The sequence below is a fragment of the Bradyrhizobium sp. 44 genome (assembly GCF_023073095.1).
GTDB lineage: Bacteria > Pseudomonadota > Alphaproteobacteria > Rhizobiales > Xanthobacteraceae > Bradyrhizobium.
Map to the genome: position 1 here is coordinate 113,229 of NZ_JADPIY010000016.1, position 57,671 is coordinate 170,899.

Consider the following 57,671-nt stretch of genomic DNA (forward strand, 5'->3'; position numbering starts at 1 on the left):
ATCGTCGCGACCGGCATGACCTTCGTCATCATTTCCGGCGGCATCGATCTCTCGGTCGGCTCGGTGATCGGCTTCACCACGGTGTTCGTCGCGCTGGCGATCGAGCGCTGGGGAATGCCGCCCTTGGTCGCCTTCGTCGCCATTCTCGCGCTCTCGGCCGCCTTCGGCGCGGCAATGGGCGCGGTGATCCATGTCTTCGATCTGCCGCCTTTCATCGTGACGCTCGCCGGCATGTTTTTGGCCCGGGGTGCCAGCTTCCTACTCTCGACGGAATCGGTGCCGATCACGGCACCGGTCTATTCGACCGTGTCGGACTTCGCTCTGCGACTACCCGGCGGTGGACGGCTGACGGCGGTCGCGATCATCATGCTTGCGATCGTGATCGGCGGCGCATTGCTGCTGCAGCTCACCCGGTTCGGCGCCAATGTCTATGCGCTGGGCGGCAGCCGGGCGACCGCGAGCCTGATGGGCGTTGCAGTTGGCAAGATGACGGTAAAGATCTACATGCTGTCGAGCTTGCTCGCTGGCATCGCCGGCATCGTCTTCTCCTTCTACACCAGCGCCGGCTACTCGCTGTCCGCCGTCGGCGTCGAGCTTGACAGCATCGCGGCCGTCGTGATCGGCGGCACGCTGCTCACGGGCGGGCAGGGCTCGGTGATCGGTACCTTCCTCGGCGTGTTGATCCAGGGCATGATTCAGACCTACATCAATTTCGACGGGACGCTGTCGAGCTGGTGGACAAAGATCGCGACCGGTGTGCTGCTGTTCGCCTTCATCGCCTTGCAACAGGGATTGGTTGCGCTCGCGCGCCGGCCCGTGGCAAAGCGCGCGGGAGCAGTCTGATGACCACCTCGCGTATCCTCGTCATTCCGACGCGCCGGGCGCACTCAAATCACGCGGAAGTGGCCCGCTCGATCGGCGTTGACATCATCGCCGGCCGATATGCAGAAGGGACGCGGCTGCCGGGCGATGCCGAGATGATCGCGATGTTCGGCGTGTCGCGACCGGTGCTGCGCGAGAGCGTAAAGACGCTGGTGGCCAAGGGCCTGCTTACTACCAAGGCGCGCGTCGGCACCGTCGTGCGCGAGCGCGTCGCCTGGAACATGTTCGACGCCGACGTGCTGGCCTGGCACCTGGATGCCGGGATCGACAAGCGCTTCCTCAACGACCTCGCCGAGATCCGCCTCGCGGTCGAGCCGCGCGCGGCCGCGCTGGCGGCGGCGCAGCGGTCGGAGCAGGATCTCTCCGAGCTCCGTCGCTGCATGGAACGGATGCGGCTTGAGGCCTCCGACTCCGTTGGCTTCGCCGATGCCGACCTTGCGCTCCATGTCGGTGTGGCGCGCGCCTCCGGAAATCTGTTCATGCGCTCGATCGGGCACGTCATCGAGGCTGCGTTGCGCGCCTCATTCCTGCTCAGCGCACCGGTCGAACCGGAGGACCGCGACACCGTTCTGCTCTGGCATCAGAAGATCGTCGATGCCATCGCCGCCGGCGAAGCCGCGACTGCGTCGGAAGCGATGGTCTACGTCATTCACAACGGCATGCGCCGCCACGAGGGTACAGTGATCGAGACTGTACCAACCGAAGCGCTGCCGTCCGCGGAAGCTGGAGAAAAATCGTGACTGAACTTCGCATCGCCATCGTCGGCTTCGGCAAGATCGCGCGGGACCAGCATGTCGGCGCCATCGCAGCGGTTCCCGGCGCGACGCTGGCAGCCGTCGCGAGCCGCAACGCCTCGCTGCCGGATCTGCCGCATTTCGCGACCATCGAAGAGCTGCTGGAAAAAGGTCCGCCGATCGACGCGGTCTCGCTCTGCACGCCGCCTCAAGTGCGCCGCGCCCAGGCCGTCGCAGCGCTCAGGGCCGGCAAGCATGTCATGCTGGAGAAGCCGCCGGGCGTCGGCGTTGCCGAGCTCGATCCGCTGATCGCGATGGCGAGAGAGGCCAAGCGGACGTTGTTCGCGACCTGGCATTCGCGCCATGCGCCGGCGGTCGAGCCGGCGCGCGAGTGGCTCGCCGCCCGCCGCGTCCGTTCCGTGCACATCAACTGGAAAGAGGACGTCCGCGTCTGGCATCCCGGGCAGGCCTGGATCTGGGAGCCGGGCGGGCTCGGGGTGTTCGATCCCGGCATCAATGCGCTGTCGATCCTGACCCGGATCCTGCCGAAGCCCGTGTTCGTCACCGCGGCCGAGCTCGCCTTCCCCGCCAATTGCCAGGCGCCGATCGCCGCGAACCTGACGCTGACCGACATCGACGGCCTGCCTGTGACCGCCGAGTTCGATTTCCGCCAGACCGGACCGCAGAGCTGGGATATCCTGGTCGAAACCGACCAGGGCCGGATGACGCTATCCCGCGGCGGCCGGATCATGGCGATCGATGGCAAGACCGTTGCCGAGGCGCCCGATGAGGAATATCGGGAGCTTTACCGGCGCTTCGTCACGCTCGCCGCGACAGGGGCGAGCGACGTCGATCTGGCGCCGCTTCGTCTCGTTGCGGACGCCTTCCTGCTCGGCAGGCGCACGATCGTCGAACCGTTTGTGGATTGATCATGGCTGGATCGAAAACAGAGAGAGACGTCTTCGGAACGCTGCCTGACGGCCGCAAGGTCGAGCGCATCGTGCTGCGCGGCGAGGGTGGGTTCGAGGCGCGGATCATCACCCATGGCGCGGTGATCCAGGCGCTGATCGCGCCGGACGCCAAAGGCGGCTACAACGACGTCGTGCTCGGCCATGATGGGTTCGCCGGCTATCTCGCTGAACGAAAGTTCTTCGGCGCCACCGTCGGCCGCTACGCCAATCGCATCGCCAACGGACAATTCTCGCTGGACGGCGAGACGGTGCAGCTTCCCGTCAACAACGGTCCGAATGCGCTGCATGGCGGCCTCGACGGCTTCGACCGCAAGCTCTGGGACATTGCGGAGATCGACGATGGCGCCGAGCCCGCGGTCACGCTGACCTACACGAGCCCGCATGGCGAGGAGAACTATCCCGGTCGGCTCGATGTGCGCCTGACTTATCGCGTCACCGGCCCGGCCGAGCTATCCCTGACCATGGAGGCGCGGACCGACCGTCCGACCATCGTCAACCTGACCAACCACAGCTTCTTCAATCTCGAAGGCGCGACATCAGGCACGGCCATTCTCGATCACAAGCTGACGGTCGCCGCCGGGCATTTCCTCGCGATCGCTCCCACCGCCATTCCGTTGCCCGAGCCGCCGCGCAGCGTTGCCGGCACGCCGTTCGACTTCCGCGAGCCGCGGCCGGTCGGCGAGCGCATCCGCGAGAGCGACCAGCAATTGCGCAACGGCAAGGGCTACGATCACACCTACTGTCTCGCGCGTGACGGCAAGCTTGCGCTCGCGGCGCGGCTCGAGGCGCCGCGCTCGGGCCGCATCATGGAGCTGTTCACCGATCAGCCCGGCCTCCAGGTCTATTCGGGTAATTATCTCGACGGCACGATCTCGGGCAAGGGCGGCAAGCTGTACCGGCAGTCGGACGCCATGTGCCTGGAGCCGCATATCTGGCCGGACGCACCGAACCGGCCGGATTTCCCGAGCCCGCGTCTTGCGCCCGGCGAGGTCTATCGCCACCACACGGTCTATCGCTTTGCGGTGAGGAGGCCATGATGGAACAGGTGCCGACCTCGGTTCTTTCGACCGATCCTTGCCATCTCGGCGAGGGACCGACCTATGACGTGACCACCGACACCGCCTGGTGGTTCGATATCCGCGAGGGACGACTGTTCGAGGCGCAACTCGGCAGCGGCAGCATTCGCGTTCATGCGCTGGGCCGGATGGCGAGCGCACTTGGGCGGATCGATGCCGAACGGCAGTTGATCGTCGCGGAAGACGGCCTCTATATCCGCAAAATTGCCGACGGTGCGATGGCGCTGCTCTGTCCGCTCGAAGCCGACAATCCCGCGACCCGCTCCAACGATGCCCGCGTGCATCCCTCCGGCACGTTCTGGATCGGCACCATGGGCCGCAAGGCGGAAGCAGAGGCAGGCGCGATCTACGCGTTCCATCACGGCGAGATATCGATGCTGTTTCCGCGCATCAGCATTCCCAACTCGATCTGCTTCTCGCCCGATGGCGCCACCGGCTACTTCGCCGACACTGCGCGCGCGGTGCTCTACGCGGTGCCGCTCAATCCCACGACCGGCCTGCCCCGCGGCGAGCCGCAAGTGCTGCTGCGCCAGACCGGCGTCGGCGGCCTCGACGGATCGGTGTGCGACGCGGACGGAAACATCTGGAACGCCTGCTGGGGCGCGAGCCGCGTCGACCTTTACTCTCCGCAAGGCGAGCGGCTGCGCTCGCTCAGCGTGCCGGCAAAGCAGGCGAGCTGCCCCGCTTTTGTCGGCCCTGATCTGTCGCGTCTCCTCGTCACCTCGGCCTGGCAGGACATGGATGCGGCGGCGCGTGCCGCCGATCCGCAAGCCGGCTACACCTTCCTGTTGGAGGCCTCCGCGCGCGGTCGCGCGGAGCCTGACGTCAAGCTCGCATAGGAGGCTCGAAGCCGCACACGACCAACGTTCTCGACGACACGAAAAAACAGTCTGACATCCAAGGGAGTGAAACATGTTGAAACTGAAGACGACCTTCCTCGCGCTCGCGGTGGCCGGCGCTGCGACGATCGCCGCGGGCGTCACCGCCTCGGCCCAGGACAAAGCAACAGTCGGCATCGCCATGCCGACCAAATCGTCGGCGCGCTGGATCGACGATGGCAACAACATGGTCAAGGTGCTGAAGGAGCGCGGCTACAACACCGACCTGCAATATGCCGAGGACGACATTCCGAACCAGCTCTCGCAGGTCGAGAACATGGTGACCAAGGGCGCGAAAGCGCTGGTGATCGCCGCGATCGACGGCACCACGCTGTCCGACGTGCTCAAGCAGGCGAAAGCAAAAGGCATCACCGTGATCGCCTATGACCGCCTGATCCGCGGCACGCCGAACGTCGACTATTACGCGACGTTCGACAATTTCCAGGTGGGCGTGCTCCAGGCCGAGTCGATCGTGCAGGGCCTCGGCCTCAAGGATGGCAAGGGTCCGTTCAACATCGAGCTGTTCGGCGGCTCGCCCGACGACAACAACGCCTACTTCTTCTACAACGGCGCGATGAGCGTTCTGAAGCCGTACATCGACAGCGGCAAGCTCGTTGTCGTCTCCGGTCAGATGGGCATGGACAAGGTCGCGACCTTGCGCTGGGACGGCGCCACCGCGCAGGCCCGCATGGACAATCTGCTCAGCGCCTACTACGGCAACAAGAAGGTCAACGCGGTGTTGTCGCCGTATGACGGCCTGTCGATCGGCATCATCTCCTCGCTGAAGGGCGTCGGTTATGGCAGCGCCGGCCAGCCGATGCCTGTCATCTCGGGCCAGGATGCCGAGGTGCCATCGATCAAGGCGATGCTGCGCGGCGATCAGTATTCGACCATCTTCAAGGACACCCGCGATCTCGCCAAGGTGACCGCCGACATGGTCGACGCTGCGCTTGCCGGCAAGCAGGTCACCGTCAACGACACCAAGACCTACGAGAACGGCGCCAAGACCGTGCCGTCCTATCTGCTCAAGCCGGTCGTGGTCTACAAGGACAATTGGGAGAAGGTCCTGGTCGACAGCGGCTACTACAAGAAGTCGCAGTTCCAGTAAGAGGTCTACTCCCTCTCCCGACCTGCGGAGAGGGAGTTCTTTAGGGTTAGGGCGAAGCGCATGTTTATCAACTCGTCATGCCCGGGTTTGTCCCGGGCATCCACGTCCCTCTTCGCAAGCGGCTGCACGTGGATGGCCGGGACAAGCCCGGCCATGACGATTGTGGTAGCCCCCGGGAGAATGAACCGATGACCGCAATGCTGGAGATGCGTAACGTCAGCAAGAGCTTTTCCGGCGTCCAGGCGCTGCGCGATGTCAACTTCTCGGTTGAAGCCGGGCAGATCCACGCCCTCGTCGGCGAGAACGGTGCCGGCAAGTCCACGCTGATGAAGGTGCTCAGCGGCGTCTACCCGGCCGGCAGCTACGAGGGCACCATCATCTTCGATGGCGAGGAGCGCCGCTTCCGCGACATCAACGATTCCGAGGCGCTCGGTATCATCATCATCCATCAGGAGCTGGCGCTGATCCCGCTGATGTCGATTGCCGAAAACATCTTCCTGTCGCATCCGCCGTCCAAGCTCGGCGTGATCGATCGCGACGAGGTCTATCGGCGTACCCGGGAACTCCTGGCTCAGGTCGGCCTCAAGGAATCGCCGGACACGCTGATCACCGATCTCGGCGTCGGCAAGCAGCAGCTTGTCGAGATCGCCAAGGCGCTGTCCAAGCGGGTGCGGATGCTGATCCTGGACGAGCCGACCGCCAGCCTCAACGAGGCCGACAGTGCCGCGCTGCTCGAACGTCTCATGGCCTTCCGCGAGCAGGGCATCGGCGCGATCCTGATCTCGCACAAGCTGAACGAGGTCGCCCGCGTTGCCGATCACATCACCGTCCTGCGCGACGGCCGCACCGTCGACGGCATCGACTGCCGCGCCGAGCCGATCCAGGAGGACCGCATCATCCGCAGCATGGTCAACCGCGATCTCGCCCATCGCTTTCCGGAGCGCAGCGCAAAGATCGGCGAGCCCGTCCTCACCGTCGAGAACTGGTCGGTCTACCATCCCATCCATCCCGAGCGGCAGGTGATCAAGAACGTTGATTTCAGCGTGAAACGCGGCGAGGTCGTCGGCATTGCCGGATTGATGGGCGCTGGCCGCACCGAATTCGCCATGAGCCTGTTCGGCCGTTCCTGGGGCACCACGATCAGCGGTCGCATCCGGCTCGAGGGCCATGAGATCGTGCTGCCGAATGTCGCGGCCGCGATTGACGCCGGCCTTGCCTATGTCACGGAGGACCGCAAGCAGCTCGGGCTGATCCTCGCCGACGACGTCCGCAAGAACATCACGCTCGCAAGCCTCGACCAGGTCGCTCCTCGCCGCGTGATCGACGACATCGCCGAGCTGAAGGTCGCCAGCGACTACCGCAACCGGATGCGCATCCGCTGCTCCGACGTCTATCAGGAGACCAGCCAGCTCTCCGGCGGCAACCAGCAAAAGGTCGTGCTGTCGAAATGGCTGATGACGGATCCCAAGGTCTTGATCCTGGACGAGCCGACCCGGGGCATCGACGTCGGTGCCAAGTACGAGATCTACTGTATCATCAACGAGCTTGCAGAGGCCGGCCGCGGTGTGGTGGTGATCTCCTCGGAGATGCCCGAGTTGCTCGGCGTCTGCGACCGCATCTGCGTCATGAACGACGGTGCCTTCGTCGGCGAGTTCCCCGGCACCGAAGCAACACAGGAAAAGATCATGCGCGCCATCATGCGCAACGACAGAAATTATGGAAGCCGCGCCCTGGCGGGTGCCGAGATGGGAGGATCGCAGCCATGACCGACAAGACGGTTTCGCTGCCCGAGGAGCGCCGGAACGGCAGCTTCATCAAGAACAATCTGCGCAACTACGGCATGCTGATGTCGCTGATCGCGATCATGCTGTTCTTCCAGGTCATGACCGGCGGCACGCTGCTGCAGCCGCTCAACCTGACCAATCTGGTGCTCCAGAACAGCTACATCGTCATCATGGCGCTGGGCATGCTGCTCGTCATCGTCACCGGCCATATCGACCTCTCGGTCGGCTCGGTCGCGGGTTTCGTCGGCGCGGTGGCCGCCGTGCTGATGGTGACATACAAGGTCGACTACACGCTCGCCTTCATCGCCTGCCTGCTGCTGGGCGCGGCAATCGGCGCCGCGCAGGGCTATTGGGTGGCCTATTTCAAGATCCCGTCCTTCATCGTGACGCTAGCGGGCATGTTGGTGTTCAAGGGGCTTGCGCTCGCGGTGTTGCAGGGCCAGTCGCTCGGACCGTTCCCGGCGACCTTCCAGAAACTGTCCTCCGGCTTCATTCCGGAGCTCTTGCCGGAGGCCGGCACCCTGCATCCGACATCCATGCTGATCGGTGCGGTGCTCGCGCTCGGCCTCATCTACGCCAGCGCCAGGGGAAGGTCGCGCGAGCAGTTGCACGGCATCGAAGTCGAGCCCTACGCGTTCTTCCTCGGCAAGAGCATTCTTCTGGCCTGCGCCGTGCTCTATTTCACCTATCTGATTGCCTCGCATCGCGGCCTGCCCAACGTGCTGGTGATCATGGGTGCGTTGATCGCGCTCTACGGCTTCGTCACCCGCCGCACCGTGATCGGCCGGCAAATCTATGCGGTCGGCGGCAACGCCAAGGCCGCAAGCCTGTCGGGCATCAAGACGGAACGGTTGACCTTCCTCACCTTCGTCAACATGGGCGTGCTCGCCGCGCTCGCCGGCCTCGTCTTCGCCGCGCGCCTCAACACCGCAACGCCGAAGGCGGGTCTCGGCTTCGAGCTCGACGTCATCGCCGCCTGCTTCATCGGCGGCGCCTCAGCCTATGGCGGGGTCGGCCGCGTCGGCGGTGCCGTGGTCGGCGCCATGATCATGGGTGTGATGAACAACGGCATGTCCATCCTCGGCATCGGCATCGACTATCAGCAGGTCATCAAGGGCCTGGTCCTGCTCGGGGCAGTGTGCATCGACGTTTATAATCAGCGGAGATGAGGCTGCGTAGCCGGATGGAGCGAATCGCAATACGGGACCCTGACCCGCATTCCGCTCTGCTCCATGCAGGCTGGGGCAGCCGTTACTGCGTCGTGAACAGCACCGCCGCGATCGCGACGGAGATGCTCACCGCCGACACGGTGGCCACGGTCGATAGCACGCCGATTCGCCGGAGCGCGAAGGCGAAGACGATGATGATGGGCGTCGCGGTCATCAGCCCGATTTGTGCATCGCTCATGTCATCGCTCGCAGCTCCATGGAACCTTCGGCGTTTCGTACCGCGACCCGGCAGGCTGGACGTTGTGACGGCGCAAACAAATTGATCGGCATTCCCCAAGTTTGTCCGGCAACAAACTCGGATCGGTACGGCTGAGCTAGGTCTGGCCGGTGTCCTGATCCGGAAGAGCAGATGTCGTCAGCCGATTGCGAACCACAGGGAACGGGTTGGGGAATTCTGGACGATCTTCCCGGCGATCCCATGATCTGGGTGCTGATCTTCAGCGAACTCGCCGCCTTCGGTCTGTTTCTCGGTACCTTCACGGTCGCCCGCGCGATCCATCCCGCCGTGTTCGCGGCGGGGCAGGCGGCGCTTGATCCGGGTCTCGCCGGATTGAACACTATCGTGCTGGTGACGAGCGGTTGGGCCGCGGCCCGGGCTACGAAGGCCGCGCGGGCCAGCGAGAGGCGGGCGACACGATACTGGCTGTTCACAGCCATGGGGCTTGGTGGCCTGTTCGTGGCGGTCAAGCTCGCCGAATATGCCGAAGAGATCGGACGCGGCATCGGAATTGAAACCAGCCCCTTCTTCACACTCTACTTCCTCCTGACCGGCTTCCATCTCCTGCACGTCTGCCTCGGCATCATCATCCTCGCATTGGTCTGCCGCCGCGCTGAAGCGTTCGGCGTCGAGACGGGAACGGCCTTCTGGCACATGGTCGATCTGGTCTGGATCGTGATGTTCCCGATTCTTTATCTGGTGCGGTGACGATGCCGGATCGCCTGGACATCACCTGGATCGCGCTGATCGGCCTCGCGCTCGCGACCATCCTGGTGCCGCCGCTGGTGCCGCGGCCACTGCTCGGCAACGCCCTGCTGCTGGCCTTGGCCGCCGTCAAGGGCCGCCGGATAGTACTCGACTTCCTCGATCTTCGCGCGGCGCCCGCGCTCTGGCGCGGCCTCGTCAGCGCTTGGATCCTCATCGTGGTGCTGTTTGCCTGGCTCACATCCGCCGTCGTCGCCCTGATCTGACTCACTCCTTGCGCCTTGACAAAGAACGGGCTGGGCCAATCGGCAATAAATCGCATCACCGATTTACGCGACAGGACTCAATTGAAAGGATTGGCAATGGCTGAACGCCTGACCAAGTCGGCCGCTCGAAACGTCTTCTACGGCGGCTCGGCTTTTTTCTTCGCCATCTTCATCGGGCTGACGGCGCACAGCCACTATTATATGGCCACGACCTCGACGGACGCGACGACGCTGACGTCGTCGGTCGCCCGCGGCAAGCATGTCTGGGAGAAGAACTCCTGCATCAACTGCCACACCTTGCTCGGCGAAGGCGCCTATTTCGCGCCCGAAGTCGGCAACGTCTGGGATCGATGGGGCGGCAAGGAAGACCCGGCCGGCGCGCGAGAGACGCTGAAGGCCTGGATGCAGTCGCAGCCCTCGGGCGCGGAGGGCCGGCGGCAGATGCCGCAGTTCAACCTCACCGACCAGGAGCTCAACGATCTCGCAGATTTCCTGCAATGGGTGAGCACGATCAAGCGCCAGGATTGGCCGCCGAACAAGGCCGGCTGAGCCCGCCGCTTTCCTCTTTCAAGACAGAGAGAATCCGAGATGAAATACCAAACCCAGAAAGTCGCGATGCTGTATTTCTACGGCGCGCTGACCCTGTTCCTGGCCCAGGTCCTGTTCGGCCTCCTCGCCGGGACGATCTACGTCCTGCCCAACACGCTATCGGTGCTGCTGCCGTTCAACATCGTCAGGATGATCCACACCAACGCGCTGATCGTGTGGTCGTTGATCGGCTTTATGGGCGCGACCTATTTCCTGCTGCCTGAGGAAACTGAGACCGAGCTGTACAGCCCGCTGCTCGCAAAGATCCAGTTCTGGATGTTTTTTGGCGCGGCGGGCGTCGCGGTGGTGGGCTATCTCTTCCACTACCACGAGGGCCGCGAGTTCCTTGAGCAGCCCTTCATCATCAAGGTCGGCATCGTCGTCGTCTGCCTGATGTTCCTGTTCAACGTGACCATGACTGCGCTCAAGGGGCGCAAGACCACGGTCACCAACATCCTGCTGTTCGGCCTGTGGGGCGTTGCGATCTTCTTCCTGTTCGCCTTCTACAATCCGGCGAACCTCGCCGTCGACAAGATGTACTGGTGGTACGTCGTCCATCTCTGGGTCGAGGGTGTCTGGGAGCTGATCATGGCCTCCGTGCTCGCCTATCTCATGATCAAGCTCAATGGCATCGATCGCGAGGTGGTCGAGAAGTGGCTCTACGTCATCATCGGCCTCGCGCTGTTCTCGGGGATTCTCGGCACCGGCCACCATTTCTACTGGATCGGCGCGCCCGGCTACTGGCAGTGGATTGGCTCGCTGTTCTCGACGCTCGAGGTCGCGCCGTTCTTCACGATGGTGATCTTCACGGTGCAGATGACCTGGAAGGCCGGCCGCAAGCACCCGAACCGCGCCGCGCTGCTGTGGTCGGTCGGCTGTTCGGTGATGGCGTTCCTGGGGGCCGGCGTCTGGGGTTTCCTGCACACGCTGTCCTCGGTGAACTACTACACCCACGGCACCCAGGTCACCGCCGCGCACGGCCATCTCGCCTTCTTCGGCGCTTATGTGATGCTCAATCTTGCCGTGATGGCTTACGCCATCCCGCAGATCAAGGGACGCGCGCCCTATAACCAGTGGCTCAGCATGACGAGCTTCTGGATCATGTGCACGGCCATGATGACCATGACATTCGCGCTGACCTTTGCCGGCGTGGTCCAGGTCCATCTCCAGCGCGTGCTCGGTCAGGGCTACATGGACGTGCAGGACCAGCTCGCCTTCTTCTACTGGGTGCGGCTCGGCTCCGGTGTGTTCGTCGCGATCTCCGCGCTGATGTTCGTCTGGGCCGTGCTGGTGCCCGGCCGCGAAAGGCAGGCGACCATTCCCGCCGCGCTGCAGCCGGCCGAGTAAGCGTGAAGGCGGCCGCGTTTCATCGCGGCCGCCGCTTCAGAAATTTTCGGAGAGAGATCATGAAAGCAGCTCTTCACGCCTTGGCCGCGCCGGCACCCGCGCTACCAGCCTATGTCGCAAGCGGCAACGAATGCGTGCTGTTCGAGCATGCCTGGCGGCACCGGCTTCCGGTCCTGCTGAAAGGGCCGACCGGTTGCGGCAAGACACGTTTCGTCGCGCATATGGCGGCACGGCTGGGCTTGCCGCTGCACACCGTCGCCTGCCACGACGATCTCACCGCCGCCGATCTCACCGGCCGCTATCTGCTGAGGGGCGGCGACACCGTGTGGACCGACGGTCCGTTGACGCGCGCGGTCCGCGAGGGCGGCATCTGCTATCTCGACGAGGTGGTGGAAGCCCGCAAGGACGTCACCGTCGTGCTGCATCCGCTCACCGACGACCGCCGTATTCTGCCGCTGGAGCGAACCGGCGAGGAGCTTGTTGCTCCCGCGAGCTTCATGCTCGTCGTCTCCTACAATCCCGGTTACCAGACCCTGCTCAAGGCGTTGAAGCCCTCGACGCGGCAGCGCTTCGTCGCCATCGAGTTCGCCTTCCTGCCGGCCGAGCAGGAGATTGCGGTGGTGTCGGCCGAGAGCGGGCTGCCACCGGATCGCGTACGGCCGCTGGTCGCGCTCGCCGGACGTCTGCGGGCGCTGAAGGCGCATGATCTGGAGGAGGGCGTCTCGACCCGGCTCGTGGTGTATTGCGCGACCTTGATTGCGGCGGGAGTCTCGATCGCCGATGCCGTGCTCGCCGGCATGATCGAGCCGCTGACCGACGATTCCGATGTCAAGGCGGCGCTGCTGGATGTCACGCGCGCCGTGGTTGGGTGAGGCCGATTCCATGCTCGACTTCCTCGAATTGGAGGAGACGGTCGGCCGTGCCTGGCACCGGATGGTCGGCGGCACCGCGAGCTATCCGGTTCACGATGATCACGCGGTCGCGCTCGCAGAGGTGAGAGGCCGGCTCGCGGTGATGTTCCGTGCGCTTGGGGGCGAGACGGGTGTTCAGATCGCAAGCGCAGGCGCACGCAGAGCGGGCCATCGGCTCGGCTGGCGGCAGCGCATCGGCCTTGGAGACGAACGTCTCGAACAGCCGGGCCGCGACGCCGCGACCGTCTTCCTCCCCGATCGCATCGCGATATTCGCCGACCGCGGCCTCAACGCATGCCTCTATCGCTGGCTTGGGGCGTGGTTCGCGGTCGCTCCGATCGAGACGATCACGGAGCATGATCCGCTGCGGCGGGACCTTCTCGTCCTGCGCCGGGCGAGCGAGACGGCGGTCTTTGTGCTCACGCAGTTTCCCGGGCTCGCCGCCGATTACGCGCAGTTCGCTGCAGCAATGGCCGAGGCCCGGCCGCGACGTCCGTTGCCGCGTCTCGAGCAGGAGATCGAGCAGATCGCTCTCGCCTTGCTCGGGGCCGGAAAGGCGCCCGCGGGCCGGCTGTGGCCGGCGATGATGGGAACAGGTCCGCTGCCGGACAAAGCGCCGCCGGGCTATCGCTCGGTCCTGCCGTGTCCGCTCTGGGGCGATTGCTGGACGCGCGAGCTTTCGCCCGCGCATGCGGGCGACGACGCGTGCGCGCCTGGCGCGGGGGCCGCGACCCAGGACAATCGCAAGCGCTTTGCCGTACGCGAGCGCGAAAACAACGCCAATCGCCGCGATCCCTTCGTGCTCAACCGCTTCGAAAAGATCCTCGCGATGGCCGAGATGGTCAATGTCGACCGTCCGGCCGACGACAACGAGGACGAGGACGCGCAGAAGGCCGCGGACGATCTCGAGGAGATCACGCTCAGTCGTCGCAGCGGCAAGCCGGCGAGCCGGCTCAAATTCGATCTCGACCTGCCGCCGGAAGCCCTTGATGCCTCGCCGCTGAACGCAGATCTCACCTATCCCGAATGGGACTACCGCAGCAGCTCCTACCTGCCCGATCACTGCCACGTGCTCGCGGGCGCCGCGTCCGAGACCGGCGAGACCTGGTCGCCCGACGAGTCCATGCGCCGGCATATCCGTCAGGTGCGGCGGCGCTTCGAGATCTTGCGGCCGCGCCGCGAATTGATGCGCGCCCAGGCCGATGGACACGACCTCGACCTCGACGCGCTCGTGCGCGCGCGGTGCGATCTTCGCGCCGGCAGCGGCGGCGGTCTCGATCGTATCCATGTCGCGATGCGCCCGCAGGGGCACGATCTCGCCGTCACGCTGCTTGTCGATGTCTCGCTCTCGACGGACGCCTGGGTCGAGGGCCATCGCGTGCTCGACGTCGAGAAGGAGGCACTGCTCGTGCTCGCGCACGGCCTGTCGGCCTGCGGCGACCACCACAGCATCCTGACCTTTACGTCCCGCCGACGGTCCTGGGTGCGGCTCGAAACGGTCAAAGCCTTCGGCGAGCCGATGGGCGGGGCAGTGGAGCGTCGTATCGGTGCGCTGAAGCCCGGCTACTACACGCGGATCGGCGCGGCGGTACGCCACGCCTCGGCCGAGCTCGCCCGTCAGCCGCAGCGCAAGAAGCTGCTGCTCGTCCTCACCGACGGGAAGCCGAACGATGTCGATCACTACGAAGGCCGCTTCGCGGTCGAGGACACCCGCAAATCGGTGCAGGAGGCGCGCCGGCTCGGCATCGCCGCCTTCGGCGTCACGGTGGACGCAACCGCGCAATCCTATTTCCCGACGCTGTTCGGGCGTGGCGGCTACGCCATCGTCGGTAATATCCGCCGACTGCCCGCGGCGCTGCCGGCGATCTACCGGCAGGTGGCGCACTGATCCGGGAAAGGGTGCGGCCTTCCGTCTCTGGTGAGCTATTGCCCATGCTATGGGTATATGATCGAATGGCGGGATGGACCAGGGCCGGCCGAAACCCGATCTGATCATCTTCGACTGCGACGGCGTGCTGGTCGATAGTGAGCTGTTGAGCTGTCGGTGTCTGTCCGACGTGCTGGCCGAATGCGGCCTCGCGCTGAGCCCGGAGCAGGCGCTCGAACTCTTTCTCGGACGCAGCACCAAAGCGGTCGAGCAGCATTATCGGGATCTCGGGCAGGTCGTGCCGGACGGCTTTCTGCCGCGCTTGAAGTCGCATGTGTTGAGCACGTTCGCCGGATCACTCCAGCCGATCGCGGGTGTTGCCGCCGTGGTATCGGAATTGCGGACACCATTCTGCGTGGCCTCGTCCAGCGACATCGACCGTATCGCGCTCTCCCTTGACGTCACCGGCCTGCGGGCGCATTTCGGCGACCAGATTTACACCGCGCAGATGGTCAGGCACGGCAAGCCGGCGCCCGATCTCTTTCTCCACGCGGCCGAGCAGATGGGCGCGCAACCTGCGCGCACGCTAGTGATCGAGGACAGTGCGAGCGGCGTGCTGGCGGGTAAGGCGGCCGGCATGATGGTCTGGGGATTTGCCGGCGGCAGCCATTATCGCGGACGCGACGGGCACGCTATACTGTCGGGTGCGGGGGCCGACCGGGTCTTCGCGCGCATGATCGATTTCTGGAAGGACGCCTGACGCCCGCCATGGCCGCCGAGAACGAAAAGACCAGGCTCGATGACGCCGCGCGTGCCGGCTGGCTGTATTTCATTGCCGGTCACACCCAGGACGAGATCGCGAAGATGCTCCAGGTGTCGCGCGCGTCGGCGCAGCGGCTGGTGTCGCTGTGTCTCGCCGAACGGCTCATCACCTTCCGGCTGGAACATCCTATCGCCGCGTGCATGGAATTGGCGGCGCGTCTGAAGGAGCGTTTCGAGCTTACCCATTGCGAGGTGGTGCCGGCAGATTCCGCCGCACCGCAGGCCACAGCGGGCATTGCCGAACGCTGCGCCAATCTGCTCGATTCCACCCTGCGTTCGGAGACCCCCGTCATCGTCGCGCTCGGCACGGGACGCGCCGTGCGCGCCGCAGTCGAGCGCGTCACGCCGATCGACCGGCCCAATCACCAGATCGTCTCGCTGGTCGGCAACATCTCCGCCGACGGTTCTGCGAGCTTCTACGACACCGTCGGCCGGCTCGCCGATCGCACCGGCGCACGGCACTATCCGATGCCGCTGCCGTTCCTGATGTCGTCCGAGGACGAGCGCAACAAGATGGTCCGGATCGAGCCGATCGCGAAGGTGAAGGCGGTCGCAGCCAAGGCGGATTTGCGCCTCGTCGGCATCGGCCAGATGGACCAGAAGGCGCAGGTCCATGTCGACGGCTTCGTCACCCGCGACGAATTGTTCGAGATGATGCGGCAAGGGGCAATCGGCGAGATCACCGGCTGGGCTTATGATTCCAAGGGCCGCCTGCTGAAGGCCGGCACCAACAGGCGCCTGACAAGCATCCCGCCGGAAGTACCCGCGAAGACCACGACGATCGGCGCCGCGGTCGGTGCGGCCAAGGTGCCGGCGATCGCGGCGGCGTTGAATGGACAGTTGATCAACGGGCTGATCACGGACGAGGCGACCGCAAGGGCGATTCTGGAGCGCTGAGGCAGGCTCGCTCTTCGCGTTGGCGAGGCAGGCGGTCTTTCCCCACACCACACTGTCATCGTCCGCGCAGGCGGACGATCCAGTACGCCGCGGCTCCTCTTAGGGCAAACCAATAGACGACACGGCGTACTGGATGCCCCGCTTTCGCGGGGCAAGACACTGAGTGTGAGACGAGAGCTCAGCCCATCTCCCGCACCGCAGCACTCATAAGTTGCGCGAACAGCTTTGCGCCTGCTTGACAACGGCCCGCCCTCGGTCGAACATACGCCCAAAGCGTGGGCATATGCTCAAGAGCGCGATCCTAGGGAGGTCACCGTGAAACACGTCCTCGGCGCCGTCTGCGGCGCGTCTTGCCTGTTGCTGGCCGTCCCTGCGATGGCCGAAACCACCCTGACGATCGCCACCGTGAACAACGGCGACATGATCCGCATGCAGGGGCTGACGGCTGAATTCACCAAGAAGAACCCCGATATATCGGTCAAATGGGTGACGCTTGAGGAGAACGTGCTGCGCCAGCGCGTCACCACCGACATCGCCACCAAGGGCGGCCAGTTCGACGTCCTCACCATCGGCACCTACGAGGTGCCGATCTGGGCCAAGAAGGGCTGGCTGGTGCCGCTCGCGAATCTCGGCGCCGACTACGACGTCGCCGACCTCCTGCCCAAGATCAAGGATGCGGTCTCCGTCGACGGCAAGCTCTACGCCGCGCCGTTCTACGGCGAGAGTTCGATGGTGATGTACCGCACCGACCTGTTCGACAAGGCCGGCCTCAAGATGCCGGAAAAGCCGACCTGGGATTTCGTCGTGGACGCCGCCAAGAAGCTCACCGACAAGAGCACCGGCGTCTACGGCATCTGCCTCCGCGGCAAGGCCGGCTGGGGCGAGAACATGGCGTTCCTCTCCGCCATGGCCAATTCCTATGGCGCACGCTGGTTCGACGAGAAGTGGCAGCCGCAATTCAACACCCCGGAATGGAAGGCGACACTCACGACCTATGTCGACCTGATGAAGCAGGCCGGCCCTCCTGGTGCGAGCTCGAACGGCTTCAACGAGAACCTGGCGCTGTTCAATGCCGGCAAGTGCGCCATGTGGATCGACGCCACCGTCGCGGCGTCCTTCGTCACCAACCCGAAGGACTCCAAGGTCGCCGACAAGGTCGGCTTTGCGATGGCGCCCAACACCGGGCTCGGCAAGAACGCCAACTGGCTGTGGGCCTGGAATCTCGCAATCCCCGCCGGTTCGAAGAAGGCGGAAGCCGCCGAGAAGTTCATCGCCTGGGCGACGAGCAAGGATTACACCAGGACCGTCGCCGCGAAAGAGGGCTGGGCCAACGTGCCGCCGGGCACCCGAACCTCGCTCTACCAAAATCCTGATTATCTGAAGGTCGCCCCGTTTGCGAAGCTGACGCTGGCCTCGATCGATGCCGCCGATCCGAACAAGCCTACGGTGAAGCCGGTGCCCTACGTCGGCGTGCAATATGCGGCGATCCCCGAATTCCAGGGCATCGGAACGCAGGTCGGGCAGCAGTTCTCGGCCGCGCTTGCGGGATCGATGACGGTTGATGCCGCGCTCACCGCGGCGCAATCCTCAACCGAGCGCGAGATGAAGCGCGCGGGTTACATCAAGTGAGCTCGAGCTCTCCCTCCTGAGCTCAGACTTGCGGCCATCCACCGCTAAGGATGGATGGCCGCCTTCTTCCCGCAAGCGGAGAGAAGCCAAGAATGGCAACCCGGCAGACGCAGCTTCTCGCACGGACGCTCCTGACGCCGGCCGTCGGGCTGCTGTTCATCTGGATGATTGTCCCGCTCGCGTTGACGATCTATTTCTCGACGCTGCATTACAGCCTGCTCGATCCCGGCTCGGAATCGTTCGTCGGGCTGGAAAATTTCCGCTACTTCCTCACCGATCCCGCGTTCCTCGCCTCGCTCCAGAATACGCTGGTGCTGGTCGGCTCGGTGCTGGCGCTGACTGTCCTGCTCGGAATTCCGCTGGCGCTGCTGCTCGATCAGCCCGTGATCGGCCTCAACATCGTGCGGCTGATGGTCATCGCGCCGTTCTTCGTCATGCCGACGGTGAGCGCCTTGGTCTGGAAGAACCTGTTGATGCATCCGGTGTCCGGGCTGTTTGCCTGGATCGCGTCGCTGTTCGGGTTGACGCCGATCGACTGGTTCACCGACGCGCCGCTGCTCGCGGTGATTCTGATCGTGTCTTGGCAATGGCTGCCGTTCGCGACGCTGATTTTGCTCACTGCGATGCAGTCGCTCGACGAGGAGCAGAAGGAGGCCGCCGAAATGGACGGCGCCAGCGCGGTCTCGACCTTCATCTACATTACGCTCCCGCACCTCGCGCGTCCCATCACGGTGGTGATCCTGATCGAGACGATCTTCCTGCTCACCGTCTTTGCCGAAATTTACGTCACCACGGGCGGCGGCCCGGGACTGTCGACCACCAACATCGCTTTCCTGATCTATTCGCAGGCACTGATCCAGTACGATGTCGGCACCGCCTCGGCGGGCGGCCTCGTCGCCGTCGTGATCGCCAACGTCGTAGCTTTCTTCCTGGTCCGCATCGTCGGCCGCAATCTGGAGGCTTGAGACATGGCGCGGATAGCGACGAGGCAGCGGGTGGTGGTCTCGACCATCGGGGCGTGGTTCTTCGGCTTCCTGATCTTCTTCCCAATCCTCTGGATGGTATTGGCGAGCTTCAAGACCGAACTTGAGGCCTTCGCGATTCCGCCGTCCTTCCTGTTCTTCCACTGGACCACCGAGAACTACGCAACGGTTCAGGAGCGCAGCGACTATTTCCTCCACGCAATGAACTCGATCATCATCGCCGGCGGCTCGACCTTGATCGCGCTGCTGATCGCGATCCCCGCCGCCTGGTCGATGGCGTTCTCGCCGACCAAACGCACCAAGGACATCCTGCTCTGGATGCTCTCGACCAAGATGATGCCGCCGGTCGGCGTGCTGGTGCCGATCTACCTGATCTACAAGTCCTTCGGCTTGCTCGATTCCCGCATCGGGCTCGTCTTCATCCTGTGCCTGGGAAACTTGCCGATCGTGATCTGGATGCTCTTCACCTATTTCAAGGAGATCCCGCGCGACATCCTGGAAGCCGCGCGCATGGACGGCGCCACCATCGGCCGTGAGCTGGTCTATGTCCTGACGCCGATGGCGATCCCGGGACTCGCATCGACCATGCTGCTGAACCTGATCCTGGCCTGGAACGAGGCGTTCTGGACGCTCAATCTGTCGACCTCGAACGCTGCGCCGCTCACCACGTTCATCGCGTCCTATTCGAGCCCGGAAGGGCTGTTCTGGGCAAAGCTGTCGGCGGCGTCGACGCTGGCGATCGCGCCCATTCTCGTCCTCGGTTGGTTCAGCCAGAAGCAGCTCGTGCGCGGGCTCACCTTTGGCGCGGTAAAGTAGGAAGGGCTGCCGGATCATGGGTCAGATCACACTTCAGGACGTGCAGAAATCCTTCGGCCCCGTGCACATCATCAAGGGCGCAGACCTCGAGATTGCCGACGGCTCCTTCGTGGTGTTCGTAGGTCCCTCAGGCTGCGGCAAGACCACGCTCTTGCGGCTGATCGCGGGGCTCGAGGACGTCTCGGGCGGAAAGATCCTGATCGACGGCAAGAACGTGGTCGACACGCCGCCCGCCAAGCGCGGGCTGTCAATGGTGTTCCAGTCCTATGCGCTCTATCCGCATATGAGCGTGCGCGGCAACATCGGCTTCGGCCTGAAGATGGCGGGTCTTTCCAAGGACGAGACCAACCGCAAGGTCGAGGCCGCCGCCGCGACGCTGAACCTCACGCCCTATCTCGACCGTAAGCCGCGCGAGCTCTCCGGCGGCCAGCGCCAGCGCGTCGCGATCGGGCGTGCCATCGTCCGCGAGCCCAAGGCGTTTTTATTCGACGAGCCGCTCTCCAACCTCGACGCGGCGCTGCGCGTCCAGATGCGCATCGAGGTGACGCGGCTCCAGAAGCAGCTCGGCACTACCGCGATCTATGTCACCCACGACCAGGTTGAGGCCATGACCATGGCCGACAAGATCGTGGTGCTCAACGGCGGTAAGATCGAGCAATACGGCTCGCCGCTGGAGCTCTACGAGAGGCCGGCTAATCTCTTCGTCGCCGGCTTCATCGGTTCGCCGAAGATGAACTTCGTCACCGGCGAGCACGCCCTGCAGAAGGGCGCGGCGACGATCGGGGTGCGGCCGGAGCATCTCAAGATCGAACGCGACGGTGCCGGCGGCTGGCAGGGAACGATCGCGGTGGCCGAGCACCTCGGCAGCGACACCTTCCTTTATGTCGATGCCGGACAGCTCGGCATGCTGACGGCGCGCTACATCGGTGAATTGAGCCTGCATGCCGGCGATCATGTGTCGCTGGTGCCGGAGCCCGCGCGCATCCATCGCTTCGACGCGAGCGGCAACGCCATTCGGAACTGACAAGAAACGGCAAGAAGCGGAAGAGCAACATGTACCTGGAAAAGTTCAAGCTGAACGGCAAGACCGCGTTCATCACCGGCGGCGGGCAGGGGATCGGGCTCGCCTGCGCCGAAGCGCTGGCTGAAGCCGGCGCCAGGGTCGTCATCGGCGATCGTGACAGCAAGGTCGCGGACAGCGCGAAAGCCAGCCTGAGGGCGAAGGGCTTCGACGCCGAGACGGCGATCATGGATGTCACCGACACCAAGCGCGTGGCGGAGGTGGCGAGCGACCTCGTCGCGCGCCACGGCAAGGTGGACATCCTCGTCAACAACGCCGGCATCGCCCGCAGCGAGACGCCCGCGGAGACCGTGACCGACGAGCACTGGCTCAACGTCATTGACGTCAATCTCAACGGCACCTTCTGGTGCTGCCGCGAGTTCGGCAAGCACATGCTCAATGCCAGGAGCGGCGCCATCGTTAATGTCGGATCGATGTCCGGCTTCATCGTCAACAAGCCGCAGGAGCAGTGCTTCTACAATGCGTCCAAGGCCGGCGTGCATCATCTGACGAAATCGCTCGCCGCCGAATGGGGCACGCGTGGCATCCGCGTCAACGCGGTGGCGCCGACTTATATCGAGACGCCGCTCAACGCCTTCGTGAAAAGCAATCCGAGAATGTACGACGCCTGGATCGGTGGAACCCCGATGGCACGGATGGGGCAGGTCGATGAGATCGCTTCCGTCGTGCTGTTCCTGGCCTCCGAAGCCGCGAGCCTGATGACCGGCAGCATCGTGCTGGTGGATGGCGGCTACACTTGCTGGTAGGCTTGCGTCAAAACTGACGAGAGCTTCCGGGGGCGACAATGCCGCGAGCGTATATCGGCATCGATGTAGGGACCACGAGCACGCGGGCAGGGGTGTTCGACGAGGCGGGCACCTTGCTGGCGATGGCACGGCATCCGATCAGGATATGGCACGAGGCCGGCGACATCGTCGAACAATCGTCCCAGGATATCTGGGACGCTTGCACTGCGTCGGTGCGGGCCGCGATGGCGGAAGCTGCGATCGCGCCCGACAGCGTCGGCGGTATCGGTTTCGACGCCACCTGTTCCCTCGTGGTGCTCGACCGGCAAGGCGAACCGCTCACCGTCAGCGCCTCCGGCGACAGGCAGCGCAACGTCATCGTCTGGATGGATCACCGCGCCACGGCCGAGGCGCGGCTGATCAACGAAACCGGTGATGCCGTGCTGCGCTATGTCGGCGGTTCGATCTCGCCCGAGATGGAGATGCCGAAACTGCTGTGGCTGAAGCGGCACATGCGCGCGAGCTTCGATGCTGCAGGGCACTTCTTCGATCTGGCGGATTACCTGACCTGGCGCGCAACCGGCTCGCTTCAGCGCTCGACCTGCACGGTCACCTGCAAATGGAACTATCTCGCCCACGACGGCGGCGGCTGGAGCGCGCCATTCTTCAAGCGCATCGGCCTGTCGGATTTCGTCAACGAGAAATACGCCCGGATCGGCACCGAGATCGTCGCCCCCGGTACGCGCCTGGGCGCAGGTCTCTCCCGCACTGCCGCGGCCGATCTCGGCCTGTCAGCGGGCACACCGGTCGGAGCGTCCCTGATCGACGCGCATGCAGGCGGCATCGGGGCGATCGGCGGGCGCGATGAATCGGACGGCGCGACAGATGTCTCCGACCGTCTCGCCTACATCATGGGAACGTCGGCCTGCATCATGGCGACGACGAAAGAACCGTGCTTCGTGCCGGGCGTGTGGGGTCCTTACTATTCCGGCATGGTGCCGAATTTCTGGCTCAACGAGGGCGGGCAGTCGGCTGCGGGCGCTGCGATCGACCATCTTCTCAAGTCGCATCCTGGCCACGCCGAGGCGAGCGCGGCGGCGCGCAGCGAGGGCCTCGACCTCATCGAGTTCCTCGAGCGCCGCATCATCGCGCGCGCAGGCGGCGCCAGCCGTGCCGCGCTGCTGGCCAGCGACGTCCATGTACTTCCTGAATTCATCGGCAACCGCTCGCCCTACGCCGACCCTGACACGCGCGCGGTGATCGCCGGCCTCGATCTCGACACCGGCATCGCCTCGATGGAACGGCTGTTCGTCGCCGGTCTGTGCGGGCTCGCCTATGGGCTTGCCGAGGTGATCGAGGCCTTTGCCGCGCATGGCGTCCATTCCGGCATCATGATCATGGGCGGCGGCGCCAGCCGCAGTCCGCTGGTGCGGCAGGTCATGGCGGACACCACCGGCCTCACGGTCGCGCTGCCGCAGACCAAAGAACCCGTGCTGCTCGGCGCTGCCATGCTCGGCGCAGTCGCCGGCGGCGCCTATGCCTCGATCGGCGAGACCATGGCAAAGATGTCGGCGCTGGGACGCAAGAGCGAGCCGACCACGCCCGACATCGCCGCCTTTCACGCCCGCAAGCGCGAGGTCTACAAGCTGCTGCGCGAGGTCGATCGCGGCAGCCGCGTCGCGATGCGCGACATCGCGGGAGGTTGAGACGGATGCTGATTTCCTGCGGCGATGCGCTGATCGATTTCGTTCCGACGCGAAACACCGACGGGCGCGAAGCGGTGATGCCGGCGGTCGGAGGCTCCTGCCTCAACGTCGCAATCGGCATGGCGCGGCTTGGCGCGTCGACCGGCTTTGTCGGCGGGATCTCGACGGACATGTTCGGGCGCATGATCGCCGAGCACGCCGCTGCATCCAATGTCGAGCTCGCGCTCGCCACAAGCAGCGAACACCAGACCACGCTCGCTTTCGTTCGTATCGTCGCGGGCGAGTCGCATTACGCGTTCTACGATGCCGAGACGGCGGCGCGGAACTGGGTCTACCAGCGCGGCTCCATTCCCTTCGACGCGGTCGAAGTTCTCCACGTCGGCTCGACCACACTTGTTAACGACCAGGGCGCGACCGAGACCAAGGCCCTGATCGCGGACGCGCGGTCGTCCTCGACAATCTCCTTTGATCCGAACTGCCGACCCAACCTCGTGAAGGGCAAACCGGCTTATCTCGCGCGCATGACCGCGTTTGCGGCCAGCGCCGATCTCATCAAGATGTCGGACGTCGATTTTGCCTATTTGTTCGGCGACGAGCCATATCACCAGCGTGCGAGCACGCTGCTCGCGGGGGGCGCGAGCCTGGTCGTCATCACCCGTGGCGACAGCGGCGCGATCGCGTGGCATGCGGGGGCAGGGCAGATCGAGGTCGCCGCGCCCAAAGTCGTGGTCGCCGACACCATCGGCGCGGGCGACAGTTTTCAGGCGGCGTTGTTGTTCGCCCTGCACAAGCAGGGACGTCTCCCTCGACAGCAATTGAAGGATATCGGCGCAGACGAGCTTCGCCGTGCACTGTTCTTTGCCGCCAATTGCGCCGGTCTCACCTGCACCCGTCGCGGTGCCGATCCGCCCTGGAGCCATGAGGTCACCTGGAGCTGGTAGCTAGGGCAGACCTCGCCGCACTTCCGAGTTGTTTCGGTGGCCAGCGGCCATGCGCAAGCCGAAATGGACAGGATCGGTGCACGCTGGCAAGGTCCGCGCATCCTGAAGCGAGCCGGTCCTTCCATGAACGATGATCTCTGTTTCTTGTCCGCCACCGAATTGCGCGCGAGCATCGACCGCAAGGAGGTCTCCCCCGTCGAACTCGTCAGCGCGGTGCTCGCCCGTGCCGAGGCGCTCCAGCCTGAGCTGAACTGCTTCATCACGATCTGCGGCGATGAGGCGCTTGCCGCCGCGCGCAAAGCCGAGCGCAAGGTGATGGCCGGCGAGCCGCTCGGCCAGCTGCACGGCATCCCCGTCACCGTCAAGGACATCGTCAACACCAGGGGCGTCAAGACCACTTTCGGCGCCATTCCCTACAAGGACAATGTTCCGAACGAGGATGCCGTCGCGGTTGCAAGGCTGCGCGCGCAAGGCGCGATCCTGATCGGCAAGACCACGACGCCCGAATTCGGCAGCAAGTGCCTGACCGACTCGCCGCTGTTCGGCCGCACCCGCAATGCGTGGAGCGCCGAGCGCTCGCCGGGCGGCTCCAGCGGCGGCGCGGCGGTGGCGGTGGCGAGCGGCATCGCGCCGCTTGCGATCGCGACCGATGGCGGCGGCTCGACGCGGATTCCCGCCGCCTGCAACGGCGTGGTCGGGCTGAAGCAGAGCAACGGCGTAATCCCGCACAGCCAGGCGCTGGACGCGTTCGGCAACCAGACCTATGTCACGCCGATGACGCGGACCGTCGCCGACACCGCGTTGATGATGCAGGCGATGGCCGGCGAGGATTCTTGCGATCCCTGGTCGATCGGCGTTCCCGTGCCCGACTTCATCGGCGCGGCCGCCCCGCGCGGCGATCTGCGTGGGCAGAAAATCCTGTACTGCCTGTCGCCGCCCGGACGCCCTGTCTCTGCCGATGTCGCAGCCGGCTTCAAGGCCAGCCTCGATCGGCTCGCGGGCCTGGGTGCCGAGCTCGAGGAATTTTCGGGCGAGGGGTTCGACATCGAGCCGATCTGGCGCGCCATCAATCACACGGTCTGGCGCACGCGCTTTGCCAAACTCGCGGCCGAGCATGGGGACGCGCTGAGCGAGGCCTTCCTCAAGCAGCTTGCGCTTGCCACCGACGTCAGCGGCGTCGCCTATCAGGAGGCGATGTTCGCGCGCACGGCGCTGTTCCGCCGGGTGCAATCCCTGCTTGCGCGCGGGCATCTGCTGGCGATGCCAACCATCACCCGCACCGCCCTGCCGATCGATCAGGACCTGTTCGGCACCATCGAGATCGACGGCAAGCACTTTGACAGCGTCCGGCCGCACTGGTTCCCCTGGACCATGCCGTTCAACATGACCGGACACCCCGCGATCAGCCTGCCCTGCGGCTTCGGCCGCGACGGCCTGCCGATCGGATTGCAACTCGTCGGCCGCTTCCGCGCTGATGCGGACTTGCTGCGCGTGAGCGAGCTGTTCGAGGCCTCGCAAGGCCTTCTGTCCCGCTGGCCCGGTTGAGCAGATGGGGATGCAGCAAAGCACTTGCCTCCGGTGCCCGGACATGTTGATCGTCCAACGGATGACCCCTGAATCCGAGCGCGCATGAGCGTATTTGTCCTCCGACGTCTGCTGACCTTGCTGGCGACGCTGGTCGGCGCATCCGTGATCATTTTCCTGGTGCTGGATGCTCTCCCTGGCAACGCTGCGCAGATGCTGATGGGCGCCGATGCCTCGCCAGATGCGGTCCGTGCGCTCACGGTGAAGCTCGGCCTCGACCAGCCGCTGGCGGTTCGCTATTTGCAATGGGTCAAGGGGCTGCTCGTCGGCGATCTCGGCAACTCCTATGTCTACGGTACGCCGGTTGCCGCTTTGATCGCGGAGCGGCTGGTGCTGACCATTCCGCTCGCAATAATGTCCATGCTGATCACGGTGACGCTGGCGCTGTCGGCCGGCATCTACACCGCCGCCAACCACAACAAGCTCGGCGACGTCGGCGTGATGTCGCTGACGCAGGTGGGGATCGCGTTGCCGAATTTCTGGTTCGCGATCCTGCTGGTGCTGTTGTTCTCGGTGCGGCTGCAATGGCTGTCCGCGGGCGGCTTTCCCGGTTGGGAGGACGGCATCTGGCCCGGCATCAAATCGCTGCTGCTGCCGGCAGTGTCGCTGGCGGTGGTGCAGGCCGCGATCCTCGCACGCGTCACGCGCTCGGCGGTGCTGGAAGTGCTGCGTGAAGACTTCGTCCGCACGGCGCGCGCGAAGGGCCTCGGCAAGCGCGAGGTGCTGTGGAAACACGTGCTGCGCAACGCCATGATCCCCGTGATGACCGTGATGGGCCTGCAATTCGCCAATCTGCTCGCCGGCACCATCGTGATCGAGAACGTGTTCTACCTGCCGGGGCTCGGCCGCCTGATCTTCCAGTCGATCGCCAACCGCGACCTCATCGTGGTGCGCAACTGCGTGATGCTGCTCGCGACCATGGTCGTCATCGTCAATTTCGTGGTCGACGTGCTCTATGCCTTCGTCGATCCCCGCATCAAGGTCCACGATCTGTGAGCGCGCCGCTGACCACCCTCATCGACGCGCCGGCCATGGCGCGCCCTCTGCCGGCCCGGACCTTCTGGCGCCGAGCGCTGCGTCATCGCAGCTTTGTGCTCGGTGGTGCGCTGAGCTTGCTGGTGCTCGCCTCGGCGCTGCTGTCGCTGGTGTGGACGCCCTGGTCGCCCTACGAGATCGACATCGCGTCAAAGCTCCGGCTGCCCTCGGCCGCGCACTGGCTCGGTACCGACGTCTTCGGCCGCGACATCGTCTCGCTGCTGCTCGCCGGCGCCCGCTCCACCATCATGGTCGGCATCATCGCGGTCAGCATCGGTCTCACCTTCGGCGTCTGTCTCGGCCTGATCGCGTCGGCCAGGCGCGGCTGGACCGAGGAGATCATCATGCGCTTCTCCGATTTCACCTTCGCCTTTCCGGCCGTGCTGTCCGCCATCATGCTCGCCGCGGTCGTGGGGCCCGGCATGGTGACCTCGATCGTGGCCATCGGCATCTTCCAGATCCCGACGCTGATCCGGCTGACGCGCGGCTCGGCCAACGCGATCTGGGCGCGCGAATTTGTGCTGGCCGCGCGCGCGGCAGGCAAGGGCAAGTTTCGCATCACCATCGAGCACGTGCTGCCGAACATCCTGTCGATCGTGATCGTGCAGGCGACAATCCAGTTTGCACTCGCGATTCTTGCCGAGGCCGCCTTGTCCTATCTCGGTCTCGGCACGCAGCCTCCGCAGCCGTCCTGGGGACGGATGCTGAACGACGCGCAGACGCTGCTGTTCCAGTCGCCGATGCTCGCGGTCTATCCGGGCGCTGCGATCGCGATCGCGGTGCTCGGCCTCAATCTGCTCGGCGACGGACTGCGCGATCTGCTCGATCCACGACTGGCGCGGGAGCGATGACGATGGGCGAGCGCTCGACCATGCCGTTGATCGAGGTCGAAAATCTCGGCGTGCGCCTCAACACCAGCCGCGGGCCGGCACGGGCCGTGCGCGGCGTCAGCTTCGCCCTGAAGCGCAGCGAGACGCTCGGGCTTGTCGGCGAATCCGGCTGCGGCAAGTCGGTGACGGCGTTGTCGCTGATGGGGCTGCTGCCGGACAGCGCGTCCGTCACCGGCAGCATCAAGCTGGATGGAGGCGAACTCGCTGGATTGTCGGACGCGGACTATTGTCGCTTGCGCGGCAACCGCATCAGCATGATCTTCCAGGAGCCGATGACCGCGCTCAACCCGATGCACACGATCGGCCATCAGGTCGCCGAGCCGCTGCGGCGTCACAAGAAATATTCGGCATCGCAGGCGCGCAAGGAAGCGATTGCCTTGCTCGACCGCGTCGGGCTGCCTGATCCGGCAAGGCGCGTCGACGCCTATCCGCACCAGTTTTCCGGCGGCCAGCGTCAGCGCGTCACGATTGCGATGGCGCTCGCCTGCGAGCCGGACCTTCTGATCGCGGACGAGCCGACCACGGCGCTCGACGTCACCATCCAGGGCCAGATCCTCGACCTCATCGCCGATCTCGTCGAGGAGCGCGGCATGTCGATGATCCTGATCTCGCACGATCTCGGCGTCATCGCCGAGAACGTGCAACGCATGATGGTGATGTACGGCGGCACGATCATCGAGAGCGGGCCGACCGACGAAGTGTTCCGCCGGATGGGCCATCCTTATACGCAGGGCCTGTTCCGCGCCCGACCGAAACTCGGCGCACGCAAGGGAACGCGGCTGACGACGATATCGGGCTCGGTGCCGGAGCTCGCCGATCTGCCTTCCGGTTGCACCTTTGCCGATCGCTGTCCGCTCGTGATCGAGCAGTGCCGGGCTGCGCTTCCACCGATGGTGGACGTCGGACCCGGCCACTTCGTGCGCTGCATCCGGACGGACGTCTCCATGGCCGAACGCGTCGGAGCGCTGACCGCATGAGCACGGCGCCTCTTCTCGACGTGAAGGATCTCGAGCAGCGCTACACGCTGCCGCGCGAAAGCGTGTTTCGCCCGCCGGGGCAGGTGCGCGCGCTCAACGGTGTGAGCGTGCGGGTCGACGCCGGCAAGAGCCTCGGCATCGTCGGCGAGTCCGGTTCAGGCAAGTCGACCTTTGCGCGTGTGGTGATGGCGCTGGAACGGCCGACATCGGGGCAGGTCGCGCTGCTCGGCCGCGACCTCAACCGCATCTCCGCTGGCGAGCTGCGCCGCGCCCGCCGCGATTTCCAGATGGTGTTCCAGGATCCCTACGGATCGCTGGACCCACGCCAGACCATCGCGCGCGTCGTTGCCGAACCGCTCACTGTGCTGGAAGACGCCGACCGGAATACGTTCCGCGAGCGCGTCTCCGCAGCGCTGCGGCAGGTGGGGCTGCGCGATGCCGACATGGAGAAATATCCGCACGAATTCTCCGGCGGCCAGCGCCAGCGCATCGCTATTGCGCGCGCGCTGATCACCCAGCCGAAGCTGATCGTTGCCGACGAGCCGGTCTCCGCGCTCGACGTTTCCGTGCAGGCGCAAGTCTTGAATCTGATGCAGGACCTCCAGGAACAGTTCGGCCTCAGCTACGTCCTGATCAGTCACGACCTCGCCGTCGTCGACTATCTCTGCGACGAGGTCGCGGTGATGTATCTCGGCCGCATCGTCGAGCAGGGCAGGCCAGAGGATTTGTTCGAGCGCTGCGCCCATCCCTACACGCGGGCACTGCTGGACGCCGTGCCGCGGGTGCGCGCCGGTGGCGGCCGGCGCCGGCGCGGGGCCCAGGCGATCGCCTCGCAATCGGCGGCGGCGACCGGGTGCCCCTATGTCCCGCGATGCGCGCTCGCCGACCAGCATTGCCGCGAGGTTCTGCCTGAGCTACGCAAGGTGGGCGAGACGCATCTGGCCGCCTGCCATAAGGCGGAAGCCGTGATGGCGTTGCCGCAATTGCCCGTGGAAGGTTAGCGTCCGCGGCGGGATTGGCGTAGGCTTGAGACGAGACAAGGCCGGGGAGTTACGCATGTTCAGGAAACTATCGATCGTCGCATTCGCCGCCGCGCTTGCCGCGGCTCCGTTGCCGGTGCTGGCGCAGTCCAAGAAGGACAGCGTCGTCATGGCGATGGCGCTGGAGCCGCCCGGGCTCGATCCCACCAATGCCGCCGCCGCCGCGATCGCCGAGGTCACGCTCTACAACATCTATGAGACCCTGACGAAGATCAACGAGGACGGCACCACGTCGCCCCTGCTGGCGGAGAGCTGGACCGCATCGCCCGATCTGAAGACCTATACGTTCAAGCTGCGCAAGGGCGTCAAGTTCCACAATGGCGAGCCGTTCGACTCCGCGGCCGTGAAATTCTCGTTCGAGCGCAATGCCGTCGCCACCAGCACCAACAAGGACAAGAGCCTGTTCCAGAGCTTCGAGAAGGTCGATGCGCCCGACGCCGATACGGTCGTGATCAGCCTGAAGAATTCCGAGCCGAACCTGCCGTTCCTGCTGGGGCAGGCGAGCGGCTCGATCGTCGAGCCGAAGAGCGCTGCCACCAATATCACGCAGCCGGTCGGGACCGGGCCCTTTCAGCTCGGTGCGTGGGCCAAGGGCTCCTCGATGACCCTGACCAAATGGGCCGACTATCGCAACGCCGCCGCGATCAAGCTCTCGAAGGTGACGGTCCGCTTCATCTCCGATCCGTCGGCGCAGACGGCCGCGTTGCTGTCGGGCGACGTCGACGCGTTTCCCCGGGTGTCGGCCCAGCGCACCATCGCGCAGTTCAAGGCCGATCCGCGCTTCAACGTTATGGTCGGCGGCTCCAGGGCGAAGACCATCGTCGGCATCAATCATCGCAAGAAGCCGCTCGACGATGTTCGCGTGCGCCGTGCGATCCTCGCCGCGATCGATCGCAAGGCGATGATCGACGGCGCGGTCGATGGCTTTGGCACGCCGATCGGCAGCTTCTACGTCCCGACCGCGCTCGGCTACGTCGAGACCACAGGCATCAACCCGTTCGATCCCGAGAAAGCCAAGAAGCTGCTCGCCGAGGCCGGAATCACCACGCCGCTCGAGCTGTCGCTGAAGCTGCCGCCGCCGTCCTACGCGCGGCAGGGCGGCGAGATCCTCGCAGCCCAGCTCGCCAAGGTCGGCATCATCGCCAAGATCGAGAACGTCGAATGGGCGCAATGGCTGTCGCAGGTATTCGCCGGCAATGGTCCGCACAATTTCGACCTCACCATCGTCAGCCATGTCGAGCCGTTCGATCTCGTCAAGATCACCGAGCCGGACTACTATCTCGGCTACAACAACGACGCCTTCAACGCGCTCTACAAGCAGATCGTGTCGACGCCGGATGAAGCCGCCCGTGTCAAGCTTCTCGGCGACGCCCAGCGGATGCTGGCAACCGACGCGGTCTCCGGCTATCTGTACCAGCCGCAGCTGATCACCATCACCAACAAGAAGCTGAAAGGCGTCTGGAAGGACGTGCCGCAGTACGAGAACGATTTCTCGACATGGGCGTGGGAGTAGGTCGCGCAGGTCGATTGCGCGATGTCGGTGACGATCTCTCCCACCGGCAGAGATCGTCACAACACCGGTCCAAACAAAAAACCTGAAAAACAACCCCATGCACAGTAGCCGAGGGTAGTTGTTTCAATGACTTGCGCGGCACGCCATCGAATGGCTTCGCGTAGCGCGATGCCGTTGACGCGTCGGGCAAAACACTGGCATGATGGCATCGTCGCAGAACTCGTCGGCCGCCGTCGCCACCACATGCCAGGTCTGCCCGGACGAGGTGAAGATCTGACCGGCCGTCTCGATTGCGAGCAAACCTTGCAGGCGCGTCATCGCCAAGACCTCGTGGCCAGGCAGACCAAAACCAACCTTGGTCTTCCAAGCAGCGTCTCTCGCTTCTTTCCCGCTGAATCACAACAGACCGTCTGTCTCACGTCAGTCTGAGCCGGAGCGCCGCAGTTGAACGCGCCGCCCGGCATCTGCTGCGGCAATCCCGTAGTCACACGATGGTCATCGGTTAGCTTTCGTCAACCAACTCGAACAAGGATGCAGGGCGTTTTATTAATCCTTTGCTTGCGGGAGCAAACATGCGTCTGAGCGTTAAGATTTGCCTACTTGGAATCGTTTCCCTCCTTGTGCTGCTTCTAATGGCGCAGGCATGGATGGCACTTTCCCGCGCGGCAGCGCTAAATGCGAATGCGGAAGACCTTGCCACCAATTGGTTGCCTGCGACGAAAGCGCTGGGTGACGTCAAGTATTGGTCGACACGCGGCCGGGTCGCCGGCAGCCGCCTGATCGTGACCACCGACCCGTTGCAGCGCAGAACTACAGAAGGGCAGCTCTCGCAATATATGGCTAATGCCGAGAAGGCCGCGAAGGTCTATGAGGCTACCATCGTATCGCCTCAGGAAAGGGCGCTTTGGGATAAGTTCCAGCAAAAGTCAGGTTTCTATAAGAATGAGCAGGATCGCATCCTGATGCTGGCCGCGAGTGATCCGGCCAAGGCGATAAGCGACTACAATGGCTTGGGGAGTGCAGCGTTCAGTGAGGCGCAGAACGCCATCGACGCCGTTGTCGAATTCAATGAGAAGGGTGCCGCTCAGGCCGTTTCAGAGGCACGCGGCAGCTATTCGCTCGCAAAACTGGTGACGTTCACGGTCGGGGGCGTCGCACTCTTGATGGGTCTCGTCGCTGCATGCTTTGTGTTGATGTGGGTGACTTCGCCGCTCCAGCGGCTGAACGGCACGATGCGGACTATCGCCGACGGGAACCTCGACACCGAAGTCGTATATACGACGCGCAACGACGAAATCGGCGACATGGCCAAGGCACTCCTCGTTTTCAGGGAGAACGGCCTGCGCGTGCGCCGGATGGAGGATGAGCAAAAGGCCAACGAGCAGGCGGAAGCAAGGCGTCGCAAGCTGGAAATGGAGAAGCTTGCCAACGAGTTCGAGCACGCTGTCGGCGAGATCGTGGACGCCGTGGCGTCCGCTTCTACCGAGCTGGAAGCCTCAGCCAACACGTTGACCCATTCCGCGACACGTGCTCAGGAGGTCACCACGACCGTTGCCGCCGCGTCCGAGCAGGCTTCTGCCAACGTCCAGTCGGTTGCGAGCGCAACGGAAGAACTGTCGACGTCGGTCAACGAAATCGGCCGGCAGGTTCAGGAATCGGCGCGGATGGCTGGCGAAGCCGTCGGCCAGGCCCGCAACACAATGAACCAGGTCAGCGAGCTGTCGCGGGCCTCGACCCGCATTGGCGACGTGGTTGAGCTCATCAACACGATCGCCGGACAGACCAACCTGCTGGCGCTGAATGCAACGATCGAGGCAGCGCGGGCCGGCGATGCGGGCCGCGGCTTTGCAGTGGTTGCCTCCGAGGTGAAGGCGTTGGCCGAGCAGACCGCGCGGGCAACCGGCGACATCGGACAGCAGATCACCAGCATTCAGGCCGCAACGCAGGAATCCGTCACGGCGATCAAAAGTATCAGCGGTACGATCGAACGACTTTCTGAAATTTCGTCGACCATTGCGGCAGCGGTGGAGGAACAGGGCGCCGCCACTCAGGAGATCGCGCGCAATGTCCAGCAGGCGTCCCAGGGCACTCAGCAGGTTTCCTCCAACATCGTCGACGTTCAGAGGGGGGCGACGGAGACGGGCGGGGCGTCCAGCCAGGTGCTGTCCTCGGCGCAATCACTGTCCTCCGACAGCAACAGGCTGAAAGCTCAGGTACAGCGGTTCCTCTCCACCGTACGCGCCGCCTGATCTGAAAAGCAACGGGCGCCTGGTGAACGCCAGGCGCCATCCCGTTCTCTCCAGTATCGATTGTCCAAGATGTCGAACGTCACAACCTTGCACCTTAGCGAGCCTGTGTTGAAACAGCGTCTCATCGCAGCCGATCTCATTGCGCAAAGCAAGGAGACCAGGGAAAAGAGGGCAAAATTTGCACAGTGCTTCGCCGAACTGGAATCGACCATCGAAGCGTTGAACGGTGCGAAGCGGCACGGCTATCGCATGCGCTTTCGGCGGCTTCAGAGGGAGCTGAAAGCTGCCCTCGAGGAGCTGGTGCTGTTGGAGAAGCAGCTCTGCGACGTTCGCCGATACGTCGCGCGCCAAGCCGTGGCCGAAACGAAGGGGCCGCTTTCACCGGCTTTCTTTGAGCTTTCGGAGGTCGCTAGGCAAAATTCCATAAGCTCTTTTGAATGATCGGCTGAAGTGGGTCAGGTCCGAAAATCCCCAGCCGAGAGCGATGTCACTGACTGAACGGTGTATTTGTCTCGGGTCTTCCAGCGCGTGGCGGCATCGAGCCAGTCGCTTGGTTTGGACGAGCCGCATGAGTGAGCTGCCCTGCGTTCCGAGCAATCTGTTGGCTTGGCGAACGCTAATTCCGACACGTTCGGCGATTCGCTCCGGCGTGAGGTCGGTATTCTGCAATCTCGCGTCGATGGCGCGGTGAATGTGCCAGACAAGGCGTGATTTGCTTGCCGGAAGTTGCGTTGGTCTATCGACCGCGTTCCCGAGGGAGAGCGCAATCAAGTCGATTGCCTGCGTCGAGATGGTTTCCTCGCTTGTCCTATCGAGTGTACCGCTCAGCTGTTCCAGCTTGGCTGCAAAGAATAGGGTTAGGCGCTCCTGCGGACCCAACGGAGCGATGCGGCAAGCCGCAATATCGAAGTTCTTACCGAGCCTTGCTTCAAGTTCCGTTCGCGGAACTTTGATGATGAGCGTGGACGACTGATCGAGAAAGTGCATCGTGTGGGCGAGCCGCGGGTCCACACACGCGAGTGAGCCTGCGTCCAAGGACACCCTGCGATCGCTTTGTTCCAGCAGGATTCGACCAGCGAGCAAACAGAATAACAGGACTTCGCTGGGGTCCGAGCGGGCCGCATGCCGGTTTGTGGAAGCGACCTGAATCTCGGAGTTACGTGATCTAACCAGGCCGAGCGACCCAACGCGTCCGACCGACAGCTCTGCGTTGAAACCGTCGCGAGAGGAAATCGAGGAGTCGTGGTCGGCGATCCGCTCGCGCGTGGCAGCTTGCCAATAGTCGAAACGGTCCCGCGGATGCACGTCTGCGGTGGAGAATGCGACCTCCATAAATCTCCTCCCAATTCCCCGTTGGCCGATGGATTGGACCCAACAAGCCGAGCGGATGAACCGCGCCTGTTTAAGCGTCGATGCAAAGCCTCGCTCGATTCGGCGAGCATCAGCACTGACCTTTTGGCATACAGCATATGAATCGCGCGAGACGTAATTGTACGGGTAGTCCTTCCGTTCAAGTGCCTGCCGGACCTGTTCTGGTGCTGGATGACGAACCCGCGGTCTGGCAGACGGTCTCGCTCGTGCTCACCAGGGCGGGGTTCGATGTGATCGGCTGCAACGATCCGAAGTCATTCATTGCGTTGTGCCTCGATTCCAATCCTTCTTGCGTTCTCGTCGACGTCGTTCTGAATGACACTTCGGGGTTGGAAATCCTGAGGGAACTCCGGAACCGAGGTTTTGATCGGCCCATCATCATGGTGTCCGGTTGCAGCGACGTCGTAACGGCTGTCCGCGCGATCAAGCAGGGCGCCTTTGATTTCATCGAGAAGCCATTTCGGGGCAACGACCTCGTTGCGCGGGTTGCGGCAGCTCTGAAACCTGGGGAGTCCAGGAACTCGGGGCCTGTGTTTCATTTCCCCGGACGGCCGCCGCTCACGGTTCGCGAGCGGGAAGTTCTGTCCGAGCTGATCGGCGGGAGGTCGACCAAGGAGATCGCAGACCGCATGGATCTGAGCCCACGCACCATCGAGAGCCATCGGGTCAATATCATGCAGAAGGTCGGCGCGAAAAATCCCGCCGAGCTGGTGCGCCTTGCGATTACGGCGAAGCGTTCCGGCACGTGAAGACAATTTCGACTGTACCATCGGCAGGCATGTCGAGCCGCGGTCTCTGGCACCCTGTACCAAGTCGAGCCCTGAACAGGATCGCTGCTCAAGCATGATCGCCAAGTCGTCCGGCTATCCCATTCTTGGCCGCGGATTGCTCTTGCGCCGCAATTCAATTGCCACTGTTTCCCGGTTCACGCGCGCGGAGGCGCACGCACCGGGAAAGGCTAAATACTCCGTATTGACATGGTTCCAACTCAGACGGCCTACCCTACAACTTCGGTATCATGACGGTTGTTGCCGCTTTTTCCTGCAATTTGTATTTGCTGGTTTGCCGAAAATACATGCCGATCTGCTGGCGCCAACATTTTATTTTAACGATCTGCCTCTATTTTCATCACGCCAGAAGGGCGGTGCATTGCCTCGAAGGTTTTCCAGTGTCGCGAATGACACCCTCTCGAGGGACATTGCATGCCGATGTTCGGCTCCTCACGTTATACCATCTTCGCCGCCGCAGTCGCATCGGCCGGTATTGGCGCTATCGGCTTCAGCACGATCGGTTTCGGCGCAGCCGTCATCGGTGAAAGCCGCAAGGTCGAGATCACACAGAAGGCGCCGGGCGGGCTCGACGCCCTCAAGGCCCTGTATCGCAGACCCTCGACAATCCCGTTCCCGAAAGAAAATCCGTACACGCCCGAGAAAGCCGCGCTCGGCAAGAAGCTGTATTTCGACACCCGCCTCTCGGTGACATCGGCGCAGTCCTGCGCGAGCTGCCACAGCCCCGGGTTCGGCTGGGGCGACGGGCTGGCGGTCGGCGTCGGCCACGGCATGGCGAAGCTCGGGCGTCATTCACCGACCATCGTCAACGCGGCCTGGAGCGCCATCTTCATGTGGGATGGCCGTCTTCCGACACTGGAGGAGCAGGCGCTCGGCCCGATCCAGTCCCCCGGCGAAATGAACATGAAGCTCGACGAGCTCATGCAGCGGCTTTCCGGCATTCCCGAATATAAGCCGATGTTCGAGGCCGCCTTCCCGGGCGAGGGAATCAAGGCCAAGACGCTGGGCCAGGCGATCGCGACCTATGAGCGTACCGTCGTCTCCGAACGGGCGCCGTTCGACGGCTGGATCGAGGGCGACGAGAAGGCGATCTCGGAAGATGCTAAGCGGGGCTTTGCCGTGTTCAACGGCAAGGCGCAGTGCGCGGCCTGTCACGAAGGCTGGAACTTCACCAATGAAGGTTTTCAGGACATCGGGCTGCCGAGCAGCGACGTCGGCCGTGGCGAGTACCTTCCTGGTGTCATCAAGATGAAGCACGCCTTCAAAACCCCGGGCCTTCGCGAGATCAGCCGCCGCAGCCCCTTCATGCACGACGGCTCGCTCGCAACGCTCGAAGAGGTCATCGAGCACTACGATCACGCGGGTATCGATCGACCTAGCCGCTCGGATCTCATGCGCCCTCTCGAACTGACAGCGCAGGAGAAGGCCGATCTCGTTGCGTTCCTCAAGACATTGACCAGCGAACTCGCCCCGACGGCCGTGCCGGTCCTGCCGCGCTAAATTTGAAAGGATACCCCATGCGTGCACTTGCTCTGTTCACTTGCGTCATCGTCAGCGGGCTTTCGGTAGGCGCCTATGCGGCCACCGAAGTCATCCACCAGCAGGGGCGCGTCTTCTCGGCCGAGAACATCTCGGTCAAGAAGGGCGCCGCCGTGACGTTTCTGAACGATGACACGGTGCCCCACAACATCATGTCGGCCAGCAAGGGCAACGAATTCAACCTCGGATCGCAGGCGCCCGGCACCTCGACGGACGTCAGCTTCAAGGATGCCGGCGAGGTCCTGGTAATCTGCGCCATCCATCCGCGCATGAAGATGATGGTCAAGGTAACTGACTAACGACCACGTGGCGCCGGAGATTGATGATGTCGATACGCTACAAGATATTCGGTGCCTTCAGTGTTGTGATCCTGCTGGCCTGCGGGATCGCGTTCTACGGCATACGCGCCATCGGCAATTCCGGGGACCTGGTGATCCGTCTCTACGACGGACCGCTGATGGGCATCAACCATGCGCGGGCCGCCCACGCGGCGCTGCATGAGGCCCGCCTCGTGCTCCAGCGAAACCTGCTCGCGGGCAGCTCGGGCGAACAGGTCAAGAAGTTCGAGGATCTGGTGCGCAGCAGCTTCGAAGATCTGAAAGTCGTGCGCGAACGCACCTCATCGCCGAATGTCACGAATGTCCGCGAGAAGGTCGAGGGCCAGCTCAAGGAGTGGTCCAGCGGCGCGCTGAAGATTCTCAAGTCGTCCGCCGGCGGTACAACGGAGATTCCGACCAGCTTCCTGCTCGCGCAACAGGGCGACCGGTTGATGACGTCGATCGACGATCTCGTCGAGCTTGTCGCGGCTTACGGCTATGAATATCGCACGGAGGCGGAAGCAGCGGTCAATTCGGCCCGCACCACGATGGTGTCAGTGGCGGTCGGGACGGCGCTGATCGGACTCGTCATCGCGCTCGCCTTCACTTACTCGATGAGCCGGCCGATTTCGGCCGCAGTCCGGATCGCTGAACGCGTGGCAGCCGGCAACTTCATGGACGATATATCCGTCCGTCGTCGCGACGAGCTTGGTCGGCTCCTGAAGTCTCTGGCCGTGATGCAATCCAGCCTGAAGGCCCGCGCCGATGAGGACCTGGCCTTGATCGCCGCCAAAGACCAGAGCAGCGCCGCGCAGATCGGCCGCCGGCAACGTGTGGAGGCCGAGATCGATGCGTTCCGCGCCGCCTTCAGCTCCGTGCTCAGCCACACCGACCGCATGACCGGGGAGTTGACGGCCACGGCGCAGAACCTGGCCGAGACGGCGCGCGTCGCTGGCAAACAGTCGAGCGAGGCGGCTTCGACTGCCAAAGAAACGTCGAGCAACGTCGAGACCGTTGCGACCGCCGCGAGCGAACTCGGTGAGTCCGTGCAGGCCATTAGCTCTCAGCTAGCCGACGCCTCCACAATCGTCCAGCGCGCCTCCGGTATGGCGGAGTCCGCCAACCAGACCATCGGCAGGCTTGCAAGCGCGGCACAGCAGATCGACGAAGTGGTCGGTTTCATCCGGACCATTGCCGGACAGACCAACCTGCTTGCGCTCAACGCCACCATCGAGGCCGCGCGGGCCGGCGAGGCGGGTCGGGGCTTTGCCGTCGTCGCGTCGGAGGTCAAGGCGCTTGCAACCCAGACTGCGAAGGCAACCGAGGAGATTTCGTCGCAAATCAACGAGGTGCAGTTGGCGACACGGCAGGCAGTCGACAACGTTGGAGCGATCGCCTTGATCATTGGCGACATCGACAGTTTCACAGGCCGGATCGCCGCGGCTGTCAGTCAGCAGAATGCGGCGGCGGGAGAGATCTCCAGAAGTATCGGTCAGGCCGCGACTGGTACGGCCCAGGTTGCCCGCAGCATTGCCGGAACGGCCGAAGCTACGGATAATGCCAACCATTCCGCCGACATGGTTCTGGCAACCGCCCACGATCTGTCCAGCCAGGCGGCACAGCTGCGCTCGTCGGTGGATCGCTTCCTCGCCAACGTGGCGGCTTGAGCGGTCCTTGCGTAGATTTCAGTTGGCGATCGCGGCCAGCTATTCAGCGCGGGTCTGCGCGGCAAGGCATGAACGTTTGGAACCCCCAGACGTTAGCCCGGTGGATGGCAGCCGGATGCACCATCCGGCCTGACGATGCGGCCACGGAGTTCCATTCTTGCTCAAACTGTACAGGTGGCCGTCGGACGACTGGCAGAAGATCGGCGCGCAGATGCCGTCCGAGATCATCTGGGCTGATCTTTTGGACGCGACCGCAGAAGAAAAGCAGTTCGTCGAACGATTGCTCGGGATACGCGTTCCGTCCGAGGATTCGCTCAGCGAGATCGAAGCGTCGAGCCGCCTGATCCTCGACAACGGCACGCTCTATCTCAGCTCGCCTGCGGTCCGGCTTAACGAGGACAACGAGGCCGAGATCACGCCCGTGGGATTCGTCATCGGCCCGCGCGTGCTGGTGACGGTGCGTTTCGCGCAGCTGCCGATCTTCGACGACATCGGCAAGCGCATCGGTTCCGATGACAGCCTGGAGAACGGCATGTGCGTGTTCACCAGCCTGGTCGAGGCGATGGTCGATCGCGGCGCCGATGTCCTTGAGTCTCTCGGCGCGAAGGTCGACAGGCTCTCGCGGGGCGTCTTCAAAGGCGGGCTCGTTCGCACCAAGCGGCCGGTCCGCTCCAGCCGCAGGATGCGCGAGGCGCTGGAAAACATCGGCGAGTTGGCCGATCGGCTCGCCAAGGCGCGCGATGTCCTGCTTGGTGTTGGCCGCATCGCATCATTCGCCGGCGATGTCGGCGGTGAATGGATCACTGCCGCCTCGAAGAAGCGCCTCGAAGCCGTCTCCAAGGATGTCGTCTCGCTCGGCGATTACGAGACGCGATTGTCGGACAAGATCCAGCTTCTGCTCGATGCCGTGCTCGGCTTCATCAACATCCAGCAGAACGAGCTGTTCAAGATCCTGACGATCGTCTCGGTCGTCGGCGTGCCTCCCACGATCATGGTCGGCATCTGGGGCATGAACTTCAAGCACATGCCGGAGCTGGACTGGACGTTCGGCTATCCGCTGGCGTGGCTCGCCATCATCGCCAGCGGCGTGCTGCCGCTGATCTGGTTCAAGCGGCGCGGCTGGTTCGAATGAAGCCGCGGCGCACCGTTCGAAAACGATGCGCCGCTTTTTCCGGATCAGGCGACTTCGGCGGCGAGTTTGCCGATCCAGTCGCGGGCGAGCGTCACGTCCGCTTGCGACAATTGATGGCCCGCCGGCAACACCTTGTGTTCGACCCGCGCTCCGGCTCCCGACAACAACGAGGCTAGCTTCGCGGAATTGCTCGGCGGAACGATCGGATCAGCCTGCCCTGACAGAAGCAGGACGGGCTTGCCGCCGAGCTCAGCCTTCGGCGGATCCGACAGCGGCACCATGGCGCGGAGCAGGATCGCGCCTGCCAGCACGTCCGGCTCCAGCAGCAACAGCGCGGCTGCGATGTTGGCGCCGTTGGAGAAGCCGACCGCGACCGGCGCGGCTAGGCCATATCGCTGCCGCGCCTCCGCGACGAAGCCGCCGAGTTCGTGCGCGCGGCGGCGCACGTCGTCCTCGTCGAACACGCCCTCGGCCAGGCGGCGGAAGAAACGCGGCATGCCGTGCTCGAGCACGCGGCCGCGCGGCGAGAGCAGGGCCGCGCCGGGCGAGACCATCTTGCCAAGCCCGAGCAGATCGTTCTCGTCGCCGCCGGTGCCGTGCAGCAGCAGGAGCGGAGGGGAGCCCGCGCCGGTCGCGGGCTCGAAGCGATGGACGAATGAATTCTCGGTCACGACGCCCTCTCTTCCAAATTCGGCAGAACACCCTCGATCTGCTTGCGCTGCCCTTCGAGGAAGCTCGGCAGCTTGAGGTCGCGTCCCAGCGTCGCGACGGGCTCGTCGACGGCGAAGCCGGGGATGTCGGTCGCGATCTCGAACAGCACGCCGCCAGGCTCGCGGAAGTAGATCGAGCGGAAGTAGTTGCGGTCCCTCTGCTCGGTCGGGTGCAGGCCGTGATCGCTCACGAGCCTTTGCACCATCTTCCCCTGCTCGGCGTCATCGGCCGCGCGGAAGGCGATGTGATGCACGGAGCCGCCACCTTGGTGCCCGCGCAAAAAGCCCTTGGCCTCGTAGATGTCGACGACGCTGCCTTCGACATCGCCCGGTGCCTTGAAGCGGATCACGGAGCCTTCGCGCGCCGTCTCCTTGAAGCCGAACACGTCGGTGAGGACGGCCGCCGTCTTTGCCGCGCTGTCGAGCAGCAAGGTCACCCCGTGGAAGCCGCGGATCGCATGCTCGGCCGGCACGTCGCCATTGCTCCAGCCGGGCTCGCTCTCGGCACCGGGAATGCCGACCAGCGCGAGTGCCATGCCATCAGGGTCTGTGAACGGCAGCACGGATTCGCCAAAGCGCTTCTCCAGCGCCTCGTAGGCGATGCCCTTCTCGACGAAGCGCTGCGTCCAATAGCCGAGCGAGCGTTGCGGCACGCGGAGGGCGGTCTGGTGGGTCTCGCCGACGCCGCGCCGCCCGGCTGGCACACCGGCCCAGGCAAAGAAGGTCAGGATGGTGCCGGGGCGGCCGGTCTCGTCGCCATAGTAGAAGTGATAGGTGCCGGGATCGTCGAAATTGACCGTCTTCTTGACGAAGCGCAGGCCGAGATCCCGGGTGTAGAAGCCGAAATTCCTGATCGGGTCGCCGGCGATCGCGGTCACGTGGTGCAGTCCAGACATTGTCGTCCTCCAAAGCTCGGGGAGCGGTCTTGCTCTGACCCGAAATATCGTTCCGCTTTGGATTGGAGACAATCCATGCAAATATGACGTCTATGTCTACGATTTGGAAACAATCGCCGGCGCCAGCCCATGGATAAGGTCGCCAGCCTCCGGGCCTTCGTAAAGGTGGTCGAAAGCGGCAGTTTTGCCGAGGCGGGCCGGCAGTTGCGGCTGTCACGCTCGGCGATCAGCAAATACATCGCGGACCTCGAAGAGAGCCTCGGCGTGCAGCTCCTGAACCGGACCACGCGCCATGCGAGCCCGACCGAGAATGGCCAGCGCTATTTCGAGCGCGCGGTCGTGATCCTGTCGGAGATCGAGGCCGCCGACCAGGCCGTGGCGCAAGCCCAGTCGGCGCCGCGCGGCCTGTTGCGCGTCAACGCGCCGATGTCGTTCGGTACCCTGCGGCTCGGGCCGGTGCTCGCCGATTTCATGGCGCGATATCCGGAGCTGCAGCTCCAGCTCGTGCTCAGCGACGATCTGCTCGATCCCGTCCAGGACGGTTTTGACGTGACCTTGCGGATCGCGGAATTGGAATCATCGAGTTTGATCGCGCGAAAAATCATGCCGGTGGCGCGCATGATCTGCGCTTCACCTGATTATCTCGCACGTCACGGCACACCGAAACATCCGCAGGATCTGCGCGGCCACGCCTCGCTGACCTACGGCTTCCTGCTGACGGGCAATCAGTGGAAGCTCACCGGCACCGACGGCGATCACTGGATTCAGCCGGTCTGGTCGCTCTGCGTCAACAATGCCGAAGTGCTGCGCGACGTCGCGATCAAGGGCAGGGGGCTCGCGCTGCTCCCGGAGTTCATCGCCGCCGACGCCTTGAGGAAAGGCGAACTGCGAACGGTGCTGAACGATTATTCCGCGCCGCCGCTCGCGCTCTATGCGGTCTATCCGCCGACCCGGCATCTGTCGGTGAAGGTGCGGCTGTTCATTGATTTCCTGGTTGAGCGGTTTGGCCGGGAAAACGAACCTGATGCGCGCAGACGCACTGAGGGATCAACCGGTCGATGAGATGAAGGCCGCTGGAGCTTGTTGGAGAGGAGATCGGCCCGGTGGGCCCATCGCCTTCAATAGCTGCCACTAGATTAGGCAAAAAGACTCAGTTTGCCGAAGTGTTGAGCGATGCAAGCCTGCAAATCAATCAGCCAAATGATTGATTTCAATATGCATTCCTGCACGATTGATTGCACATCTCGCCATTTTCTTTCGGGCTCCCGAAGCCAACACTTCTCGTGCTCACGGCGGAAGGCACGCAGCGAGGCGCGAAGACCACGAGGATGCCGATGCAATTGATCAATGAAGCGATATCGAATCCAAAGGTGAAGCGCGCCATCGAACTCGCGATCGGGCCGCTGCTGCTGTTCGCGTTGTGGTGGATCGCGTTCAAGGGGCAGCTGGTCAACAAGGATCTGCTGCCGTCGCCGGTCGACACGCTGCGCGACACCGCGGCCAGCATCGCCGCCGGCAAGATGACCGGCGATTTCGTCCACACCATCGCGCGCGTCGGCTATTCGACCCTGATCGCCGTGGTTGCCGGTGTCCCCATCGGTATCGTACTCGGTGCCAGGGCCGCGATCTATCGTTCGGTCGAATTCCTGGTGGACTTCTTCCGCTCCACGCCGGCGACCGCATTGTTTCCGCTGTTCCTGCTGCTCTTCGGCCTTGGCGATTTTGCCAAGATTGCAGTCGCCGCTTTCGCCGCCTGGCTCGTTATTATCTTCAACGTCGCCTACGGCGTGATGAATGCTCGTCAGACCCGCATCCTCGCAGCGCGCTCAATGGGGGCGTCGTCGCTCCGCATTTTCAAGGACGTTATCTTCTACGAAACCTTGCCGCAGACCTTCATCGGCCTGCGTACCGCGGTGTCGCTTGCGCTGGTCGTGATTATCGTCGCCGAGATGTTCATAGGCGCGACCGATGGCATCGGTCACCGCATCATCGACGCGCAGATCTCGTACTCGCTCACTGACATGTACGGCTCCATTCTGATCGCAGGCGCGATGGGATACGGGCTCAACCTCGTGCTTCTGACGATCGAACGTTCGCTCATTCACTGGTCCGGCAAATAGACCGCCTAATCAAAACGAAGAGGCCATCATGCAGATGAAGAGATTCCTTGGAGCATTCGCAGCTTCCACGTTCCTGCTCGGCGTGACCGGCGCACATGCGGCCTGCGAAAAGACCGAGAAGGTGACGGCGGTCTGGTTGCCGATCATGCAGACCACCGCCTATTACGTCGCGCTCGAAGAGAAGCTGTTCGAGAAGGCCTGCATCGAGATTGTTTCCACCAAGATGGAAGCGCCGAACCAGATCATCGACGCGCTGATCGCGGAGCGCGCGGACTTCGGTCCGCCCGGCGCGGCGGCCGGCATCGCGATGATCGCGGAGGCCAAATTTCCCGGCAAGCTGAAGGTGTTCGGGCTGCAGGGCGGGGGCATCGCCGTTGATCGCATCAATGACGGCCTGATCGTCAAGCCTGACAGCCCGATCAAGAGCTTTGCCGACTTGAAGGGGAAATCGCTCGGTCACGTTCCGGGGATTCAGTGGCGCACCATCTCCCGCCACATGGTCCGATCGGCGGGCCTCGATCCCGACACCGACGTCAAGCTGGTCGATCTCGCGGTCGCCATGCAGATTCCTGCCGTGGTCGGCGGCACGGTCGATGCGACGCTGTCGCTCGAGCCGGTCGGATCGATCGCCGTCGCTTCGGGCAAGGCGGCCCGCGCCATGACCAATCCGGTCGCGCGCGTGATTGCGGATCCGTTCTATTCCGGAGCTTCGCTCATGACCACGAAGTTCTTGAAAGAGCGGCCTGACGCGGCGCGCAAGGTGGTGGCCGTCCTCGACGAGGCGACCGACCTCGTCAACGCCAATTTCGCAAAGTACAAGCCGATCCTCACCAAATACACACCCACCAAGGAAGATCAGCTCGACTTTCTGGCGCAGCCCCTTCTACGCGGTTTCAAGGACCTCAACGAGACCGACATGAGGTCGTACCAGGCGTTGGTCGACATCTTCATCAAGGAAGGCGTGGTGGCAGGCCCAATCAACGTCAAGGACAAGATCCTTGCCAAGTCCGATCTCGGAAACTGAGTGGACATTCCGATGGGGAAAGTGACCGCGATCCGCAGCGTGGGCCAGCCAGAAACCGAGGGCCCGTCGCCGGTCCTGTCGCGCAAACCGCGGCAGGCCTATGTGACCGTGCGTGGACTGAGCAAGAGCTTTCAGGGCACGACGATCTACGACGACTTCTCGATCGACCTTCCGATGGGAAAGTTCATCTCGGTATTCGGCCCGAACGGCTGCGGCAAGAGCACCTTCATCAACATGATCTCCGGCCTGATGCCAATGGACGCGGGTGAGGTGCTTTACGACGGCCAGACCATCCGCGACACCAGGATATCGTACGTCTTCCAGAACTACAGAGAGGCGCTGTTTCCCTGGATGCGCGCGATCGACAACATCCATTATCCCCTGAAAGTGATCGGGGTGGACCGCAAGGAGCGCCGCCAGCGTGTCGAAAAGCTGCTCGCCGATTTCGACGTGCCGTTCGACCTCAACGCCTATCCCTACACGCTATCCGGAGGCCAGCAGCAGACGGTTTCGATCCTGCGCGCGCTGGTGACGGAACCCGAGGTGCTATTCCTCGACGAGCCTTTCTCTGCGCTGGATTACGAGATGACGCTGTTCATGCGCGAACGGCTCCAGCACATCTTCATGAAGCTGAAAACGACGATGCTGCTCGTATCGCACGATCTCGAGGAGGCCATACAGCTCGCTGACGAGGTCGTGCTGCTGACGCGTCGGCCGACGCGAGTGGCGGAAGTTGTTCCGGTGGATCTGCCTTGGCCGCGCGACCTCGACGTCACCACCGGCGAGGGATTCATCAAGCTGAAACGCCATTGCCTCGACCGCTTCTGGCGGGAAGTCAAACGGGACTAATTCGATCAATCTTCGAAAGATGGAGACCAACATGACGAAGCGCCGTTTCCGCGCTGCCGCCGTCCAGACGCTCGCCCGCTTGGGAGACTTTGACCACAACATCGCGTTGGCGACGCAATACGTCGAGGATGCGGTGAGGCAGGGAGCCGAGCTGGTGGTGTTCCCCGAATGCATGGACACCGGTTACCTCTTCGACTCGGTCGAGCATTGCCGTGAACTCGCCGAGACCATGAAGGACGGCCCGTTCGTGACGGCGTTGTCCGCGCTCGCCAAAAAGCACCGCATCTACATCGCCAGCGGCGTCACCGAGTGGGATCCGGACAAGGAGAAGATATTCAATACCGGCATCATGTTCGGCCGAAACGGCGAGACCGTCTGTCATTACCACAAGCAGTTCCTTGCCACGCACGATCAGAATTGGTTTGCGTTCGGCGAGCGCGGCTGCCCGGTGGTGGATACCGACCTCGGAAAGATAGGCCTGTTGATTTGCTTTGACGGACGCATTCCCGAGATCTTCCGCTCGATGGCGCTGCAGGGTGCCGAAGTAATCGTCGACATGGCGAATTTCTTCAGCATGGACCAGGCGGACATGTGGGGCCCGGCGCGCAGCTACGAGAACGGCCTGTGGCTCGTGGCCGCCACCAAGGCCGGCTATGAGCGGTCGATCTACTATCCCGGCGGCAGCATGATCGTCGATCCCAAAGGACGCGTGCTGTCGAAGGTGCCGTACGATACGCACGGTATGGCCGTCGCCGATATCGATCTCGACGCCGCGAACGACAAATCGATCTATTCGGCGAACGACAAGATCGCTGATCGCCGCCCCGAGACTTACGGCCTGATGGCGCTGCCTTATGAGAAGACGCCGGTCTACAGGATCGCGGAGCAGCCGCTGATCCCGGCGAAATCCGTTGCCAAGGTCGCGGCCGTGCAGATGCACGTCACCAAGGACAGTCCGGCCGAAGACGTGTTCGATATGGTCGATCACGCGGCCAAGCTCGGCATCAAGGTCCTCACGCTGCCGGAATACGCATTCTGTCCGACCGCCATTCCGAACGCGGCGGAGGCCGCGGTGCTGGCCGATCAAACGCCGACTTTGCTGGCGAGGATGGCCGCGATCTCGTCCCGCTACCACTGCCTGATCGCACTCCCTACGGTGGAGCGCGCCGCAGCCGGACTGTACGTGACGACGTTCCTGATCGGGCCGGACGGGAAGGACGCTGGGAAGTACCGCAAGACCCATCTGACAGCCGAGGAGCGGAAATGGGCAAGGGCGGGCGATGAATATCCGGTGTTCGAGACGCCATTCGGCCGCATCGGCATCATGTCCGGCTATGACGCGGTATTCCCGGAGGTCTCGCGCTGCCTCGGCATCGCGGCTGCCGATATCATCTTGTGGCCAGCCTCGCTGCGCGAGCCGTTCGAACGCGAACTGCTGGCCGTTCCGAGGGCCGAGGACAATCGCGTAGCGGTGGTGCTGGCGAACCGCGTCGATTCGCCCTATCCGGGCGGCAGCCTCGTGATCCCGCCGACGGGATTTCCGCTCTGGGACATCAACGTCGTAGCGCCGCGCGTTCTCAAGCTCGGCGCTGTCATGCCCAAGCACATCGATCTCGCGGTCTGCCGGCAGAAGCTGATGATCCCGAAGGTCGACATGTTCGCGAACCGGCTGGTCGAGACCTACGCCCCGATCATCGCCGCCTGACGGTTGCGGTACCGGCCGATATGCCCGAAAGTGGCGAGTGTTAGATGCCAAAGCTCGCGAACGAGAATATCAGGACGGCCGAGGTGGCAAAGGCTGCGCGAACTCTGCGTTACAATTGGGACGACGTCATCTTCTTCCTGGAGGTTGCGCGCACCCGCAATCTCGTTCGCGCGGGCCAGAAGTTGAAGGTCGACCACACGACCGTCAGCCGTCGGGTGAGAGAACTCGAACGCAGCCTCAACACCACGCTGTTCAAGCGCAGCAAGGCAGGCTTCGCCCTGACCGAAGCGGGTGTGCGGCTGCTCCAGTTTGCCGAAGGCATGGAGAACAACGCCAACGCCATCATCGAGACCGTGGTCGGTTCCGAGAACGCGGACGCCGCCGGAGCAGTGCGAATTGCGGCCATGGAAGGCATCGGCAGCATGTACCTGACGAGATGCATGGCCGCCTTCAGCAAGGCGTGGCCCTCGATCCAGGTCGAGTTAATCACCGATACCCGCCTCCTCGATATGACGCGGCGCGAGGCCGACATCTTCATCAGCTTCTTCAAGCCAAAGGGAAGGCGACTCTCGGTGAAGAAGATCGGCGAGTTCAGGAGCTTTCTCTACGCTTCCAGCGGTTACCTGCATCGCGCACAGGCACCTTCCGACCTGAAGGACCTCGACAATCACGACTTCGTCGATTTCATTGACGAGCACATCCACATCAAGGAGAACCGCTGGCTGTCCGACATCCTGCGGCCGGCCCACGTCGTCTTCCGCAGTACCAGCCTGGTCTCACAATATGTGGCCGCATCGAACGGGCTCGGCATCGCCATGCTGCCGTCCTACGTAGCCGCCCACAACAAGGATCTGCACCCGATCCTGCCCAGCTATTTTTCCGTCCGCGACATCTGGTTATCCGTCCACGAGGACCTGCTGCACATCTCCCGCATCAAGGCTTTGATGGGGTTCCTCGAGAAACGCGTCGCGGCAGATGTCGATTTCCTGATGTCGGCGAGCCATCACGCCTAGGCATAAGGCCCGTTGCCCGAAGCGCTAGTGACCGAACGCTGCTCCGCCGGCCGGAGCAGATCGTCCAGCGCGCTCATCGAGGCCTCTCGAAGCACGGCAAGCTCGCGGGCGGCGCTCTGGGATTCGGGAGAGGACATCGAGGCTGCTGCCAGCTCGACCTCGCGGCTGCGCTCGAACAGGCGGACGAGGCCGAGCGCACTCGCGCCGCTACCGAGTTGGTGTGCGGATCGCGCGAGCTGCGCGGGATCGCCAATCACTGCTGCCTTGGCGATGTCCTCGATCAGTTTTTCGCTCGTCTCTTCCAGCAGGTCGTGGAGTTTTGCGATCTGCGCTGCGCCCAGCAGCTCCTTCTGGTCATCGAGGAAATGCCGGTCGATCAAGGCGCCTGCCGCGAGCCGCGGCGCGGCGGGCTGGTTCTGGGCATCGTCCTCGATCGCCTCGCGCAGCGCGTTGATCAGGATCGGCTTGCTGACGATCCTGGCAATGCCTGCCCCCGCGAGCCGCTCGCGGGCGCGGCGCGACATGTCGGCGGTTACCGCGATGATGCGCGGCATGGTCGGCAGACCGAGCGTTCGAATCCGCGATGCCGCCTCGACGCCGTCCATGTCGGGCATGTGCAGATCCATCAGAATGATGTCGAAGGCTTGATCGCGGGCGAGTGCGATGGCCGACGCGCCGTTCGTGGCGATGGTGGCGTGGTGGCCGAGCCTCTTCAACATCGCTTCGCCGACCTCGCAATTGACGGGGTCGTCGTCGACCAGCAGCACGCGAAGCTGCCGCGATGGCGGCTGAACCGCGCCTTGCACGATGCCGTTCGCGGCGAGGCCAAGCGGTATCTCAAGCATGAACGAGCTGCCCGTACCCGGCGTGCTCGCCACGGTCAACTCGCCGCGCATCAGGCGGGTGAGGCGCCGCGCGATCGCGAGGCCCAGGCCGGTGCCGCCGAACCGCCGCGCGATGCTGTCGTCAGCCTGGACGAAATCTTCGAAAATCCGCTCGTGCATGTCGGGCGCGATGCCGATGCCGGTATCGCGAACGGTGATGCGCAGCAGCACATGATCGTCATGTTCCTCGGCGGCCGCGCTCAAGCCGATGCCGCCGCGCGGGGTGAACTTGATCGCGTTGCCGATCAGATTGAGCAGAATGCGATTGAGACGCACCGGATCGCCGTGCACGGAGGTATTGATCGTCGCATCGCAGGCGAGATCGAAGGAGAGACCCTTGTGAGAGGCCTGCGGACGCATCAGATCGGCCGCCGTTTCGACGAGCTGGTCGAGGCGGAAATCGCGGGTCTCCAGAGTCTCGGCGCTGGCCTCCAGGCGCGCATATTCGAGGATGCCGTCGACCAGCGCGATCAACGTTTCGCCCGACGCGGCCGCGGTCGTGAGGTGGCGCCGCTGCGCTTCGCCGAGGCTGCCGTCGTCGAGCAGTTGCAGCACCCCCATGACACCGTTCAGCGGCGTGCGCAGCTCGTGGCTGACGACCGCGAGAAAGCGCGATTTGGTCTCGTTGGCCGCGACCGCCGCGCTGCGCGCGCGCTCGGCGGCATCGTGCTCGGCAAGGGCCTGGTCACGGGTCTTTTCCAGTTCGGAGGTGCGCTCGATCACCTTGCGCTCGAGCGTCGCATAGGATTCGCGCAAGTGAGCGGCCATCCGGTTGAACTGATCGCCGAGCGCCTCCAGCTCGTCACCGGTCTTGATCGCGAGCCGCAGGCCGAGGTCGCCGCTGCCGATCCGCCGCGCGCCCTGCGTCAGGATCTGGATCGGCACGGTCATGCGCCGGCTCAGAAAGAGAGAGACCAGCACCGCACATGCCAGCAGGATGACCAGGAGAAAAGTCGAGCGTCCGATCGACGCGTAGATCGGCGCATAGGCTTCGGTGAGCGGCAGCTCGACGAATACCAGCCAGCCCAGCGAGGGGACCGTCGCATAGGTCGACAGCACGCGTTGACCGGACAGATCCTCCTTGACCAGGCCGCCGGAGGGCGGCCCGACGCCATCGAGCGCGGCGCGGACGTCGGCATGGCCGGAGAGATCGCTGCGACGCAGTGCCGGCCACAAATCGGGATGCGCGATCAACAACCCCATCCGATCGACCACATAGGCCTTGCCGGTGTTGCCGACCCGGATCCCGGCGACGAGGTCCCAGATGAAGCGAAGATTGACCTCGGCGACAATCACATCCGGCGTCAGGCCGGTTCCGCGCGTGGCGAGCGTCATGAACGGCTCGGTGTCGCCGAGGAAGTAGACCGGCCCGTAATAGGCGCGGCTTTCATTGGCGCCGCGGAAGGCCTGCGAAGCGGAGAGGTCGGCCTTGCTGCCGATCCTGTCCGCGACACGGCGCGACACGCGCACCTGCTCGCGGCCTTGGGCGTCGAGCTCGGCGATTTCCGCGATCGCCGGCGAGAGGCGCAGGAGGCGGATGGCGTTCAGCCGCTGGTCCTCGTTCGTGGACAGTTCCGGGGGCAGGCGCGAGAGCCATCTGATCTGGTTTTCGATCTGGCCAATGAACTGGCCGATCTGGATGGCGGCGCTTGCTGCCTGCTCGCGCTGGGTCGCCGCCAGTAGTTGCTTCTGCTCGCGATAGGAGAACCAGACGTCGAAGCCGGTGTTGATGGCGAGCGCGGCGAAAGCGAGCGCGACGATCGAGTAGAGGTATTTGCGGAACAGCCGGCCGGGAGGTGGCCGCAAATCTCCCCGGTCGATCGTCTCGTTCACTCGCGGATCTCGTCGGCGCGCGCGAGCAGCGTGAATGGTATGGTCAAATCCAGCGTGCGGGCGACCGTGCGGTTGATCAGGAGTTCGTATTTCCGCGGCGATTGCACCGGCAGATCGCCGGCCTTGGTGCCGCGCAGGATGAGATCGACATAGTCAGCCGAGCGCACTTCGAGCGTCGGCCCGTAGCTCATCAGGCCGCCCGCATCCATGAAATAATAGAACGGGTAAATCGTGGGCACGCGATATTTGGCCGCCGCGGCCACCGCAGCCTGCCGGTGGACCACCAGGAAGCTATCGACCAGCGCAATCATCGCCGCCTTGGGCGGTTCGGAGAAGGGCCTGACGGCTTCGTCGATCTCGGTTGGCGCGCTGACGGGGGCGGGGACCACAGACACGCCGGCCAGTGCTGCCTCTTGCTCGATGGAATCGAGGAAGAAGCGGCCGCCGCGAGGCGTGGTCGCCGGGTTGTACAGGATACCGACGCGCGCAAGATCCGGCACCGCCTCCCGGATGAGCTGAAGCCATTTGCCGCCCATCTCGGCGCTGCTGTTGGTGAAGCCGGTCACGTTGCCGCCGGGATGGGCGAGGCTTTCGACGAAGCCGTTGCCGACGGGATCGTTGGCGGTCGCGAACACGATCGGGATGGTTTTGGTGGCCGCCAGGACTGCTGCGGTTTCGACCGTCGAGCCGGTCAGGATCACATCCGGCTTGAGCGCCAGCAATTCCTGGACCGCGGTTTTCAGTCTGTCCGGCGCGCCGAAGGTCGAACGGAGTTCGAGGCGGAAATTGACGCCTTCGACCCAGCCTCGCTGCCTCAAGCCCACGATGAGGCCACCCAGGCGGGAGGTCGGGCTGTCGATCATGCTCCTTCTGGTCAGTTCGTCGTCGAGCGGCAACGCCGTCAGCGATGCCACGATCCTCACGCGATCAGATGTTGCGCCGAGCGCCAGCCATCCTGCGGCGGTTGTGCCCGCAAGGCGAATGAACCCGCGGCGATCGACCGCGAGCGCGGAAGGCCGTTCGGTCATGAAAGTCTTTGCATGATGCTTTGCCCCAAGCCGATGCTTAGCGCGAACGGCCGGCATCCACAATTGATGAAAAATTGCGTTTGTGACTGCTCATTCGCAGCGTTTGGCAGCCCGATACCGTATTCCTACGCCGCCAAAGAGTCGCTGTTCGAACCTTGCCTCCTCCGTGACACCTTGTAACGCACTGCGGCGTTGCAACATTTTCCGTCTCGGTCGTGATGACGGTTCGGGGAGGCCGATTTCGTAGCTGCTGATTTTTGAAGCGTTGTTTCAAATTTTTTCGAAGGTTTTCGATGCGCAAGATCTATCTCGTTCCGGCCCTCGTCGGCCTGCTCACCTCCGTTTCAGCGGGCCCCCTTGCGGCCCAGGGCGCCGTGCCAAAGCAGAAAGCTGCGACGGCACCGAGAGCCGCCGCCGGTGCCGCTCCCGCAGCAGCCGGGACGCCGGTCGCTGCCGGCGCGACGTCGGCGGCCGCGGCCGAGACAGCGGCCCCGGACGACAAGTCCAAGGCGATCGACTCCAAGGCGATCGACGGCTTCCGCTCGGCCAAGTTCGGGATGAACGAGGCCGACGTGCGCGCGGCGATAGCCAAGGATTTCGGCGCGAAGCCCGACGCCGCCAGGGCGCAGGACAATGCATCCGAGCTGACGCACAGCCTGCTCTATTCGGCGCCCGAGCTGCTGCCGAACGGCGGCACCGCGGAACTCTCCTACGTGTTCGGCTACAAGTCGAAGTCTCTGATCCAGGTCGGCGCGGTCTGGTCGAAGGGCACCGACGCGGCGATCACGCCGGAGAAGCTGTTCTCCAACGCCAACATCCTGCGCGCCCATTTCCTCAGCGAGGGCTTCAAGCCCGACTCCATCGCGGTCAACATGCCCGTCAACGGCGGCATCGTGATGTTCCGCGGCAGCGACGCCAAGGACCGCTCGGTCATTTTGCTTCTCCAGGGCACGTTCGAGAACAAGGACAACAACCAGCGAGTGCTGACGCCGACCAGCCTGCTGCTGTTCTACGTGGCCGACGCCAAGAGCCCCGACATCTTCAAGCTGCCGCCCGGCCAGTTCTGATGCGGCGCTGCCACGACATTCTCCCACCCGGTTGTGGATCGGCCCCAGTGCCGATGAAGAGGATCTGAAATGCGCCGACCATCTGCAAGGCGAGACAATGACGAGCTGACGCTGCGGGGGCTCGCGCGTTTCCGTTCGATGTCACTGCTCTGCGCGATGCAGATGGTCTTCCTGCCGGTGTTCAGCGTTCGCCTGCAGGCGCAGCCGGCGAACGTGATCACGCCGGACGGCCGCACCGGGACCAGCCTTCAGACGTCTGGCAGCGTGACCACCGTCACGACGTCGACCGTCTCCGGCACCAGTGCCTTCAACTCGTTCTCGCAGTTCAGCGTCGGGCAGGGCAACACGGTCAATCTGCAATTGCCGACCGGCACGCAAAATCTCGTCAACATCGTTCGCGACGCACCGGTCTACATCAACGGCACGCTGAACTCCTACATGAATGGCGCGATCGGCGGTAACGTCTATTTCGCCGATCCCAAGGGCTTCGTGGTCGGCCGCAGCGGCACGGTCAATGTCGGCAGCCTCAACGTCTCGACGCCGACGCGCGAGTTCACCGACAGCCTGATCGGCGCGCAGGGGCAGATCAACGGATCGGCCGTCGCCAATCTGATGGCGGGCTCGTTCCCGGTCTCGCCGGACGGCAACATCCGGATCTACGGCCGGGTCAATGCCATCGATGGCGTGCGCCTGACCGGGCAGAACGTCCTTGTCGGTGGCGCCAGCCAGCGCGACATTGCCAATCTCGATCATGCCGCGAAGTTCGCGGCCTCGGTCAATTCCAAGGGGCTGCGGAGCGCTGCCGCGATTTCCGTGCGCAACGGCTCCATTCACATCGGCGCCGTCAACAGCGCCAGCGTCAACGGACGGCTGACCGCGCGCAGCAGGACCACCACGCCAAGCAACATCACGGTCGTGGCCGGCAACCAGGCCGAACTCGGCAAGAATGCGCGGTTGAGCACGGCGAGCAGGACCGCCGATGCCGGCGGCGTCCTCGTCAAGGCCGGCAACGACGTGACCGTGAAGAGCGGCGCGAAGATCAATGCCAGCTCGAAAACCGGCAATGCGGGCCTGGTCGAGCTGAGCGGAAACGGCGTTATCGACGTCGGCAGCGGCGTTACCATCAACCTCGCCGCGCCGAACGGCCGGGCCGGCACGCTGCTGATCGACCCGACCGATGTGGTGATCGGCGATGCCAGCCAGGGCGACGTCGGCGTAACCCTCGGCAACACGTCCGTGGCCAACGCCATCGCGGCGCTCAGCGCCGGCGGCACCTATCTGGTTCAGGCCGACAATTCGGTCACGCTGGCCGCGCATGCGGTGATCGATGCCCGCAACCTCGACGCCACCAAGACTCATTCCGTCGGCAACGCCATCAATGTCGAGATCGACGCGCCGACCATCAGCATCGTCAATGGAGCGAAGATTCTCGCCCAGGCGATCAATGTTGGTGGAACGAACTACGCCAGCGGCAGTGTCACGTTGACCGCGACGGCGACTGATACCAAGCTCTCGGGCCAGGCCACCGCGACCACAGGAATCACGATCGACGGCCAGATCACCGGCGGCGACATCTCGATTGGTGCGACCTCGACGGCGACATCGAGCTTCACCAGCTCGGTGCCCGGCCTCTTCACGCTGGTCGGCACCACGCTTGCAGCCTCGCTGCTCGGCCTCAACGGCGGCTATGTGGCCGCGAGCGCCACGGCGACGGTCAACATCAACAGCCACGCCAACATCAACGGCATCGGCAACGTCGACATCAAGTCGCACGGTTCGGAAACGGCGCAGGATCCGGCGCTGGCGAGTACCTTGCTCGGCGGCTCGCCGATCGGGGCCGCCGCCGTCGTCGGCAAGCTCGACGGCAACGTCACCACCAACGTGGCCTCCGGCGCCACGATCAGCGCGGGCGGCAACCTCAACATCCACGCCATCAACGACGCCACGCTGAACGTGACTGCGGTCGCGGCGACGTCCAGCGCGCAGTTCGTGGCCACCGTTGCCTATTCCACCGGCTCGGTCACGACCACCGCCAATGTCGCGACCGGCGCGAACCTTTCCGTCGGCAACGTGATTGCATCCGGCAACGCGCTGACGGTGCGTGCGATCAACAACAACTCGTTCGCGACCAGTGCCACCGCGGTCGCGCTGAGCACACCGAATGCGAGCGGCGGCATCGGCGGGGCGCTCGCCATCAGCGACGTCACCACGTCGGCCACCGCAAAGCTCGGCGCGTCCCTGGGCACCAGCACGTCGTCCCGGATGAACGGCTCCGTGATGGTCGAGGCGACGTCGAACACCACGAGCAACTCGACCATGGCTTCGACCATCGTCGGTACGCCGGCCGTGATCGGCGCGATCCAGGATTTCATGGTCTCCACGGCCAGCCCGGGTTCGATCATCGCTCAGCATATGATCCCGCTGATGCCGGTGAATTTCAATTTGAAGGCCGCCGCCGCGCTGTCGCTGGCCAACAGCACCGAAAACGCCACCGCGTCGATCGGCCAGAATCCGAGCGGTGGCGCACCGAACCTCTATGTCAGTGGCAACGTCGCCGTCGTCAGCACCCTCGTCGACCGCGGCGTGCGCAGCAACGCCACGGCTTCCGCGATCGCCTCGGACCCGACGAGCGGCGAGGGGGTCGCGATCAGCGCCGCGGTCGCATGGGGCAATTTCAATCACAATTCGAACGCCTACGTCGGCGGCGGTACCGTGATCAATGCGGCCAACATCGCTGTCGACGCCAGCACCTGGATGCCGATCACCAACACCTGGCTGAAGTGGGACGGATTGACCGAGGTTCTCAGCCACCTCAACGGCAATCTCGGCGTCGGCGGCAACATCCTGACCAGCTATGCCAACGCCACGGCCGACGCGGGCGATACCGCCGCCGTGGCCGGCTCGGTGAACCATTTCGTCGTGAACAATGACACCACGGCGTGGGTGGCCAGCAGCGCCAGCCTGACCGCGACATGCACGACGGCTTGCGGCAGCAGCTGGTCGGCGACGGTGAACAACGGCGACGTCCACACCTACGACGCCAGCATCCAGATCGCGGCGACGACGACGACGGCGTCGATCGACGCCGCCGGCAATGTTGGTACGCTCGGCTTCCTGCCCGGCAACACCTCCGGCGGCTCCTCGGTGGGCGGATCGCTCAATTTCGTCCAGTTCAACACCAGCACGATCGCCGGCGTTTCGGAGAGTGCATCGCTGCGGGCGGCGGACGACATCGCCGTCAACGCGATCACCTCGGACCAGTTCGTCGCGGTAGCGCCGTCGTCCGGAAAGGCCGGCGGCGCGCTGGCGCTGAACGGCATCACCTCGCTCGGCTTCCTCAACAACACGACGCACGCCTCGATCTCCAGCCAGGCCAGCGTCTTTTCTCCGACGCTCAACGTCCTGGCGCAGCAGGATCTCTCGGTCGTGACGATCGCAGGCGCGGTCAATGTCGGCGGCGGTTCGGCAGTTGGATTGTCCGTTGCCTATCTGGGCGCGAATATGGATACGTCCGCCTATATCGGCGACAACCACTCCGACATCCGGCCCGGTCCGTTCAGCAGCAACGATCCGTTTGCCGGCAACGGCGGCGGAAGCGGCTCGGTCAACGCCGACAACCTTACGATCAGCGCCACCACCTCTGGCCGGATCACGTCCGCGGCCGTCGCGGCTTCGATTAGCGAGCCGTCATTGTCCAGCTTCGCCGACAAGGCGAACGCCGCCGGTGCCGCCGCGACCGGCGGGCCGGCCGGGATCGCGCTGGCTGCTAACAAGATCAGCTCGGGCTCGGGATCGAGCACGAGCGGCTTCACCATGGACCTTGCGGGCAGCTCGTCCGTGAGCGACGTCTCGCTCGGGACCAGTGCTTATATAAAGAATACGTCGGTCAACAAATTCACCACGGCGACCGCGGTGAACACGAATACGATCGTGCAGGCGCTCAACGACACGATCCTCAGCAACGGCTCCGGCTCCGCCGCGGCCAACATGTCCGGCGGATCGTCTCAGGGAGCCGCGATCGGCGCCGCCATCGCGGCGGCGATGTCCACCAATGCCACGCTCGCCTATATCTCCGGCACCACGATGCAGAACCAGATGTCTGTGACGGTGCAGGCGCTCAATGGCGGGTCGGAAACCGTCGTCGCCCTCGGCGTGGCCGGCGGAACGTCAGCCAATGCGCTCGCTCTGTCGGGATCCGTCGGCATCGTCACCGACAGTGCCAATGCCTATATCGAGAATTCGACGATCACGGGCTTCGCGACGGGGACCAATCGCGC

General features: G+C 64.1%; 51 protein-coding genes (2 of these 51 cut by a window edge). 44 read left to right on the forward strand and 7 right to left on the reverse strand.

The annotated features are described in order from the left end of the window. The 8 genes from yjfF to mmsB all read left to right on the forward strand — a co-directional run. A protein-coding gene (gene yjfF / locus IVB41_RS17100) for a galactofuranose ABC transporter, permease protein YjfF (RefSeq protein WP_247433066.1) crosses the window boundary here: on the forward strand, window positions 1–843 show its 3' portion. Its footprint begins 135 nt before the window's first position; only the last 843 of its 978 coding nucleotides appear in the window; its start codon lies beyond the left edge, outside the window; its stop codon occupies window positions 841–843. Further along, the gene (locus tag IVB41_RS17105; protein WP_247433070.1) at window positions 843–1,622 is read left to right on the forward strand and encodes a FadR/GntR family transcriptional regulator; all 780 of its coding nucleotides are present in this window, start codon (window positions 843–845) and stop codon (window positions 1,620–1,622) included. The genes yjfF and IVB41_RS17105 overlap by 1 nt, the downstream gene beginning before the upstream one ends. Then, window positions 1,619–2,545, forward strand: coding sequence for a Gfo/Idh/MocA family protein (locus IVB41_RS17110; RefSeq protein ID WP_247433074.1), 927 nt, complete (start codon window positions 1,619–1,621; stop codon window positions 2,543–2,545). The genes IVB41_RS17105 and IVB41_RS17110 overlap by 4 nt, the downstream gene beginning before the upstream one ends. Window positions 2,546–2,547: 2 nt before the next feature. Continuing rightward, on the forward strand, window positions 2,548–3,624 hold the full coding sequence (locus IVB41_RS17115; protein ID WP_247433076.1) for an aldose epimerase family protein: 1,077 nt from the start codon (window positions 2,548–2,550) through the stop codon (window positions 3,622–3,624). After that, entirely contained in the window at window positions 3,624–4,502 is an 879-nt protein-coding gene (locus IVB41_RS17120) for an SMP-30/gluconolactonase/LRE family protein (protein ID WP_247434799.1), read from the forward strand. Before IVB41_RS17115 ends, IVB41_RS17120 begins: the two co-directional genes overlap by 1 nt. 73 nt (window positions 4,503–4,575) lie before the next feature. Next, on the forward strand, window positions 4,576–5,649 hold the full coding sequence (gene chvE, locus IVB41_RS17125) for a multiple monosaccharide ABC transporter substrate-binding protein (protein WP_247433079.1): 1,074 nt from the start codon (window positions 4,576–4,578) through the stop codon (window positions 5,647–5,649). 188 nt (window positions 5,650–5,837) lie between these two features. Further along, complete coding sequence (mmsA, locus tag IVB41_RS17130; protein WP_247359795.1) at window positions 5,838–7,415, forward strand: multiple monosaccharide ABC transporter ATP-binding protein; 1,578 nt, start codon at window positions 5,838–5,840, stop codon at window positions 7,413–7,415. After that, on the forward strand, window positions 7,412–8,602 hold the full coding sequence (gene mmsB, locus IVB41_RS17135; protein ID WP_247433082.1) for a multiple monosaccharide ABC transporter permease: 1,191 nt from the start codon (window positions 7,412–7,414) through the stop codon (window positions 8,600–8,602). The genes mmsA and mmsB overlap by 4 nt, the downstream gene beginning before the upstream one ends. Window positions 8,603–8,684: 82 nt before the next feature. Here mmsB and IVB41_RS17140 read toward each other — a convergent pair whose 3' ends face one another. Beyond that, window positions 8,685–8,840, reverse strand: a complete 156-nt coding sequence (locus IVB41_RS17140; RefSeq protein ID WP_247433087.1) for a hypothetical protein — start codon at window positions 8,838–8,840, stop codon at window positions 8,685–8,687. Window positions 8,841–9,011: 171 nt separating this feature from the next. Between IVB41_RS17140 and IVB41_RS17145 the strand changes: the two genes are divergently transcribed. From IVB41_RS17145 to IVB41_RS17245, 21 genes are all read left to right on the forward strand, one after another. Next, window positions 9,012–9,587: a cytochrome c oxidase subunit 3 family protein gene (locus tag IVB41_RS17145; protein WP_247359792.1), complete on the forward strand. Its 576-nt coding sequence runs from the start codon at window positions 9,012–9,014 to the stop codon at window positions 9,585–9,587. 2 nt (window positions 9,588–9,589) lie between these two features. Beyond that, window positions 9,590–9,850 (forward strand): cytochrome C oxidase subunit IV family protein, encoded by a 261-nt coding sequence (locus IVB41_RS17150; RefSeq protein WP_027569188.1) that lies wholly within the window; start codon window positions 9,590–9,592, stop codon window positions 9,848–9,850. Window positions 9,851–9,946: 96 nt separating this feature from the next. Beyond that, window positions 9,947–10,399 (forward strand): cytochrome c, encoded by a 453-nt coding sequence (locus IVB41_RS17155; RefSeq protein WP_027517044.1) that lies wholly within the window; start codon window positions 9,947–9,949, stop codon window positions 10,397–10,399. Between the two features lie 39 nt (window positions 10,400–10,438). Further along, complete coding sequence (locus tag IVB41_RS17160) at window positions 10,439–11,785, forward strand: cbb3-type cytochrome c oxidase subunit I (RefSeq protein WP_247288925.1); 1,347 nt, start codon at window positions 10,439–10,441, stop codon at window positions 11,783–11,785. A gap of 59 nt (window positions 11,786–11,844) precedes the next feature. Continuing rightward, on the forward strand, window positions 11,845–12,657 hold the full coding sequence (locus tag IVB41_RS17165) for a CbbQ/NirQ/NorQ/GpvN family protein (protein ID WP_247433091.1): 813 nt from the start codon (window positions 11,845–11,847) through the stop codon (window positions 12,655–12,657). A gap of 10 nt (window positions 12,658–12,667) precedes the next feature. Further along, a complete protein-coding gene (locus IVB41_RS17170) occupies window positions 12,668–14,584 on the forward strand; it encodes a nitric oxide reductase activation protein NorD (protein ID WP_247434802.1) in 1,917 nt (638 codons plus the stop codon). 73 nt (window positions 14,585–14,657) lie between these two features. Then, on the forward strand, window positions 14,658–15,323 hold the full coding sequence (locus IVB41_RS17175; protein WP_247433094.1) for an HAD family hydrolase: 666 nt from the start codon (window positions 14,658–14,660) through the stop codon (window positions 15,321–15,323). A gap of 8 nt (window positions 15,324–15,331) precedes the next feature. Beyond that, window positions 15,332–16,282 (forward strand): sugar-binding transcriptional regulator, encoded by a 951-nt coding sequence (locus IVB41_RS17180; RefSeq protein WP_247288932.1) that lies wholly within the window; start codon window positions 15,332–15,334, stop codon window positions 16,280–16,282. A 315-nt stretch (window positions 16,283–16,597) separates the two neighbouring features. Continuing rightward, window positions 16,598–17,911, forward strand: a complete 1,314-nt coding sequence (locus IVB41_RS17185) for a sugar ABC transporter substrate-binding protein (protein ID WP_247288933.1) — start codon at window positions 16,598–16,600, stop codon at window positions 17,909–17,911. Window positions 17,912–18,003: 92 nt separating this feature from the next. After that, on the forward strand, window positions 18,004–18,876 hold the full coding sequence (locus tag IVB41_RS17190) for a carbohydrate ABC transporter permease (RefSeq protein ID WP_247288934.1): 873 nt from the start codon (window positions 18,004–18,006) through the stop codon (window positions 18,874–18,876). A 3-nt stretch (window positions 18,877–18,879) separates the two neighbouring features. Continuing rightward, window positions 18,880–19,710 (forward strand): carbohydrate ABC transporter permease, encoded by an 831-nt coding sequence (locus IVB41_RS17195; RefSeq protein WP_027569196.1) that lies wholly within the window; start codon window positions 18,880–18,882, stop codon window positions 19,708–19,710. A gap of 16 nt (window positions 19,711–19,726) precedes the next feature. Beyond that, window positions 19,727–20,734, forward strand: a complete 1,008-nt coding sequence (locus tag IVB41_RS17200; RefSeq protein ID WP_027569197.1) for an ABC transporter ATP-binding protein — start codon at window positions 19,727–19,729, stop codon at window positions 20,732–20,734. A 29-nt stretch (window positions 20,735–20,763) separates the two neighbouring features. Beyond that, the gene (locus IVB41_RS17205) at window positions 20,764–21,537 is read left to right on the forward strand and encodes an SDR family NAD(P)-dependent oxidoreductase (RefSeq protein ID WP_247288935.1); all 774 of its coding nucleotides are present in this window, start codon (window positions 20,764–20,766) and stop codon (window positions 21,535–21,537) included. Between the two features lie 38 nt (window positions 21,538–21,575). After that, the gene (locus tag IVB41_RS17210; RefSeq protein ID WP_247359786.1) at window positions 21,576–23,222 is read left to right on the forward strand and encodes an FGGY-family carbohydrate kinase; all 1,647 of its coding nucleotides are present in this window, start codon (window positions 21,576–21,578) and stop codon (window positions 23,220–23,222) included. Between the two features lie 5 nt (window positions 23,223–23,227). Continuing rightward, window positions 23,228–24,163 (forward strand): carbohydrate kinase, encoded by a 936-nt coding sequence (locus IVB41_RS17215; protein ID WP_247433097.1) that lies wholly within the window; start codon window positions 23,228–23,230, stop codon window positions 24,161–24,163. Window positions 24,164–24,286: 123 nt separating this feature from the next. Beyond that, complete coding sequence (locus tag IVB41_RS17220; protein ID WP_247433100.1) at window positions 24,287–25,708, forward strand: amidase; 1,422 nt, start codon at window positions 24,287–24,289, stop codon at window positions 25,706–25,708. 84 nt (window positions 25,709–25,792) lie between these two features. Further along, complete coding sequence (locus tag IVB41_RS17225) at window positions 25,793–26,743, forward strand: ABC transporter permease (protein ID WP_247288940.1); 951 nt, start codon at window positions 25,793–25,795, stop codon at window positions 26,741–26,743. Next, window positions 26,740–27,633, forward strand: a complete 894-nt coding sequence (locus IVB41_RS17230) for an ABC transporter permease (protein ID WP_247433105.1) — start codon at window positions 26,740–26,742, stop codon at window positions 27,631–27,633. Before IVB41_RS17225 ends, IVB41_RS17230 begins: the two co-directional genes overlap by 4 nt. 2 nt (window positions 27,634–27,635) lie before the next feature. Further along, window positions 27,636–28,649, forward strand: coding sequence for an ABC transporter ATP-binding protein (locus IVB41_RS17235; RefSeq protein WP_247433109.1), 1,014 nt, complete (start codon window positions 27,636–27,638; stop codon window positions 28,647–28,649). Then, window positions 28,646–29,650: an ABC transporter ATP-binding protein gene (locus tag IVB41_RS17240; protein ID WP_247433112.1), complete on the forward strand. Its 1,005-nt coding sequence runs from the start codon at window positions 28,646–28,648 to the stop codon at window positions 29,648–29,650. Before IVB41_RS17235 ends, IVB41_RS17240 begins: the two co-directional genes overlap by 4 nt. A gap of 55 nt (window positions 29,651–29,705) precedes the next feature. Further along, window positions 29,706–31,202, forward strand: a complete 1,497-nt coding sequence (locus IVB41_RS17245; RefSeq protein WP_247433115.1) for an ABC transporter substrate-binding protein — start codon at window positions 29,706–29,708, stop codon at window positions 31,200–31,202. 123 nt (window positions 31,203–31,325) lie between these two features. On the opposite strand, the gene IVB41_RS17250 is transcribed toward IVB41_RS17245, so the two are convergent. Continuing rightward, a complete protein-coding gene (locus IVB41_RS17250; protein WP_027569207.1) occupies window positions 31,326–31,520 on the reverse strand; it encodes a hypothetical protein in 195 nt (64 codons plus the stop codon). 254 nt (window positions 31,521–31,774) lie between these two features. Here IVB41_RS17250 and IVB41_RS17255 point away from each other — a divergent pair, with 254 nt between their 5' ends. Together IVB41_RS17255 and IVB41_RS17260 are read left to right on the forward strand one after the other, a co-directional pair. Then, a complete protein-coding gene (locus IVB41_RS17255) occupies window positions 31,775–33,451 on the forward strand; it encodes a methyl-accepting chemotaxis protein (protein WP_247433118.1) in 1,677 nt (558 codons plus the stop codon). Between the two features lie 69 nt (window positions 33,452–33,520). Continuing rightward, window positions 33,521–33,892: a hypothetical protein gene (locus tag IVB41_RS17260; protein ID WP_247433121.1), complete on the forward strand. Its 372-nt coding sequence runs from the start codon at window positions 33,521–33,523 to the stop codon at window positions 33,890–33,892. Here the strand turns inward: IVB41_RS17260 and IVB41_RS17265 are convergent. Beyond that, complete coding sequence (locus IVB41_RS17265; protein ID WP_247433125.1) at window positions 33,830–34,783, reverse strand: helix-turn-helix domain-containing protein; 954 nt, start codon at window positions 34,781–34,783, stop codon at window positions 33,830–33,832. The genes IVB41_RS17260 and IVB41_RS17265 overlap by 63 nt on opposite strands. A 203-nt stretch (window positions 34,784–34,986) precedes the next feature. On the opposite strand from IVB41_RS17265, the gene IVB41_RS17270 reads away from it, so the two are divergent. From IVB41_RS17270 to IVB41_RS17290, 5 genes are all read left to right on the forward strand, one after another. Next, window positions 34,987–35,571, forward strand: a complete 585-nt coding sequence (locus tag IVB41_RS17270; protein WP_247433127.1) for a response regulator — start codon at window positions 34,987–34,989, stop codon at window positions 35,569–35,571. A 453-nt stretch (window positions 35,572–36,024) separates the two neighbouring features. Continuing rightward, window positions 36,025–37,110, forward strand: a complete 1,086-nt coding sequence (locus IVB41_RS17275) for a cytochrome-c peroxidase (protein ID WP_247288959.1) — start codon at window positions 36,025–36,027, stop codon at window positions 37,108–37,110. A gap of 17 nt (window positions 37,111–37,127) precedes the next feature. Next, window positions 37,128–37,448: a plastocyanin/azurin family copper-binding protein gene (locus tag IVB41_RS17280; protein WP_027569212.1), complete on the forward strand. Its 321-nt coding sequence runs from the start codon at window positions 37,128–37,130 to the stop codon at window positions 37,446–37,448. Window positions 37,449–37,513: 65 nt separating this feature from the next. Beyond that, window positions 37,514–39,133 carry a methyl-accepting chemotaxis protein gene (locus IVB41_RS17285; protein WP_247433129.1) on the forward strand — a complete coding sequence of 540 codons (1,620 nt, stop codon included), beginning with the start codon at window positions 37,514–37,516 and terminating at the stop codon, window positions 39,131–39,133. Window positions 39,134–39,290: 157 nt separating this feature from the next. Further along, the gene (locus IVB41_RS17290; RefSeq protein WP_247433134.1) at window positions 39,291–40,265 is read left to right on the forward strand and encodes a magnesium transporter CorA family protein; all 975 of its coding nucleotides are present in this window, start codon (window positions 39,291–39,293) and stop codon (window positions 40,263–40,265) included. A gap of 44 nt (window positions 40,266–40,309) precedes the next feature. On the opposite strand, the gene IVB41_RS17295 is transcribed toward IVB41_RS17290, so the two are convergent. Beyond that, a complete protein-coding gene (locus IVB41_RS17295) occupies window positions 40,310–40,936 on the reverse strand; it encodes an alpha/beta hydrolase (RefSeq protein ID WP_247433137.1) in 627 nt (208 codons plus the stop codon). After that, entirely contained in the window at window positions 40,933–41,871 is a 939-nt protein-coding gene (locus IVB41_RS17300) for a ring-cleaving dioxygenase (RefSeq protein WP_247433139.1), read from the reverse strand. Before IVB41_RS17300 ends, IVB41_RS17295 begins: the two co-directional genes overlap by 4 nt. Window positions 41,872–42,000: 129 nt before the next feature. Here IVB41_RS17300 and IVB41_RS17305 point away from each other — a divergent pair, with 129 nt between their 5' ends. From IVB41_RS17305 to IVB41_RS17330, 6 genes are all read left to right on the forward strand, one after another. Then, window positions 42,001–42,933, forward strand: a complete 933-nt coding sequence (locus IVB41_RS17305) for a LysR family transcriptional regulator (RefSeq protein WP_247433143.1) — start codon at window positions 42,001–42,003, stop codon at window positions 42,931–42,933. Between the two features lie 272 nt (window positions 42,934–43,205). Then, a complete protein-coding gene (locus tag IVB41_RS17310; RefSeq protein ID WP_027569218.1) occupies window positions 43,206–43,991 on the forward strand; it encodes an ABC transporter permease in 786 nt (261 codons plus the stop codon). Between the two features lie 28 nt (window positions 43,992–44,019). After that, the gene (locus tag IVB41_RS17315; protein ID WP_245287845.1) at window positions 44,020–45,015 is read left to right on the forward strand and encodes an ABC transporter substrate-binding protein; all 996 of its coding nucleotides are present in this window, start codon (window positions 44,020–44,022) and stop codon (window positions 45,013–45,015) included. Between the two features lie 12 nt (window positions 45,016–45,027). Continuing rightward, entirely contained in the window at window positions 45,028–45,864 is an 837-nt protein-coding gene (locus IVB41_RS17320; RefSeq protein ID WP_247433148.1) for an ABC transporter ATP-binding protein, read from the forward strand. Between the two features lie 31 nt (window positions 45,865–45,895). Further along, window positions 45,896–47,569, forward strand: coding sequence for a carbon-nitrogen hydrolase family protein (locus tag IVB41_RS17325; protein WP_247433151.1), 1,674 nt, complete (start codon window positions 45,896–45,898; stop codon window positions 47,567–47,569). Between the two features lie 44 nt (window positions 47,570–47,613). Continuing rightward, window positions 47,614–48,582: a LysR family transcriptional regulator gene (locus IVB41_RS17330; protein ID WP_247433154.1), complete on the forward strand. Its 969-nt coding sequence runs from the start codon at window positions 47,614–47,616 to the stop codon at window positions 48,580–48,582. On the opposite strand, the gene IVB41_RS17335 is transcribed toward IVB41_RS17330, so the two are convergent. Beyond that, a complete protein-coding gene (locus IVB41_RS17335) occupies window positions 48,579–51,299 on the reverse strand; it encodes a hybrid sensor histidine kinase/response regulator (RefSeq protein ID WP_247433157.1) in 2,721 nt (906 codons plus the stop codon). The genes IVB41_RS17330 and IVB41_RS17335 overlap by 4 nt on opposite strands. Next, window positions 51,296–52,327: an ABC transporter substrate-binding protein gene (locus IVB41_RS17340; RefSeq protein ID WP_027569223.1), complete on the reverse strand. Its 1,032-nt coding sequence runs from the start codon at window positions 52,325–52,327 to the stop codon at window positions 51,296–51,298. The genes IVB41_RS17335 and IVB41_RS17340 overlap by 4 nt, the downstream gene beginning before the upstream one ends. Window positions 52,328–52,620: 293 nt before the next feature. Between IVB41_RS17340 and IVB41_RS17345 the strand changes: the two genes are divergently transcribed. Both IVB41_RS17345 and IVB41_RS17350 read left to right on the forward strand, forming a co-directional pair. Further along, a complete protein-coding gene (locus IVB41_RS17345; RefSeq protein ID WP_247433160.1) occupies window positions 52,621–53,394 on the forward strand; it encodes a hypothetical protein in 774 nt (257 codons plus the stop codon). A gap of 69 nt (window positions 53,395–53,463) precedes the next feature. Then, window positions 53,464–57,671: the beginning of a leukotoxin LktA family filamentous adhesin gene (locus IVB41_RS17350; RefSeq protein ID WP_247433163.1), read on the forward strand. Its footprint extends 12,118 nt past the window's final position; 4,208 of the gene's 16,326 nt are visible here — the first part of the coding sequence; it begins with the start codon at window positions 53,464–53,466; the stop codon falls past the right edge of the window.

What these genes read in the sequence shown, in the direction of transcription:
- IVB41_RS17140 (WP_247433087.1), bottom strand. Translation starts at nt 8,840, where the DNA reads ATGAGCGATGCACAAATCGGGCTGATGACCGCGACGCCCATCATCATC.
- IVB41_RS17210 (WP_247359786.1), top strand. Translation starts at nt 21,576, where the DNA reads ATGCCGCGAGCGTATATCGGCATCGATGTAGGGACCACGAGCACGCGG.
- IVB41_RS17200 (WP_027569197.1), top strand. Translation starts at nt 19,727, where the DNA reads ATGGGTCAGATCACACTTCAGGACGTGCAGAAATCCTTCGGCCCCGTG.
- IVB41_RS17220 (WP_247433100.1), top strand. Translation starts at nt 24,287, where the DNA reads ATGAACGATGATCTCTGTTTCTTGTCCGCCACCGAATTGCGCGCGAGC.
- IVB41_RS17340 (WP_027569223.1), bottom strand. Translation starts at nt 52,327, where the DNA reads ATGACCGAACGGCCTTCCGCGCTCGCGGTCGATCGCCGCGGGTTCATT.
- IVB41_RS17170 (WP_247434802.1), top strand. Translation starts at nt 12,668, where the DNA reads ATGCTCGACTTCCTCGAATTGGAGGAGACGGTCGGCCGTGCCTGGCAC.
- IVB41_RS17175 (WP_247433094.1), top strand. Translation starts at nt 14,658, where the DNA reads ATGGACCAGGGCCGGCCGAAACCCGATCTGATCATCTTCGACTGCGAC.
- IVB41_RS17150 (WP_027569188.1), top strand. Translation starts at nt 9,590, where the DNA reads ATGCCGGATCGCCTGGACATCACCTGGATCGCGCTGATCGGCCTCGCG.
- IVB41_RS17280 (WP_027569212.1), top strand. Translation starts at nt 37,128, where the DNA reads ATGCGTGCACTTGCTCTGTTCACTTGCGTCATCGTCAGCGGGCTTTCG.
- IVB41_RS17320 (WP_247433148.1), top strand. Translation starts at nt 45,028, where the DNA reads ATGGGGAAAGTGACCGCGATCCGCAGCGTGGGCCAGCCAGAAACCGAG.
- IVB41_RS17105 (WP_247433070.1), top strand. Translation starts at nt 843, where the DNA reads ATGACCACCTCGCGTATCCTCGTCATTCCGACGCGCCGGGCGCACTCA.
- IVB41_RS17300 (WP_247433139.1), bottom strand. Translation starts at nt 41,871, where the DNA reads ATGTCTGGACTGCACCACGTGACCGCGATCGCCGGCGACCCGATCAGG.
- IVB41_RS17190 (WP_247288934.1), top strand. Translation starts at nt 18,004, where the DNA reads ATGGCAACCCGGCAGACGCAGCTTCTCGCACGGACGCTCCTGACGCCG.
- IVB41_RS17195 (WP_027569196.1), top strand. Translation starts at nt 18,880, where the DNA reads ATGGCGCGGATAGCGACGAGGCAGCGGGTGGTGGTCTCGACCATCGGG.
- IVB41_RS17265 (WP_247433125.1), bottom strand. Translation starts at nt 34,783, where the DNA reads ATGGAGGTCGCATTCTCCACCGCAGACGTGCATCCGCGGGACCGTTTC.
- mmsA (WP_247359795.1), top strand. Translation starts at nt 5,838, where the DNA reads ATGACCGCAATGCTGGAGATGCGTAACGTCAGCAAGAGCTTTTCCGGC.
- IVB41_RS17205 (WP_247288935.1), top strand. Translation starts at nt 20,764, where the DNA reads ATGTACCTGGAAAAGTTCAAGCTGAACGGCAAGACCGCGTTCATCACC.
- IVB41_RS17245 (WP_247433115.1), top strand. Translation starts at nt 29,706, where the DNA reads ATGTTCAGGAAACTATCGATCGTCGCATTCGCCGCCGCGCTTGCCGCG.
- IVB41_RS17240 (WP_247433112.1), top strand. Translation starts at nt 28,646, where the DNA reads ATGAGCACGGCGCCTCTTCTCGACGTGAAGGATCTCGAGCAGCGCTAC.
- IVB41_RS17160 (WP_247288925.1), top strand. Translation starts at nt 10,439, where the DNA reads ATGAAATACCAAACCCAGAAAGTCGCGATGCTGTATTTCTACGGCGCG.
- IVB41_RS17165 (WP_247433091.1), top strand. Translation starts at nt 11,845, where the DNA reads ATGAAAGCAGCTCTTCACGCCTTGGCCGCGCCGGCACCCGCGCTACCA.
- IVB41_RS17155 (WP_027517044.1), top strand. Translation starts at nt 9,947, where the DNA reads ATGGCTGAACGCCTGACCAAGTCGGCCGCTCGAAACGTCTTCTACGGC.
- IVB41_RS17325 (WP_247433151.1), top strand. Translation starts at nt 45,896, where the DNA reads ATGACGAAGCGCCGTTTCCGCGCTGCCGCCGTCCAGACGCTCGCCCGC.
- IVB41_RS17330 (WP_247433154.1), top strand. Translation starts at nt 47,614, where the DNA reads ATGCCAAAGCTCGCGAACGAGAATATCAGGACGGCCGAGGTGGCAAAG.
- IVB41_RS17310 (WP_027569218.1), top strand. Translation starts at nt 43,206, where the DNA reads ATGCAATTGATCAATGAAGCGATATCGAATCCAAAGGTGAAGCGCGCC.
- IVB41_RS17255 (WP_247433118.1), top strand. Translation starts at nt 31,775, where the DNA reads ATGCGTCTGAGCGTTAAGATTTGCCTACTTGGAATCGTTTCCCTCCTT.
- IVB41_RS17250 (WP_027569207.1), bottom strand. Translation starts at nt 31,520, where the DNA reads ATGACGCGCCTGCAAGGTTTGCTCGCAATCGAGACGGCCGGTCAGATC.
- IVB41_RS17215 (WP_247433097.1), top strand. Translation starts at nt 23,228, where the DNA reads ATGCTGATTTCCTGCGGCGATGCGCTGATCGATTTCGTTCCGACGCGA.
- IVB41_RS17315 (WP_245287845.1), top strand. Translation starts at nt 44,020, where the DNA reads ATGCAGATGAAGAGATTCCTTGGAGCATTCGCAGCTTCCACGTTCCTG.
- IVB41_RS17260 (WP_247433121.1), top strand. Translation starts at nt 33,521, where the DNA reads ATGTCGAACGTCACAACCTTGCACCTTAGCGAGCCTGTGTTGAAACAG.
- IVB41_RS17275 (WP_247288959.1), top strand. Translation starts at nt 36,025, where the DNA reads ATGCCGATGTTCGGCTCCTCACGTTATACCATCTTCGCCGCCGCAGTC.
- IVB41_RS17145 (WP_247359792.1), top strand. Translation starts at nt 9,012, where the DNA reads ATGTCGTCAGCCGATTGCGAACCACAGGGAACGGGTTGGGGAATTCTG.
- IVB41_RS17305 (WP_247433143.1), top strand. Translation starts at nt 42,001, where the DNA reads ATGGATAAGGTCGCCAGCCTCCGGGCCTTCGTAAAGGTGGTCGAAAGC.
- IVB41_RS17180 (WP_247288932.1), top strand. Translation starts at nt 15,332, where the DNA reads ATGGCCGCCGAGAACGAAAAGACCAGGCTCGATGACGCCGCGCGTGCC.
- mmsB (WP_247433082.1), top strand. Translation starts at nt 7,412, where the DNA reads ATGACCGACAAGACGGTTTCGCTGCCCGAGGAGCGCCGGAACGGCAGC.
- chvE (WP_247433079.1), top strand. Translation starts at nt 4,576, where the DNA reads ATGTTGAAACTGAAGACGACCTTCCTCGCGCTCGCGGTGGCCGGCGCT.
- IVB41_RS17345 (WP_247433160.1), top strand. Translation starts at nt 52,621, where the DNA reads ATGCGCAAGATCTATCTCGTTCCGGCCCTCGTCGGCCTGCTCACCTCC.
- IVB41_RS17225 (WP_247288940.1), top strand. Translation starts at nt 25,793, where the DNA reads ATGAGCGTATTTGTCCTCCGACGTCTGCTGACCTTGCTGGCGACGCTG.
- IVB41_RS17115 (WP_247433076.1), top strand. Translation starts at nt 2,548, where the DNA reads ATGGCTGGATCGAAAACAGAGAGAGACGTCTTCGGAACGCTGCCTGAC.
- IVB41_RS17235 (WP_247433109.1), top strand. Translation starts at nt 27,636, where the DNA reads ATGGGCGAGCGCTCGACCATGCCGTTGATCGAGGTCGAAAATCTCGGC.
- IVB41_RS17120 (WP_247434799.1), top strand. Translation starts at nt 3,624, where the DNA reads ATGGAACAGGTGCCGACCTCGGTTCTTTCGACCGATCCTTGCCATCTC.